The 57,671-nt window shown below is 45.7% G+C and carries 48 protein-coding genes (1 of these 48 cut by a window edge); 20 read left to right on the top strand and 28 right to left on the bottom strand.

Going from position 1 to position 57,671, the window contains the following annotated elements:
- Window positions 1-34 precede the first annotated feature (34 nt).
- From K339_RS0111690 to K339_RS0111710, 4 genes are all read left to right on the top strand, one after another.
- The gene (locus K339_RS0111690) at window positions 35-1,873 is read left to right on the top strand and encodes an exo-alpha-sialidase (protein WP_157607567.1); all 1,839 of its coding nucleotides are present in this window, start codon (window positions 35-37) and stop codon (window positions 1,871-1,873) included.
- 71 nt (window positions 1,874-1,944) lie between these two features.
- Complete coding sequence (locus K339_RS0111695) at window positions 1,945-4,671, top strand: alpha-d-galacturonidase (RefSeq protein WP_028523735.1); 2,727 nt, start codon at window positions 1,945-1,947, stop codon at window positions 4,669-4,671.
- A gap of 61 nt (window positions 4,672-4,732) precedes the next feature.
- Window positions 4,733-6,415 carry an MGH1-like glycoside hydrolase domain-containing protein gene (locus K339_RS0111700; RefSeq protein ID WP_229598728.1) on the top strand — a complete coding sequence of 561 codons (1,683 nt, stop codon included), beginning with the start codon at window positions 4,733-4,735 and terminating at the stop codon, window positions 6,413-6,415.
- Between the two features lie 180 nt (window positions 6,416-6,595).
- A complete protein-coding gene (locus K339_RS0111710) occupies window positions 6,596-7,711 on the top strand; it encodes a lactonase family protein (protein WP_028523738.1) in 1,116 nt (371 codons plus the stop codon).
- 31 nt (window positions 7,712-7,742) lie between these two features.
- Here the strand turns inward: K339_RS0111710 and K339_RS33495 are convergent, their stop codons facing one another.
- A complete protein-coding gene (locus K339_RS33495) occupies window positions 7,743-8,327 on the bottom strand; it encodes a hypothetical protein (protein ID WP_051397969.1) in 585 nt (194 codons plus the stop codon).
- 213 nt (window positions 8,328-8,540) lie between these two features.
- Between K339_RS33495 and K339_RS0111720 the strand changes: the two genes are divergently transcribed.
- Complete coding sequence (locus tag K339_RS0111720) at window positions 8,541-9,797, top strand: DUF2264 domain-containing protein (RefSeq protein WP_028523739.1); 1,257 nt, start codon at window positions 8,541-8,543, stop codon at window positions 9,795-9,797.
- 36 nt (window positions 9,798-9,833) lie between these two features.
- Window positions 9,834-10,466: a carbohydrate-binding family 9-like protein gene (locus K339_RS0111725; RefSeq protein WP_229598729.1), complete on the top strand. Its 633-nt coding sequence runs from the start codon at window positions 9,834-9,836 to the stop codon at window positions 10,464-10,466.
- Window positions 10,467-10,541: 75 nt separating this feature from the next.
- On the opposite strand, the gene K339_RS0111730 is transcribed toward K339_RS0111725, so the two are convergent.
- The 8 genes from K339_RS0111730 to K339_RS0111765 form a co-directional block, all read right to left on the bottom strand.
- Window positions 10,542-10,967, bottom strand: a complete 426-nt coding sequence (locus K339_RS0111730; RefSeq protein ID WP_028523741.1) for a nuclear transport factor 2 family protein — start codon at window positions 10,965-10,967, stop codon at window positions 10,542-10,544.
- A 2-nt stretch (window positions 10,968-10,969) separates the two neighbouring features.
- A complete protein-coding gene (locus K339_RS0111735; protein ID WP_028523742.1) occupies window positions 10,970-12,265 on the bottom strand; it encodes an MFS transporter in 1,296 nt (431 codons plus the stop codon).
- Between the two features lie 54 nt (window positions 12,266-12,319).
- The gene (locus tag K339_RS0111740; protein ID WP_028523743.1) at window positions 12,320-12,985 is read right to left on the bottom strand and encodes a bifunctional 4-hydroxy-2-oxoglutarate aldolase/2-dehydro-3-deoxy-phosphogluconate aldolase; all 666 of its coding nucleotides are present in this window, start codon (window positions 12,983-12,985) and stop codon (window positions 12,320-12,322) included.
- A gap of 276 nt (window positions 12,986-13,261) precedes the next feature.
- Window positions 13,262-14,332 carry a sugar kinase gene (locus K339_RS0111745; RefSeq protein ID WP_037300211.1) on the bottom strand — a complete coding sequence of 357 codons (1,071 nt, stop codon included), beginning with the start codon at window positions 14,330-14,332 and terminating at the stop codon, window positions 13,262-13,264.
- 101 nt (window positions 14,333-14,433) lie between these two features.
- A complete protein-coding gene (gene uxaC, locus K339_RS0111750; RefSeq protein ID WP_028523745.1) occupies window positions 14,434-15,858 on the bottom strand; it encodes a glucuronate isomerase in 1,425 nt (474 codons plus the stop codon).
- A 21-nt stretch (window positions 15,859-15,879) separates the two neighbouring features.
- The gene (locus K339_RS0111755; RefSeq protein ID WP_028523746.1) at window positions 15,880-17,427 is read right to left on the bottom strand and encodes a tagaturonate reductase; all 1,548 of its coding nucleotides are present in this window, start codon (window positions 17,425-17,427) and stop codon (window positions 15,880-15,882) included.
- 3 nt (window positions 17,428-17,430) lie between these two features.
- Complete coding sequence (locus K339_RS0111760) at window positions 17,431-19,344, bottom strand: glycoside hydrolase family 88 protein (RefSeq protein ID WP_028523747.1); 1,914 nt, start codon at window positions 19,342-19,344, stop codon at window positions 17,431-17,433.
- 67 nt (window positions 19,345-19,411) lie between these two features.
- Window positions 19,412-19,765, bottom strand: coding sequence for a cupin domain-containing protein (locus K339_RS0111765; RefSeq protein WP_229598730.1), 354 nt, complete (start codon window positions 19,763-19,765; stop codon window positions 19,412-19,414).
- A gap of 333 nt (window positions 19,766-20,098) precedes the next feature.
- Here K339_RS0111765 and K339_RS0111770 point away from each other — a divergent pair, with 333 nt between their 5' ends.
- Window positions 20,099-21,022 carry an AEC family transporter gene (locus tag K339_RS0111770; protein ID WP_028523749.1) on the top strand — a complete coding sequence of 308 codons (924 nt, stop codon included), beginning with the start codon at window positions 20,099-20,101 and terminating at the stop codon, window positions 21,020-21,022.
- Between the two features lie 127 nt (window positions 21,023-21,149).
- Here the strand turns inward: K339_RS0111770 and K339_RS0111775 are convergent, their stop codons facing one another.
- From K339_RS0111775 to K339_RS0111825, 11 genes are all read right to left on the bottom strand, one after another.
- The gene (locus tag K339_RS0111775; RefSeq protein ID WP_028523750.1) at window positions 21,150-23,357 is read right to left on the bottom strand and encodes a B12-binding domain-containing radical SAM protein; all 2,208 of its coding nucleotides are present in this window, start codon (window positions 23,355-23,357) and stop codon (window positions 21,150-21,152) included.
- Window positions 23,358-23,451: 94 nt separating this feature from the next.
- Window positions 23,452-24,018: a guanylate kinase gene (gene gmk / locus K339_RS0111780; RefSeq protein WP_028523751.1), complete on the bottom strand. Its 567-nt coding sequence runs from the start codon at window positions 24,016-24,018 to the stop codon at window positions 23,452-23,454.
- Window positions 24,019-24,024: 6 nt separating this feature from the next.
- Window positions 24,025-24,300, bottom strand: a complete 276-nt coding sequence (locus tag K339_RS0111785) for a hypothetical protein (protein WP_051397970.1) — start codon at window positions 24,298-24,300, stop codon at window positions 24,025-24,027.
- A gap of 291 nt (window positions 24,301-24,591) precedes the next feature.
- Entirely contained in the window at window positions 24,592-25,221 is a 630-nt protein-coding gene (locus tag K339_RS0111790; RefSeq protein ID WP_028523753.1) for a sigma-70 family RNA polymerase sigma factor, read from the bottom strand.
- A gap of 216 nt (window positions 25,222-25,437) precedes the next feature.
- Window positions 25,438-25,941 (bottom strand): hypothetical protein, encoded by a 504-nt coding sequence (locus K339_RS0111795; protein ID WP_028523754.1) that lies wholly within the window; start codon window positions 25,939-25,941, stop codon window positions 25,438-25,440.
- Window positions 25,938-26,786 carry a rod shape-determining protein MreC gene (gene mreC / locus K339_RS0111800; RefSeq protein WP_028523755.1) on the bottom strand — a complete coding sequence of 283 codons (849 nt, stop codon included), beginning with the start codon at window positions 26,784-26,786 and terminating at the stop codon, window positions 25,938-25,940. The genes K339_RS0111795 and mreC overlap by 4 nt, the downstream gene beginning before the upstream one ends.
- Before the next feature lie 105 nt (window positions 26,787-26,891).
- Window positions 26,892-27,917: a rod shape-determining protein gene (locus tag K339_RS0111805; protein WP_028523756.1), complete on the bottom strand. Its 1,026-nt coding sequence runs from the start codon at window positions 27,915-27,917 to the stop codon at window positions 26,892-26,894.
- Between the two features lie 97 nt (window positions 27,918-28,014).
- Window positions 28,015-29,046, bottom strand: a complete 1,032-nt coding sequence (locus K339_RS0111810; RefSeq protein WP_028523757.1) for a glycosyltransferase family 2 protein — start codon at window positions 29,044-29,046, stop codon at window positions 28,015-28,017.
- 6 nt (window positions 29,047-29,052) lie between these two features.
- Window positions 29,053-29,391 (bottom strand): YbaB/EbfC family nucleoid-associated protein, encoded by a 339-nt coding sequence (locus K339_RS0111815; protein ID WP_028523758.1) that lies wholly within the window; start codon window positions 29,389-29,391, stop codon window positions 29,053-29,055.
- A 44-nt stretch (window positions 29,392-29,435) separates the two neighbouring features.
- Window positions 29,436-29,984, bottom strand: a complete 549-nt coding sequence (locus tag K339_RS0111820) for an acyl-CoA thioesterase (protein WP_028523759.1) — start codon at window positions 29,982-29,984, stop codon at window positions 29,436-29,438.
- On the bottom strand, window positions 29,984-31,663 hold the full coding sequence (locus K339_RS0111825) for a S41 family peptidase (RefSeq protein WP_028523760.1): 1,680 nt from the start codon (window positions 31,661-31,663) through the stop codon (window positions 29,984-29,986). The genes K339_RS0111820 and K339_RS0111825 overlap by 1 nt, the downstream gene beginning before the upstream one ends.
- Window positions 31,664-31,783: 120 nt before the next feature.
- On the opposite strand from K339_RS0111825, the gene polA reads away from it, so the two are divergent.
- The 3 genes from polA to K339_RS0111840 all read left to right on the top strand — a co-directional run bounded on the left by polA (window position 31,784) and on the right by K339_RS0111840 (window position 35,958).
- The gene (gene polA, locus K339_RS0111830; RefSeq protein WP_028523761.1) at window positions 31,784-34,621 is read left to right on the top strand and encodes a DNA polymerase I; all 2,838 of its coding nucleotides are present in this window, start codon (window positions 31,784-31,786) and stop codon (window positions 34,619-34,621) included.
- A gap of 165 nt (window positions 34,622-34,786) precedes the next feature.
- Complete coding sequence (locus tag K339_RS0111835) at window positions 34,787-35,272, top strand: TlpA disulfide reductase family protein (RefSeq protein ID WP_037300216.1); 486 nt, start codon at window positions 34,787-34,789, stop codon at window positions 35,270-35,272.
- Between the two features lie 44 nt (window positions 35,273-35,316).
- A complete protein-coding gene (locus K339_RS0111840; protein WP_037300556.1) occupies window positions 35,317-35,958 on the top strand; it encodes a thioredoxin family protein in 642 nt (213 codons plus the stop codon).
- A 162-nt stretch (window positions 35,959-36,120) separates the two neighbouring features.
- Here the strand turns inward: K339_RS0111840 and K339_RS0111845 are convergent, their stop codons facing one another.
- Window positions 36,121-36,861: a glycosyltransferase family 2 protein gene (locus K339_RS0111845; protein WP_028523764.1), complete on the bottom strand. Its 741-nt coding sequence runs from the start codon at window positions 36,859-36,861 to the stop codon at window positions 36,121-36,123.
- A gap of 244 nt (window positions 36,862-37,105) precedes the next feature.
- On the opposite strand from K339_RS0111845, the gene K339_RS0111850 reads away from it, so the two are divergent.
- Genes K339_RS0111850 through K339_RS0111860 form a run of 3 tightly spaced genes read left to right on the top strand, consistent with a single transcriptional unit; the run spans window position 37,106 to window position 38,544 of the window.
- Window positions 37,106-37,867 (top strand): enoyl-CoA hydratase/isomerase family protein, encoded by a 762-nt coding sequence (locus tag K339_RS0111850; protein ID WP_037300220.1) that lies wholly within the window; start codon window positions 37,106-37,108, stop codon window positions 37,865-37,867.
- Window positions 37,868-37,902: 35 nt separating this feature from the next.
- Window positions 37,903-38,217: a type II toxin-antitoxin system RelE/ParE family toxin gene (locus K339_RS0111855; protein WP_229598731.1), complete on the top strand. Its 315-nt coding sequence runs from the start codon at window positions 37,903-37,905 to the stop codon at window positions 38,215-38,217.
- A 12-nt stretch (window positions 38,218-38,229) separates the two neighbouring features.
- Window positions 38,230-38,544: a HigA family addiction module antitoxin gene (locus tag K339_RS0111860; protein WP_028523767.1), complete on the top strand. Its 315-nt coding sequence runs from the start codon at window positions 38,230-38,232 to the stop codon at window positions 38,542-38,544.
- A 15-nt stretch (window positions 38,545-38,559) separates the two neighbouring features.
- On the opposite strand, the gene K339_RS0111865 is transcribed toward K339_RS0111860, so the two are convergent.
- Genes K339_RS0111865 through K339_RS0111875 form a run of 3 tightly spaced genes read right to left on the bottom strand, consistent with a single transcriptional unit; the run spans window position 38,560 to window position 40,911 of the window.
- Window positions 38,560-40,239: a GH39 family glycosyl hydrolase gene (locus K339_RS0111865; protein WP_028523768.1), complete on the bottom strand. Its 1,680-nt coding sequence runs from the start codon at window positions 40,237-40,239 to the stop codon at window positions 38,560-38,562.
- 10 nt (window positions 40,240-40,249) lie between these two features.
- Window positions 40,250-40,663 (bottom strand): type II toxin-antitoxin system VapC family toxin, encoded by a 414-nt coding sequence (locus K339_RS0111870; RefSeq protein WP_028523769.1) that lies wholly within the window; start codon window positions 40,661-40,663, stop codon window positions 40,250-40,252.
- Complete coding sequence (locus K339_RS0111875; RefSeq protein ID WP_028523770.1) at window positions 40,660-40,911, bottom strand: hypothetical protein; 252 nt, start codon at window positions 40,909-40,911, stop codon at window positions 40,660-40,662. The genes K339_RS0111870 and K339_RS0111875 overlap by 4 nt, the downstream gene beginning before the upstream one ends.
- Before the next feature lie 239 nt (window positions 40,912-41,150).
- Here K339_RS0111875 and gcvP point away from each other — a divergent pair, with 239 nt between their 5' ends.
- The 4 genes from gcvP to K339_RS37875 all read left to right on the top strand — a co-directional run bounded on the left by gcvP (window position 41,151) and on the right by K339_RS37875 (window position 49,269).
- Entirely contained in the window at window positions 41,151-44,084 is a 2,934-nt protein-coding gene (gcvP, locus tag K339_RS0111885) for an aminomethyl-transferring glycine dehydrogenase (RefSeq protein ID WP_028523771.1), read from the top strand.
- Window positions 44,085-44,258: 174 nt separating this feature from the next.
- Window positions 44,259-45,218, top strand: coding sequence for a fasciclin domain-containing protein (locus K339_RS0111890; protein WP_028523772.1), 960 nt, complete (start codon window positions 44,259-44,261; stop codon window positions 45,216-45,218).
- A gap of 109 nt (window positions 45,219-45,327) precedes the next feature.
- Window positions 45,328-45,744 (top strand): CBS domain-containing protein, encoded by a 417-nt coding sequence (locus K339_RS0111895; protein ID WP_028523773.1) that lies wholly within the window; start codon window positions 45,328-45,330, stop codon window positions 45,742-45,744.
- 147 nt (window positions 45,745-45,891) lie between these two features.
- A complete protein-coding gene (locus K339_RS37875) occupies window positions 45,892-49,269 on the top strand; it encodes a DUF559 domain-containing protein (RefSeq protein ID WP_157607568.1) in 3,378 nt (1,125 codons plus the stop codon).
- Between the two features lie 6 nt (window positions 49,270-49,275).
- Here K339_RS37875 and K339_RS0111905 read toward each other — a convergent pair whose 3' ends face one another.
- Window positions 49,276-50,061 (bottom strand): hypothetical protein, encoded by a 786-nt coding sequence (locus tag K339_RS0111905; protein WP_028523774.1) that lies wholly within the window; start codon window positions 50,059-50,061, stop codon window positions 49,276-49,278.
- A 27-nt stretch (window positions 50,062-50,088) separates the two neighbouring features.
- A complete protein-coding gene (locus tag K339_RS35920) occupies window positions 50,089-51,240 on the bottom strand; it encodes a ribonuclease D (RefSeq protein WP_051397971.1) in 1,152 nt (383 codons plus the stop codon).
- A gap of 164 nt (window positions 51,241-51,404) precedes the next feature.
- Here K339_RS35920 and clpB point away from each other — a divergent pair, with 164 nt between their 5' ends.
- Window positions 51,405-54,035, top strand: a complete 2,631-nt coding sequence (gene clpB / locus K339_RS0111915; RefSeq protein WP_028523775.1) for an ATP-dependent chaperone ClpB — start codon at window positions 51,405-51,407, stop codon at window positions 54,033-54,035.
- A gap of 40 nt (window positions 54,036-54,075) precedes the next feature.
- On the opposite strand, the gene K339_RS33515 is transcribed toward clpB, so the two are convergent.
- Entirely contained in the window at window positions 54,076-54,960 is an 885-nt protein-coding gene (locus K339_RS33515) for a lipoprotein signal peptidase (protein WP_084332193.1), read from the bottom strand.
- Window positions 54,961-55,016: 56 nt separating this feature from the next.
- A complete protein-coding gene (locus K339_RS0111925; RefSeq protein ID WP_028523776.1) occupies window positions 55,017-56,225 on the bottom strand; it encodes a proline dehydrogenase family protein in 1,209 nt (402 codons plus the stop codon).
- A gap of 169 nt (window positions 56,226-56,394) precedes the next feature.
- Here K339_RS0111925 and K339_RS0111930 point away from each other — a divergent pair, with 169 nt between their 5' ends.
- Together K339_RS0111930 and K339_RS0111935 are read left to right on the top strand one after the other, a co-directional pair.
- A complete protein-coding gene (locus tag K339_RS0111930) occupies window positions 56,395-57,492 on the top strand; it encodes a chorismate mutase (protein ID WP_028523777.1) in 1,098 nt (365 codons plus the stop codon).
- 166 nt (window positions 57,493-57,658) lie between these two features.
- On the top strand, window positions 57,659-57,671 hold the 5' end (the start) of the coding sequence (locus K339_RS0111935; RefSeq protein WP_028523778.1) for a M1 family metallopeptidase. 2,354 nt of this gene lie beyond the right edge of the window; 13 of the gene's 2,367 nt are visible here — the first part of the coding sequence; it begins with the start codon at window positions 57,659-57,661; its stop codon lies off the right edge, out of view.

Raw genomic sequence — 57,671 nt, forward strand, 5'->3', positions numbered from 1 at the left:
AGAAGGGCTTTAGCCCTGACTAATTTTGGTACAAATGAAGCACAAACACCATTCCCTTTTTCTGCTGACTTGGCTAATTGGTACAGTTGTCCAAGCCCAAGACACTATTCGTTATGTAGGTAAAACGCTTTCCAACGTGGACTATCACCACGGGCAATTAAGTCCTGCGGTGGGGGTTCATAACATTCAGGTATTCAGGGCCGACCGCGAAAATAAAAGCGGAACGGCGTTGGATTGGACCTACAACCATGCCCCAATGCTCGTATATTGGAATAATACCTTCTACTTGCATTATTTAAGCAACCCCGTGGGAGAGCACGTTCCGCCTGGGGCTACCCTTATTTCTTCCTCCAAAGACGGCTACCAATGGACAACCCCTACGGTGCTTTTTCCTACGTATCGTATTCCTGACGGCTGGACAAAACAAGGGTATGCAGGCGTTGCCAAAAACTTAGATGCGGTCATGCACCAACGCATGGGCTTTTTTGTGTCGAAGAAAAATCGCTTGCTGACGTTGGCGTATTATGGAATTGCCTTGGATGCCAAAGATGACCCGAATGATGGGAAAGGAATTGGGCGAGTGGTGCGTGAAATCCATCCCGATGGGCGGTTTGGGCCTATTTATTTTATTCGTCACAATGCTACTTGGGACAAGTCGAAATCGGCTTATCCCTTTTATACTACGTCCAACGATGCTGGTTTTGTGGACGCTTGCAATGAGTTATTGGCCAATCCGCTCATGATGCAGCAGTGGCTCGAAGAAGCCGACCGCGATGACCCTCTCGTACCGTTGAAGCACGAATTGAAGGCGTTTAGCTATTATCATTTACCAAACGGAAACGTCGTTGGTTTGTGGAAACACGCCTTGACGTCGGTAAGTAAGGACAACGGCAAAACGTGGTTGTATGCGCCATTGCGAGCACCAGGTTTTATCAATAGTAACGCCAAAATTTGGGGACAACGCACCTCCGACGGTCGCTATGCCACGGTGTATAACCCCGCTGAGTTTCGTTGGCCGTTAGCGGTGTCGGTCAGTAGAGACGGTCTTACCTACGATAACCTTTTGTTGGTCAATGGCGAAATTACGTCCATGCGTTACGGAGGAAATTACAAATCGTACGGGCCTCAATACGTTCGGGGAATAGAAGAAGGAAATGGTATGCCACCCGATAAAAACCTGTGGGTAACGTACAGCATGAACAAAGAAGATATTTGGGTGTCAAAAATTCTCGTTCCCATCACTGACGAAGTAAAAACGCACGTGAATGAGGTATTTAACGATTTGCCTTCGGGACAAGAACTCAACTATTGGAACATTTATAACCCATTGCGCGCTTCGGTGAAAATCGAAAAAGCAGCCGATGGTGCCAAAAACTTGGTGCTACGCGACAGCGACGCGTTCGACTACGCCAAAGCCGAACGTATTATTCCTGAGAGTAAAAAAGTGGTGGTTACGTTTACGGTTGTTCCCCAACAAACCGACAAAGGACGACTCCACATTGAGTTGCAAGACGCGAAAGGCAGCGCTGCCACGCGGCTCATTTTCGATGCAGACGGCGAATTAAAAGCCAAAGTCGGCTATCGCAATTCGGGCATTATGAAGTACGAAGCGGGGAAGCCGTATGAAATTCGGCTGGAGTTGGACCAAAGTAAACGAATTTTTAATGTGTTTGTGAACGGTCAAAGCAAGGGGGCAAAAGTCTTTTTTGCTCCTGTGGCCTCGTTCAAACGAGTCGTTTTCCGCACGGGTGAAGTCCGCCGTTTCCCCGATGCCGATACGCCCACTGACCAAAACTACGACTTGCCTAACAGCAGCGCCGTGGAGGCGGAAGCCGTGTTTGTGATAAAATCATTGAAAACGGCGAATAATTGATGTTTTTGCCATACTCCGTGATACTCTGTGTCTAACTCTGTGAACCTCAGTGTTCCAAAAAATACAAATTCATGAGAAAACAACCATTTTATTGGCTATGTCTTATTCTGTTTTCGGCTAGGGCTGTCTTTTCCCAACAAACCGTCAACATCTGGGCAACTGATCCAAACGTACGAGTAAATTTTGGGGTAGAAAAGCTAAAAACGGCCTTAAGCGTTGCTGGTTATAAAGTCACTTTGAACAAAAGTATCGCTAAAAATGGCTATCAAATTGTGGTGGGTTTGGCTACTGACCCAACCTTCCAAAAACTGATGCTTGGCCAAAAGGTAACGCTTGCAGCGAGCTCTTCAAAGGAAAGTTTTGAACTCCTCAAGCAGCCTAATTCTCCGTTGTTTATTGCGGGAGCAGATGCTTCGGGGGCTTTGTACGGGTGTTTAGAATTAACGGAGCAACTCAAGAAAAACCAACGTTTACCCCAACAACTTTCACTCAAAGATCAGCCAGAGATGGTACTGCGCGGTACGTGTATTGGTATTCAAAAGCCCGTCTATTTGCCTGGCCGTGAGGTGTATGAATACCCTTATACCTCCGAGACGTTCCCGTGGTTGTACGACAAAGCGCAGTGGATAAGGTACTTAGATATGATGGTAGAAAACCGTTACAACTCGCTCTATTTATGGAACGGCCACCCCTTCGCTTCGTTGGTGAAACTGAAAGATTACCCATACGCAGTGGAAGTAGATGAGGTGACTTTTCGCAAAAATGAAGAGATTTTTCGCTTCCTCACCACCGAGGCCGATAAGCGGGGAATTTGGGTGATTCAGATGTTTTATAATATCATTGTTTCTAAACCTTTTGCCGAAAAACACGGCATTAAAACCCAAGACCGCAACCGCCCGATTGTACCGCTCATTGCCGATTATACCCGTAAGTCGATTGCGGCTTTTGTCGAAAAATACCCCAACGTCGGGTTGCTGATTACCCTCGGGGAAGCCATGGAGGGACAGGGACAAGACGATGTAGATTGGTTTACCAAAACCATTATTCCAGGCGTGCAAGATGGACTTAAAGCTTTGGGAAAAACGACCGAGCCGCCAATCGTGCTCCGTGCGCACGATACCGATGCCCCTCGGGTGATGAAAGCGGCGTTGCCTTTGTACAAAAACCTTTACACCATGGCTAAGTACAACGGCGAAGCGCTAACGACCTACACGCCTCGTGGCAAATGGGCGGATTTGCACCGTAGCCTAAGTCGAATCGGAACGGTACACGTCGAAAATGTGCATATTTTGGCCAATTTGGAGCCTTTTCGCTACGGCTCGGCTGATTTTATTCAAAAATCGGTACAAGCCATGCACAATGTCTATGAAGCCAATGGCCTTCACTTGTATCCCCAAGCCTCGTACTGGGATTGGCCTTACACGGCGGATAAAGCCGAAAAACGTCTTTTTCAATTGGATCGCGATTGGATTTGGTACAAAACGTGGGCGCGCTACGCGTGGAATTCAAAACGGGAGCGCCCCGCCGAAATCAATTATTGGGGCAATCAATTGGCGGAAAAATACGGCTTACCGCTCGACAAAGGCAAAGACGTGTTGGAAGCCTACGAACAAACGGGAGAAATTTCCCCTAAACTCCTTCGCCGATACGGAATCACGGACGGAAATCGCCAAACCCTCACGCTAGGTATGTTGATGACGCAGCTTATCAACCCGTTTCGATACGGCCTTTTTACGTTGATGTACGAGTCGGAAGCGCCTGAAGGTGAAATGATTATTGAGTACGCTGAAAAAGAATGGAATCGACAGCCTCACGTTGGCGAAACGCCAGTTATCGTGGCCGACGAGGTGGTCGTACACGGCCAAAAAGCCGTAGAGGCGATTGAACGCGCGGCCGCCAGCGTGACCCAAAACAAAGAAGAGTTTGGTCGCCTTCGCAACGACATACATTGTCAAGACGCCATGGCTAATTTTTATGCCGAAAAAGCGCGGGCAGCACTGGCAACGTTACGCTTTAAGTACTCAAACGATGTCCGTGATTTGGAAAAGGCACTGCCGCATTTGGAGAAAAGCGTAAGTCATTATGCCAAGCTCGTTGCCTTGACCAAAGATACCTATTTGTATGCCAACAGTATGCAAACGCAGCAACGCAAAATTCCGATGCGCGGGTTTGAGGGTGCGTACAAAACGTGGACAGAAATGCTACCCGTTTATGAAAAAGAGTTGAAAACGTTCAAGCATAAAATTGATTCGCTCAAAACCCATAGTTCACAGACTACCAAGCAATTGGTGATATTACAGCCCGCCGAAGTGACCTTGCAGAGTCCGCAAGCAGCGTGGTTTTCGACCGTAAAAGGACAAGCCGTTTTTAGTGATACGGCGGCGGTGATTAGCGGAATTGCGCCCGAATTACAGGCGTTGAAAGGAATTAAGTTAGCTAAAAATCAATTACAATCGCAACGTACAACCTTGACTTTCACGACGCAAGAGCCCGTGAAGTTGTTGGTTGGTTTTTTCAACGAAAAGAAAGCCAATTATTTACCTACTCCCGAGTTAGAAACCGACGCCAGCGCCAACGACTACGGGCAAGCCGAAATTAAAATCTCAAATGCTGTTTTGGTCAACGGTTTTCCACCTGCCAATGTCCACGCGTACTCGTTTGGAGCGGGTACCCATACCCTGAATTTGGGGAAAGGGGCGTGCCTCATTTTAGGTTTTGTGAAAGGCAACCAAACCATCCCCATTTTCGACGCAGGTATGGCGGGTAATAAGAAGAATATTGATTGGTTGTTTGAGTAAATAGCCTAAAATGAAAAAAATAGCTGATTTGAAAATGACTAAATAGTCACTTAAAATTGATATGATGATTGTTGAAAAATACTGTTATTCTGAGAGTTCTGGTAGCCAACCTCACCCTAAATCCCTCCGCAGCGGCGGCCGCTCCTTTCAGGCGAGGGACTTTTTGGCCTCCCTTCTCCAGAAAGGAGAAGGGTCGGGGATGAGGTTGACTATCGGCCGACTTTCGCTCCTTGCCCTCCTCTTGTCCTTTCAAGGCTTGGCTCAAAAAGCAACGTTTTTAACCACCGATCAACTCAAAAAAGACGTCGCGTATTTTAACTCCATCGACGACGAAGCGGTGAAAAACTACGTCACCAACGAGCAAACGTTTGCGTGGCTTTCAGACAATATCCCCCTTTTTGATTGCCCCGATTCCGTCATTCGTACCGTCTATAATTACCGTTGGTGGTCGTTTCGAAAGCACTTAAAGCAAACGCCTGAAGGCTTTATTTTTACCGAATTTATCACCAAAGTCAACCATGCGGGTAAATACAACGCCATTAGCAGCGCCTTGGGACATCATATTTACGAAGGGCGCTGGTTGCATAATCCGCAGTTTATCAACGATTACATTTCGTTTTGGCTGTACGTTGACCCCAAACATACCGCGCAGCGCTTCCATGCTTTTAGTAGTTGGGTGGACGACGCGGTCTATGGTCGGTACTTGGTAAACTTAGATAAAGCTTTTGTGCAAAAAACATTGCTCGACTTAGAAGCTGATTACCGTAAATGGGAAACGGAAAAAATGCTCCCAACGCAGCTTTTCTGGCAATTTGATGTTCGCGATGCGATGGAGGAGTCGATAAGTGGCTCGCGAAAAGAAAAAAATGTGCGCCCGACCATCAACAGCTATATGTACGGCAATGCCCTAGCGTTATCGCGCATGGCGGCGATTGTGGGCAACGATACCCTTCGTCAAAAATACCAACAAAAAGCCGAAACGCTCAGACGTTTGGTACACGAAAACCTGTGGGATGAGTCGGCGTCATTTTTTAAGGTAAGGCATGAAAATGGTAGCCTCGACAACGCCCGCGAAGCCATTGGGTTTATCCCTTGGTATTTCAACCTCCCCGACGATGCCCCAAAATACGCCCGACAGTGGGAACAACTTACCGATACGACGGGGTTTCGAGCCCCTTGGGGATTGACGACCGCCGAGCGTCGTCACCCACTTTTTCGTACGCACGGCTCGGGACATGGCTGCGAATGGGACGGCCCTGTTTGGCCTTTTGCGACGACCCAAACGCTCCGAGCGCTATCAAATTTGCTTAATAATTACAAGAACCACGGGAGCATGACGCCGCAGGTATTTTACGACGAGCTTCACCGTTATGCACGTTCCCACCAAATGAATGGCAAGTTGTATCTCGGTGAATACCAAGACGAAAAAAATGGCCGCTGGCTCAAAGGCGACGACCCGCGAAGTAAATTTTACAACCATTCTGGTTACGCCGATTTGATTATAAGCGATTTGGTAGGGCTCAAACCCCGCGCCGATGATGTTTTAGAGGTTCGCCCATTAGTACCTCAAAATCAATGGGATTGGTTTTGTTTGGATAAGATACTGTACCACGGGAAAAGTGTGACAGTCCTTTGGGATAAAACGGGCAAACATTACAAAAAAGGCAAAGGTTTGCGCGTATTTGTGGATGGGAAAGAAATAGGCCGCGCCAAAAAATTAGAACCGATAAAGCTCAAACTTTAGCACGCCCCGCGCGCGCAGCTCGCCCCGATTTCCAATCGGGGCGAAACACGGCCCAGCGTCTCCGACGCTTTTTTGATGCAAGAGTGCCAGAAACGAAAAAGGGGTAAGAAATACATCCAAAATCCTTTAAAAAGCGAACTCTTATCGAGCTCGCTTTTTACTTTTATAAAAATAGACATAATGAAACGAATCAACATTTTACTGGTTGGCTTACTGGCAATACTTAACGTTTGTGCATGGGGACAAAACGCCGATATGTATCTTCTCATTGGTACTTACACGTCCAAAACCAGCGAAGGGATTTATGTGTATAAATTCAATACCCAAACGGGTGATTTTAGCCCAGTAAGTATCGCAAAAGGTGTAAAAAATCCCTCCTTTTTGGCGATTTCGCCCGATAAACGTTTTGTGTATTCGGTCGCGGAAGTAAATGGCGGAGCGGTTAATGCGTACTCATTCGATAAAAATACAGGAACATTGGCGTTTCTCAATACCCAATCGGCGGGAGGAAATGGCCCGTGTCACGTGGCAACTGATAAAAAAGGAAAATGGGTAATGGTGGGTAATTATGGCGGTGGTAGTTTGAGTATTTTGCCCGTACAAGCCGACGGCTCGCTTGGGGTGGCTACCCAGACCATTCAGCACGAAGGAAAAAGCGTGAATGCGGCACGTCAAGAAAAAGCGCACGTCCATTCCATCAATGTCGCGCCTAATAATGTCGATGTGTTTGTCCCTGATTTAGGCATGGACAAAATTATGACCTACACCCTCGACACCAAAGCAGGGCACCTTTTGCCTGGAAATCCTGCGTTTACGGCGGCTACTCCAGGGGCGGGACCACGCCACTTTACGTTTCATCCCAACGGCAAATGGGCCTATGTCATCAACGAACTGGACGCGACGATGACAAGTTTTGAATATAAAAAAGGAAAATTAACCCCCGTACAAACGGTGACGACGCTCCCCAGTGGCTACACGGGACGTATGTGGTGTGCTGATATTCATGTTTCGCCCGATGGTAAGTTTTTATACGGCTCTAACCGCGCCCAAGAAAGCTTAGTCATTTATAGCATTGCCCCAAAAACAGGTGCACTTACTTACGTTGGCAACCAAGATGTGCTCGGAAAAACGCCCCGCAATTTTATGATTGATCCTACGGGAAAATGGGTACTTGTGGCGAATCAAGATACCGATAACGTCGTGATTTTTAGTCGGGATACCAAAACAGGAAAATTGACGCCTACTGGCAAAGAAATCAAGGTCTCAATGCCTGTGTGTTTGAAAGTGCTGGAGTAAGAAGGGTGGATAATGTATGTTTGTTATGATTTTATTGGCGACTATACCAAGTAAGCCACCCAAATACTCCTAGAATTTTGGATAGCTCAGTAATACTAAAAATAGTGGGGTCGGTGAAGGCAATCTTCTGATCTAATTTTAAAAAAATCCACTCTAGCCCTGTTGAAACACATCCATACACAATATCGTCGTTACCGTTGAGTTGTTGAGCGGCATACATTTCAGCTACGCATTGTGGAATTCCGCTAAGCAAATCTTGTTTTTTTGCTTCTACCAATACTAAATAGCCTCCTTTGGGTTCAAATGAATTTCCTTTGGTTATTAAAAAATCGCATATTCCAACAAGTGTATCCGTAGCTAGAGGCTCGCCTGAAAAAACCGTAATTGGCTCTTTCGATATTTCTTCTACGGCCATCAAAACAGGAGCGATGAGGGATTCTGAAGTTGCTTTTTCAGTACGAATGGAGACTAACCTTTTTCGTCTTGATTCTGTAATGTGTAATAGCCAGGTTGGTATATCAATTTCTGCCACTTGAGGTAGAAATGTTTGCGGATAAATCTTAATCCCAAACATTTCTTCTAAATCGGTGGTGGTTACTTGGCTAAACGATTTCATCACTGTGCTGTTTTTAACAAAACTATATTATACTCAACACAAAACCTATTGTATAAAAACTCTATTTTTGTTTTGTTGTTGCTACGTTTAGCTCAATCACCATTTTATCCCACAGTAAGTAGCTTGGATTTGATATATTTAAGGTGATGTCTATTTAAAAAATGCCTTAAATATCGTAAGAGAGTGTTTCAATAATCAATTTTTCCCCCACTAATGAACCGAAGAAATTTCCTCCATACCAACGCAGCTTTGGGGTGGGGGGTGCTGAATTGGCAAAAGCCATCGCAACCTGCTGCCGAAAACGTACGCCTGTACTGGGCCAAGCTTTTGTACAAAATCGCCGAGCCTGTTCTGAAAAACTTGAGCCAACATACACTGGTCAAAAATTGGAAAGTGGAGTTTAGCCCTACGTGGGACAACCGCAATGCTAAAGTCGCGTACTTGGAGGCTTTTGGGCGTACTATCGTGGGCGTGGCGCCTTGGTTGGCGTTGCCCGATGACGATACCGAAGAAGGTACATTGCGCAAAAAACTCAAACAATATGCCCTCAAGAGCATCGAAAACAGCGTCAATCCCGATTCGCCCGACTACATGCTTTGGCGAAAAGAAGGCCAAACGCTCGTGGACGCGGCCTTTTTAGCGCAGGCGTTTCTCAAAGCGCCCGATACCCTTTGGAAACCATTGGATGAGGTTACTAAAAAACGCGTGATTGAAGAGTTTACGTTGATGCGTCGGGTGGTTCCGCCCAATAACAATTGGGTGCTTTTTGCGGCTATTGTAGAAGCTTTCTTGTTGTCAATTGGTGAAAATACCGACCGCTACCGCATTGAGTTTGGCGTGCGTAAAATCGAAGAATGGTACGTAGGCGATGGGTGGTTTAAAGACGGCGAGGTGTTTCACATTGATTATTATAATTCATTTGTGATACAACCCATGCTAGTGGACGTACTGCAAACGTGGCTTGAAGTCAACAAGCGACAGTCGCCGTCGGGCAATCACCAAGTCCTGCAAGATAGATATACCAAAGCCGTAAAACGGATGCAGCGTCATGCCGATTTTTTGGAACGTTTAATCTCCCCCGAAGGTACTTTTCCTGCCTTCGGTCGTAGTATTACGTACCGAGTTGCTGCGTTTCAGTCGCTTACTCATGCGGCATTGATTCATCAGCTACCCGAAAACGTCACTCCGTCCCAAGCGCGTTGTGCCCTGACTGCCGTTATTAAGCGGATGTTTTCGCAAGAAGGGGTGTTCGACCAAGAAGGCTGGCTGACGCTGGGCTTTGCGGGGCATCAACCCACGATTGCCGATTCGTATTCCAATTCAGGAAGTATGTATCTGACTACGTTGGGATTTTTGCCGCTTGGCTTACCTGCGTCTGACCCTTTCTGGAGTGATGCCGATGCCGAATGGACGCAAAAGAAAGCATGGTCGGGCAAACCCTTTAAAAAAGACGGAGCCGTTAATTATTAGCCAATTATGTACAGTTTTCTACTATCGTTGTTTCTCATGAATCTTGCCAATCCTTCTGTTACATTAACTTCCCAGCAATGGTTGACGTTGCCCGAAACGCAATTCAAATACGCTACCGATGGTCGTACGGCTCCTCAGCCTACGCAAGTAAAACTTCGTTACGACGACAGGTATTTGTACATTGATTTTGAGTGCCAACAAAACCCTTTTTGGAAAGAAAATAGCTACCGAGGGCACAATACCGATATGTGGAATCAGGAAGTGTTTGAGTTGTTTATTGCCGAAGGAGAAGCCATTCCGACGCGGTATTTAGAATTAGAAATTAACCCTACTAATGCGCTTTTTGTGGGATGGATTGAAAACCCCACGAAAGAAGCCCCGCAAAATTTGGCGTTTGTGCCTTACGAAAAAGCAGGAATAAAGCACGAGGTAAAGACCGCAGGCGATACGTGGTCTGGCAAAATGCAGATTCCGTGGGAGCTGTTGGGAGGGAAAAAAGAAACGTATCGTCTCAATTTTTATCGTATCGTCTCGCTCCAATCGCACGCTAATGCTGACTGGAAATGCAGCCCTGCCGATTGTGCTTTTTTATGCTGGAGCCCAACCATGAGCGGCGCAACCCCGCGATTTCACCGCCCTGATTCTTTTGGGACATTACATTTGAAATAAAAAATAAAACCTCCCGAAAGTTTTACACTTTCGGGAGGTTGAAGTAGTCGGGTTGTGAGCAACCCGACTCACGTATTAAAGCTTAACCGCCTGACGCGCTAACAATTTCCACTGTCCTTTTTGTTTTTGCCAAACGAGCAGAATCGCAATGTTAGCGGTTCCTGCTTGCCCTTTATTGTTGGTTTTGGCAAAAAGCTTGTGACGAACGATGGCATTGTTTCCCACAATTTTGATGGTTTGTTCGCTCAGGTCAATAGTAACAAAGTCGGACTCGCCGCTGACAATAGCGCGGACAAATTCGGCCTTGTCTTCGACTTTTCCGCCCGAATGCCCATAGCTCAACTCTTCGGCAGCAAGGTTTTCGAGGGCAGTTTTATCAGCGTCAATCATCGCTTTTTTAAGCGCTTCAACGGCATTGGCTACTGCTACTTCATCTTTCGACTGGGCTTGCGTTGCCCACGAGCAAACGCTAAGAAAAAGCACAAAGATTACCTTTTTCATGATTACAATTCAACTGGTTTCATTTTTGGTACTAAGAAGTGCATAACCACCCAGGCCGTAAGGTAAGCCGCTCCGCAAATACAGAACATGATAAAGTAACCCGTTTGAATCTGACCAATTTTGGTGTAATAGACAAACATATTTTTCTGTACGAGCCAAGTCAATAAGATACCACCAAGGCCTCCAAACATCCCTCCGATACCAGTGACAGAACCCGTTGCTTTTTTAGGAAACATATCCGAAACCGTCGTAAAGATGTTGGCACTCCATGCTTGGTGCGCTGATGCTGCTATACCAATCACCAATACCGCCAACCACATATTGATTGAGCCCATATACTGAGAGAATAGTACAGGCAATACCAAAAATGCGTAGATAAGCATACTCGTTTTACGCGCTTTGAAGGTCGCCCATCCCTTGTTGATAAGATTCATTGGCAACCAACCTCCTGCAATACTGCCAATGCTACCAATGATATATACCATGGCCGAAGGCCAAATGATTTCGGTTTTTGAAAGGTGGTATTCTTTCATCAAGAAATCAGGCAACCAGAACAGATAGAACCACCATACAGGGTCAGTAAGGAATTTACCTAATGCAAATGCCCATGTCTGGCGGAAAGTGAGTAGCTTGAGCCAAGGTACTTTTTCTTGGGTAACAGGTTCTTCTCGATCGGAGTGAATATAATCGAACTCAGCTTTCGATAAACGTGCTTGTTTAGCAGGAATTTCGTAATAAATAAACCATAAAAACAACCAAACAAAACCAATGACCCCCGTAAGGATAAAGGCCCACTGCCATCCCCACGTTTCGGCAATCAATGGTACACTAAGCGGGACAATGATAGCTCCGATGTTGGTTCCAGAGTTGAAAATGCCCGTTGCTAATGCGCGTTCTTTTTTAGGGAACCATTCGGCAACGGCCTTGATGGCTGCGGGGAAGTTCCCTGCTTCAGTGACACCTAAAAAGATACGTGCGATAACAAAACCGCTTGTCCCGCCTGCAAAAGCGTGGGCAACGGCTGCGATACTCCAAAGCCCCGTAGCGATGGCATAGCCGAGTTTTGAGCCCATTTTATCAACAAAGCTACCCGCATAAAGCATCCCAACGGCATAAGCCAGTTTAAACGCCAATTCGATGTTGGCGTAGTCATTTACTTCTTGTTCGGGTGTCCATTGGAAAGCTTCGGCCAGATAGGGCTTAAGATAACTGATGACGTTTCGGTCGAGGTAGTTGACTGTCGTCGCAAAAAATACCAGCCCACAGATGGTCCAGCGATAGTTACCGATTTGTTTCATTTAGATCAAGGGTTTGGATTTCCCGTAATGTATCAGTTGGATGATGCCAACTTGCTACTTCGTAAGGGTTTGGTAATAACTAATTAGAGCACTTATCTTTTGAGTAATTTCTTCGAAATTGCCTGCTTCAACGACATTTTTTGGAAAAAGCTGCGAGCCGATTCCCACGGCGCTTACCCCTGCTCCAAACCATTCTTTGAGGCTTTCGGAGGTGGGTTCTACGCCGCCTGTTACCATTACTTTGGTGGCAGGCATGGGGCCTTTAAGTGCTTTTACAAAGCCAGAACCTACCACATTGCCAGGGAAAATCTTCACGATTTCGGCACCCAATACGGTGGCGTTATACACCTCCGAAATGGTCATCGCACCTGGCATCCAAGCAATGTTATGGGCTTTACAAACGTCGGCAACATCGGGAGACGTAACGGGTTGTACCAAAAAGTCAGCACCCGCTGCTATGAACTCTTCGGCTTGCTGCGCATTGAAAATCGTTCCAATACCTAAAGCCATTTCTGGGTAGTTTGTACTTATGTATTGGCGCAATACTTTGAAAACTTCTTTGGCTTTGTCGCCACGGTTGGTAAACTCAAACGCCCGAATTCCACCTTCATAACACGCTTTGATAATTTGGCAAGTTAGGGTGGCATCGGCATGATAAAACACTGGGACAATCGGAGCGACTGCCAAGGTCTGATAGACTTTTTGTGGTTCAAAGGCCATTTCTGAGGGGAAATTAATGGTTATGTATTTTCAAGCGGTTTAGTCAAATCATTTTTGAGGAGTTCAAAGTAGCCTCGGTAGAGGCGCAACATTTGTAATACTCAAGAGGTTTAGTCAAATAGTTTTTGAGGAATTCAAAGTAGCCTCGGTAGAGGCGCAACATTTGTAGTACTCAAGAGGTTTAGTCAAATAGTTTTTGAGGAATTCAAAGTAGCCTCGGTAGAGGCGCAACATTTGTAGTACTCAAGAGGTTTAGTCAAATAGTTTTTGAGGAGTTCAAAGTAGCCTCGGTAGAGGCGCAACATTTGTAGTACTTTGGAGGGTTTCGTGTACATCCTCTACGCGTTGTTGGGTGGCGTCGCCGTATTCTTGTAGTTTGCCAAAAGCAGCGGCCGCCGCAAAATCAATAATGTCTTGCGGAGCGTGATTTTGGCTTAATCCGTAAATCAGTCCACCCATAAAGCAGTCACCGCTGCCGACTTTATCCACTACTTTTTCGGTGGTAAATTCGGGGGAAACGTACTGTTGGCCGTCTTTGTAAAGGGTAGTGTAATACTCAATGCCTTGTCCAAAGGCGTCAAAACGAAACGTGTGAGCTACTACTTTGCATTTTGGATACGTTGCTTGAATGGCTTCGGCCGTCGTGATACTGTGTTCCAAGTATCTTTCTTGGGTATGTACCACTTCTACCGTCTTATCTACGGGGATGCCTAAGAGCGTGTTAGCAGCCCAAATATTTCCCATAATAACGTCGCAGTACTGCACCAGTTCGGGCATGATTTCTACGGGTTTTTTCCCGTATTGCCACAGTTTGGCGCGGTAATTGAGGTCCACCGAAATGGTCATTCCTTTGCGCGAAGCTACTTCCAAAGCCTCTTTACAGGCATCCGCTACGTCTTGGTTGAGGGCGGGGCTGATGGCACTAAAGTGGAACCAAGAGCAACCTTCAAAAATCTCTTCCCAATCTACTTTTCCAACGGCCAACTCCGAAAACGACGAAAACGCGCGGTCGTAAATCACACCCGCGTTTTTGAGGTCAGCGCCTTGCGGTAGATAATATGCCCCAATGCGGCTTCCAAAATGCCGAATACCCGCCGTATCAATTCCTTTTTGAGCGAGGTGCTCTTTGATTTCGACCGAAAGTTGGTTTTCGGGCATGATGGTACTGTACCGAACGGGAATGTTCCAATTGGCAAGGGCATTGGCCACATTTAGTTCGGCTCCACCTACAAACACAGGCATGCTGGCTCGTTTTATCCATTCGCCGTTAAACTGAGGCGAAAAGCGAAGGAGAACTTCTCCAAAGCAACAAATAGTCCCCAATCCTACGTTATTTTTGATGTCCATAGTGCTATACTTTTAGTACATAGGCGGTTGTGAGCAACCGCCTGCACGAAAAATGAAAACTTCGTGAATTTTAGTGCCTTGGTGGTTGAGAAAAAAAGGTTCTAAAATCCAAAGTATTGTTTTGCGTTATTGTAACAAATGTTCTGAACCACTTGACCAACCCATTCCATATCGCTGGGGATTTCGCCGTTTTCGATGTCATTTCCGAACATATTACACAAAATACGACGGAAATACTCGTGGCGAGGGAACGACAAGAACGAACGTGAGTCGGTGAGCATACCTACAAAGCGGCTCAACAAGCCCATGTTCGACAAGGCCGTAATTTGTTTTTCCATGCCGTCTTTTTGGTCTAAAAACCACCAACCAGAGCCAAACTGCACTTTACCCGCAATCGACCCGTCGTTGAAGTTTCCAATCATGGTCGCAATCACTTCGTTGTCGGCAGGATTAAGGTTATAAATAATGGTTTTTGCCAACTGGTCGTATTCGTCCAAACGTCCCAAAAATTTCGACAAAGCCATTGCTTGCGACCAGTCACCAATCGAATCCCAGCCCGTATCAGGCCCTAAAAGACGTAAAGCACGCGCGTTGTTGTTGCGAAGTGCTCCTAAGTGGAACTGTTGTGTCCAACCAAGCTCGTGGTACATCGTGCCCAAGAAGTGCAATATGGCCGATTGATATACCAAAATATCGTTTTGAGAAAGTGCTTGTCCTGCAAGTGCTTTCTGCAAAATACCATCGGCTGCTTCGGGGGTAAAGTCGGCTGCGTAGATTTGTTCTAGGCCGTGGTCAGACAATTTACAGCCCAGCGAAGCAAAGAAGTCGGCGCGCAAACGAAGCGCCTTGGTAAGGTCGTCGTAACGGTTGATTTCAAAACCAACGATAGCGCCCAATTTTTGGAGATAAGTAGCGAAGTTGGCGTTGCCAATCAAGATAAATTTATCAGGACGGAAAGCGGGACGCATAACCCCTCCCCAGCCCTCCCCTTTGATGGAGGGAGTTGTAGCTAATTGTTGGTGGTATTCCAACGTATCGAGTGGGTCGTCGGTGGTACATACCACTTCTACGTTCATTTTGCGGAGCAAGTTACGCACCGAATAATCAGGGGTGCGCAGTTTCTCTGAACATTCGTCGTAAATACGGCGGGCGCTTCTGGGGTTTAAAACTTCGTGAACGTCGAAATAGCGCTGCAACTCAAGGTGAGTCCAGTGATACAGTGGGTTACGAAGGGTATAAGGCACGGTTTCGGCCCATTTTTCAAACTTTTCGTAATCGGTGGCAGCGCCCGTACAATAGTTTTCATGGATACCATTGGTACGCATCGCTCGCCATTTGTAATGGTCGCCGTACAACCAAATTTGCGTTAGGTTTTCAAACGTTTTGTCGGCTACGATTTGGTCAGGAGGAAGGTGGTTATGATAATCAATGATAGGCATTTGCTTCGCAAACTCGTGGTAGAGTGTGCGTGCGCTATCGGTTTGGAGTAAAAAATCTTCGTCAAGAAATGTCTTAGTTACCAACATGTTAGTAAATGAGGATTAAATTTAGAGAATCTCGTTCGTTTCGGCTACCTGAGAGGGATGTCTTAGGAAAAAGCTTTCGAGGGAGTGTTTTACCCCATTGTCGAGCATATTTTCTAAATTATCCGTCACGTTTTGCGTAAAACCAGGTAAAAGAGAAAGGTCAGTATCCCAGAGCGATTTGTCTTGCAGCACTTTCTCTACCAATTCGGCCGTGTCGTATTGCTGCCATTTTTGGTAAAAATACTCCGCTTTTTCGTCTTGGATGGGGTACGGATTGCCATCGCGTTCGCCAAAATAGACAAAGCCTTCTTTGGCAACAGGTTTCATAAAATACAGATAGGCCGCAAACCCTAGCGCAAAATACTGAGGAACGCAGTCGAATATTTCGTAGTAACGGAGCAAGGTAGCTACGTTACGCATTTTCATTTTTGAGGTATAGTTGAGCGTAATGCTTAACCATTGATGGTTGAGGTGCGGATTGCGAAAACGGTCGATGACCTGCATTCCAAAGCGCTGCGGACGCTTGTCGTCCATTGGGTACGGAATGGCCAAGCCTAGTTCCGCAAGCATCAAATTACTGATGTAAGATGCCATAATTTCATCCTGCATGGCGCTGATAACCGTGTCGTGGCCTGCAAGGTAGGCTAGGCCGCAACTAAGGGTATGCGTTCCGTTGAGCAAGCGAAGTTTGAGTTCACGAAACAGGTTGATGTCGGGTTCAATAAAAATTCCGTCGTCGGTGGTGGCAAAAGAGAGGACTTGTTTTACGTGTTCGTCGCCTTCAATGGCCCACAAACGAAATACCTCACTCAACGTAATAAGCTTATCTTCGTAACCCAATTCATCGTAAAGAGCTTGGCAAGTATCAGCGTCGGGTTTTCCAGGAACAATGCGATCAACGAGCGAATTACAGAACTGATTGGCGTTTTCGAGCCAGTCAAAAAAGGCCGATTCTAGGCCGTTGCGGTGAGCTAATTCAATCACAATCGATTCCAATTTGGTTCCGTTATCGGGAATCAATTCGGTCGGAACAATCACTAAACCTGATTCTTTACTACCTCCAAAAGCCTTGAAGCGCGCGTACAAGAAGGCAAGTAGCTTGCCAGGAAAAGAAATAGGAGGTGTAGCTGAAATATCGTCTTGAACGAGTTGGATACCTACCTCGGTGGTATTGGAAAGAATGATTTGCAAGGCAGGGTTTTGGGCACAGTCAAGAATAGCTTGCCACTGCGACTTAGCAGACAACACGCGGCTAATAGCCGAACAGACAACGTTTTCTTCAATAAGCTCATTGTTCTCGATTCCTCGAATGCAAAGGGTGTACAAACCATCTTGTTCGTCGAAAGCTGCCGAATCGCCCGAGTCAGTTGATTTTACCACCACAATGCGACCATTGAATACGCCTTGGCGATTGGCTTTGTCAATCAAATAATCGGGTAAACCTCGGAGTAGAACTCCCGTTCCGAATTGCAATACTTTTTCGGGAAGTTCAAATATAGATGCCTCTGGTACGACCAAATGGGGGTATTGGCGAAGTTGAGGTAATGTGTTTATAGATAGATAGCTCATTTTTTATTTTTTTTGGTTCAATAACCAAGATGCTAAGTCTTTGGCGGCGGAGAAGTTTTCGTAGGTCATCGGAATGCGGCGACCGTCGGTATATTCGTTGTAAAGCCAAGGGTCACCCACGGCAAAAACCGTCCCTTTACCGACTTTCGACACGGCCATAATGACGTCACCTTTTTGCGTGACGAGTGCTTGAGCGGGAGCTGTTACTTCCAACGGAGATAACTCTTTGATATAAACGGCTTTGGTGTTTTTGAACACTGCATTCCCCGCAGGAATATCCACGCGTCCCTGTTCCCACTGCTGTCCTTGTACCATGTTGACGTTTTTGGGCAAAAACTGGAGCCCAAATTCTTTGGCCAAACGGCTGAAGTGAAGGTGTTCGCAGTTGGAGGTGTCATTAGACATCAGCACAAGCGTTCCGCCTGCTTTTACCCAAGCGCTAATGGCTTTGATGTCGGCATCTTGAACAAAATTTGGGGCAGCCGTTTCTTTCTTGGTGTCAGGATCAACGATGATATAGACGTTGACGTTTTTGAGGTTAGCAGCGGTTGGAGCGGCCGCAATGCTGGTGGTTTTGGCCCCTAAATCGCGAAAAATAGTTCCCCAAAGCCAAAAACCTGAGTGTTGGCGATCTTCCCACGTGTAGTGGAATTGTTCTTGGTTGCCATTGTGGTCTTTTCTAAACTCACGGTTAAAATAATAATCCGCTGCCACCACTTTGCCTTTCCCTAGGCTGTTTTCTGCGGCAATTTCCATTTCTACGCTGGCAAAAATAAACGGCCCTACGCCTTTGAGATCGTTTTTACGGATTGGCTCACTCAAGTAATATTCATAAGTACCATTGCGGTAAGGAGACCCTCCCAAGCCACCCACGCTTACTGTTTTGTTGAGGCTGAGGGTGCCATTGGCTTCTTCTTCCACAAATTCTTTCAAGATACCCGCGTACCCTTTTTTGGCCGAAGCAAGGTAAGTGACAGGCAAATATCCCATGCGTACGCCTTTGGCAAGGGCATATACAAACATGCACGAAGCCGAAGCTTCAAAGTAGTTTCCCTTGCGTGTTCCCTGCGTAGTCATTTGGTACCACACGCCCGACTTGGCATCTTGGTATTTCACCAACGCAGGAGCAAGGCGTTGAAGGTATTTGATAAGATTGGCGTGTTCAGGATGGTTGGCGGGCATATAATCTAAGACATCGACCAATGCCATGGCGTACCAGCCAATCGCTCTGCTCCAAAAGTGAGGTGAAAGACCCGTTTTTGGGTCTGCCCATTTTTGCTCTTTACTTTCGTCGTAAGCGTGGTAAACCAAACCTGTTTTGGGGTCAACGGCGTATTTTTCGATAAGAGCAAACTGCTTCGCAATGTGGTCAAAATGCTCAGGATGGTTAAAAATAAGACTGTACTCAGCAGCAAAAGGCTCGGCCATGAAGAGACCGTCGAGCCACATTTGATACGGGTAACGTTTTTTGTGCCAAAATCCACCTTCTTTGGTTTGGGGTTGGTTTTCAATCTGTTTCCAAAGCAAATCGGCGGCTTTGCGGTACTTGTCTTTGTCGGGTTGTGTTTGTTGGTACAAGGTCAATAAAGCACGACCCGTTGGGATATTATCAAGGTTAAAATCATCGTATTTGTAGGTGCGGATGGAGCCGTCTTTTTGAACATAGCGATCCATATCGCGGCGCACGTACTCGTAGTATTTGCCGTTGCCTGTCCGATTCCATACTTTTTCGATGGCTTTGTACATCAAGCCCTGCTCATAATCCCAACTGGCAGGTTTGTTTTCTTTGACCATGATGGAGTCTTTGTGCCAAGTCATAAAGGACTCAGCCATGCGTACCGAATAGGGCGCTTTTTGGGCGGTAGCTGTGTAGGCCACCAACATACCTACGATGAGATGTAGAAGAACGCGTTTCATATTGATAGTTAAAAAATGGAGGCTAAAAGTAATGACTGTTTGTGGTAATGCTTTCCTGTACCTTAGGCTACAAAAAATCTTCGCGGAGCGGGTTAAATACGTCGATGAGTACACCTTCTTCGTGACATACCGCACCATGTAATACATTGGAAGGTACAAAATAGACATCTCCTGCTTGGAGCAAACGACGCTCGTCTCCAATCGTCACCTCAAAAGCCCCACTGGCTACGTAGCTGATTTGCAAATGAGGATGCTTGTGCATAGTACCTATTCCTCCCTGTAAAAAGGCTACTTTGACCAACATTAATTCGTTGGAGAAGGACATGATTTTACGTTGGATTTTATCGTCAACTTTTTCCCAAGGGATGTCACCGTCGGCCACCAAGGCTTTCTCGAATGCAGGATGAATAGATGAGTTCAAAATTGTATTTTTTAGCTATGAATGTGTTGGCTTTGACTACCAATGCTGTAGTTTGGTAGGATTGAGTTTATTTTTAATTATGGAGTAAATCAACGATTTGCGCCGATATTTTTACGCAATCGTTACCGATAACGTTTGCAAAATTGTACTTAACAAAAAATAGATTGTAATCAGGCAAGAAAAGGCCATTTTTTGACGCTTTATCTCAATAAAAAGTACGCATAAAATATTGGCCTAAAAATTAGACTTTTCAAAGTTTTTGGTCGTCCTTCCAACGCACTTTTGTAGTTTTGCATTCGTAGTGATTCGCATTCTCTCTTCAACTCACCTCCGATGAATCAGACCAACAGTGTTTTTCTCATTACCCTTGGCATTGCTACCATGGGTTTTTTGATTAAAAAATTTGATTTTGTGACCGAAAAAGACGGAAAATCAATCTCTAAATTTCTGATGCACACGACGTTCCCCGCGTTGATGATTGTCAGCACGATTCGCATTGATTTTAAACCCGCCTTGTTTTTTAGCCCTTTGCTTTGCATTGCTTTGGGGTCGATAATGACACTTATTGGCTGGTTTTGGTTTTCGGGTTATTCCGACCGCATGAGAGGAATGCTGACGATGGCTTGCGGGGGGCTCAATGTGGGTTTGTTTGCCTTCCCAATTATTGAAGGAATTTGGGGAAGAGAAGGGTTGGTTTACGTGGCGATGTTTGACATTGGCAACACCATCATCACTTTCGGATTGGTCTATTCAGTAGGAAGCTACTTTGCCGTCAAGGAAGAAGGGGCGTCGGTAGAATTTAAAAAAGTGCTGAGAAAAGTACTCCAACTTCCGCCATTGCAGGCCATGTTTATTGGCCTAACTATCAACGCTCTCGACATCGAACTTCCGACCGTTGCCTACGATTTTTTGGATGTACTGGCCAAAGCCAACAAGCCGTTGGTGCTTTTGCTGATGGGGATTTATATGAGTTTTTCCCTCGAAAAGAGCCAAGTGTGGGCGGTGGTAAAGGTTCTGGCTATTCGGTATGGCTGTGGGCTATTGGCGGTTGTGTTGCTTTACACGTTTGTTCCTGAGCCTTCTATGTTTCGCAATGTGCTGATTGTCTGTGTAATTCTACCAATTGGAATGACGATTCTTCCTTTTGCCGACGAACTCAATTACGATTCTCGAATTGCGGGCGTACTGGTCAATGTCTCTTTGATTATCAGCTTCTTACTCATGTGGGGCCTCGTAGTAGGGCTAAATTTAGCCTAACTGCTCGCGCTCGCCCCGACGTCTCGTCGGGGCGAAATACGGCCCAGCGTCTCCGACGCCCTGAGAGCTCGTCCCGATGTCTCGTCGGGGCGAAACACGGCCCAGCGTCTCCGACGCCCCCTCTCTTTTATAAAATCAGCAATCCATTCTCACGAAGTTTCTTCCAAGTCTGCGTTTTGGAGAAAGCGCTAAAACTTCCCAATTGGGCTGTTTCAAACTCCGTTTGTAATTGTTGGTAAGCAAGTGGTTGTTCAAAAAGGTGAACCGCGATTTTAGGAAACAACTCCTCCAAAAAATGCGCCTGTTGGGCGGGGGTTTGAATACTCCAATCGTGTTTTTTGTCGAAAAAATGTAATTCCGCGAGTTCGACGACTTTTTTTCCTTGCTTTACCTCAAAATACTCCACGTTAGGGAGCTTCCCAAGCCAAACGACAAACGCATTTTTACGAACGCTATCTTCGTTTTGCGCCATTTGCCGCTGAATGTAATTCGATGGAATGGTCGTGTTTGGGGTTTTGGTAGTAAACCATTTCGAAAGAGGAATATCAAAGCCCACGCCGTGCATGTAATTAAACAGCGATTTGCGCAATCCTTCGCTGTACAAATCATGGTTGGCTCCTTTGGGGTCATCGTGGTACAAATCATTATCGGCAAAACCTCCGAAGTTAGGCCCAATGCGTTGCACGCCGAAAGCATCGGGCGCCAAACCCACGGGGCTGTGCGAGGTCATGGCAAAACGGTGCCAAAAACCAGATTGGAGAACGCCATTTTCGAACAATTGCCGCACCATTTCGAGCGAATCGATGGTTTCTTGGGCCGTTTGTGTCGGAAAACCATACATCAGGTACGCGTGTACCATGATGCCTGCCTGCGTAAAACCGTCGGCTACGCGTGCCACTTGCCCTACGGTTACGCCCTTTTTCATCATCGCCAACAAGCGGTCAGAAGCGACTTCTAAGCCGCCTGACATGGCAATGCAGCCCGAGGCTTTGAGTAATAAAGATAAATCGTGGGTGAAGTTTTTTTCAAAACGGATATTGGTCCACCAAACCACGGTTAGCTTGCGGCGAATGATTTCAATCGCTACGTCGCGAAGCAAAGCGGGCGGTGCGGCTTCGTCCACAAAATGAAAGCCATTTTGCTGGGTTTTGGCAATAATCTCCTCGATTCGGTCGCAAATCAACGCCGCCGTGAGGGGTTCATAGTTTTTGATATAATCCAGCGAAATGTCACAGAAAGAACATTTCCCCCAGTAGCAACCGTGGGCGAGGGTCAGTTTGTTCCAGCGCCCGTCGCTCCAAAGGCGGTGCATTGGATTGACGATTTCGATGACCGATAGGTAGTCCAGTAAAAATAAGTCGGAATAATCGGGCGTTCCAGTGTCTCGTTGCGCTACGTCTTTTTCGGAAGCACCGTTATAATAAACGACTTGGTTGTCGGTACGAGCAAAAGTGCGTTTGAGTGAAAATAAAGAGCGCTTTTCTTCTATATATTCGAGCAAGGTGCGTAAAGGGGCTTCGCCGTCGTCGAGGCACACAAAATCGAGGTAATCAAATACCCGTGGGTCAGAAAGTGAGCGTAATTCGGTGTTACAAAAGCCACCGCCCATCACGATTTTGACTTTTGGATAGTATTTTTTGAGGTATTGACCGCATTTTAGCGCTCCAAATAAATTGCCTGGAAAAGGAACACTCAAACAAACGACTGTGGGTTGGAATAAACACATTTTTTGTTCCAACAACTCATTCAGAAAAACCGTAATAAGCGTATCAGGCTTTTGTAATTCGTTGAGGAGTTCGTCAAAATGCGTGGCCGTGCGTCCTAAGCGTTCGGCGTAGCGGCTAAATCCAAAATGAGGGTCAATGGCCTCTTGCAGAAAATCGCCTAAATCTTCCAAGTAGAGAGTCGCCAAATGGCGGGCTTTATCCTGCGTACCCATGGTTCCAAACGCCCAATCGAGGTCTTCCACGTCTTTGAAGCGGGAAGCTTCAGGCAAATAAGCACGGTCGCAGATGCTGTGGGCGAGGGTAGGGTTTTTATTTTGTAAAAACGAAATAACGGGTTCAATGGTCGCGATGTATTCGTCGCGAAGGTGATAGATACGAAACGCGTTTTCGGTAAGCTCTATGTCATGCTCGGCTTTTTCGAGGGCATCGAAGAGTTGGGTTAACCCTTGGGCCGAAAACAATTTCAAAATGACCTCTATTCCTAAGTCTGCTTGATGAGAGTCCACCCCTAATGTATTGAGAAACCCCTTAATGTAGGCTGTAGCAGGATAGGGAGTATTCAGCTGAGTAAAAGGTGGCGTAAGCAATAAGACCTTTTGGGTAAACATAAGACTACGATAGGGATAAAAAGAAGAAGAGCGCCTTAGATGTAGTAAGGCGCTCCGCAGGGTTGTTTATAGTGCTTGGTAGTTTGTGTAAAAACTACTTCGTAAAGTCTTCGACCAATTCTTCGGCTTTGACAAGGGCTGATTCCAAGTCATCGTTCACCAAAATAACGTCAAATTTATCTTGGAACGACATTTCAAATTTTACCTTGAAGAGCCGTTTAGATAAGCTGTCTTCGGTTTCCGTCCCGCGTGACATGAGTCGCTCTTTGATGGCTTCCTCACTCGGAGCTTTAACAAAAATAGCTAAAGCGCGTTCTTGAAAATACTCTTTTAGCTTGAGCCCACCTTTTACGTCAACGTCAAAAACGACGTGTTTGCCGCTGTCCCACAAGCGTTCGATTTCTGATTTTAACGTACCGTAGTAGCCTCCAGGATATACTTCTTCCCATTCAACAAACTCGTTGTTGTCAATTCTTTTCTTAAAATCGTCGGGCGTAAGAAAGTAATAATCTTTGCCATCTACTTCGTTGCGGCCACGGCGGTCGCGGGTGCAGGCCGAAATAGAAAAGCCTAAGTTGTTGTACTTAGTAAGAAGGTGTCTAACGATAGTGGTTTTACCAGAACCAGACGGGGCGGAGAAGATGATGAGTTTTCCTTCCAAAGCGTATTATATATTGAGTTTGGCTTTGATTGTAGCGACCAGATTGTCGGGGCAAAGGCGTTTATCAATTTTCGATTGAAGAGATTCTTTGACGCACTTTTCGAGGTGATACATTTTGATGCAATGCAAGCAGTGGTCCATGTTCTGTCGGAAGTGATCCTTCTCGTCTTCGGTTGCTCCTCCATCTAAGACCGCCTGAATCTTTTTCAGACACTCTGCGTGGTGCTCGCAGTACTCTTTCTGATACTTCGTGTTCTCTGTGGCAGAAGGTGACGATTGCATATCCAATACTATTGTAAAGGTTCAATGAATTCTTTGAATCTTTCTGTTTTTTTTGTTATTTATTATAAAAAGGAATTCTTCAAAGAAAAAGTTCACGAATACTTCTGAGCTTCCTGTTGGGCAGTGTAAACGACTTTTTATTTTCTAATCTCCCTGTTATTCAAACTAAACCAATTTAACCAAGCAAATCGTTCACCAACAACACAAATGTTTATGAGCAAACATTTTAGGTGTCTGCTTTTGGTGGTTTTTTCTACGCGTTAGCCCGCAAGAAAAGGGTGATTATGATTGCTAATCTTCGTCAGTATCGTAGCCCATTGAAGCGGCATACGTCCTGAGTTTGTCTTTGAGGAGATTCCGAGCACGGTGCAGACGAGAACGAACTGTACCAATTGGAATATCCAGAATCTTAGCCATCTCTTCGTAGGTAAACCCTTCGATGTCACAAAGGATAATAACCGTACGAAAATCAACGGGCAACGAATTGAGGGCCGTAGCCACTTCGTCGCCAATCATGTCTTGGACAGTCTCGACGCGCAAGTCGGTCGTATGGTCAACTTCTGCGGCTTCTTCCGAGTTGTAGGTAGTCTCTACTTCTTGGTAATCGACTTTAGAAGGTTCCTTACTACGCTTACGGTAGTCGTTGATAAAACTGTTTTTCAGGATTCTGAACAACCACGCTTTGGCATTAGTTCCCCGCTCGAAGGAAGAAATAAAACGGAAAGCTTTTAAATAGGTATCTTGGACAAGGTCGTTGGCATCGTCCTCGTCCATGGTTAGCCTAAAGGCAAAGTTGTACATGGAGTTTATGTGGGGCATAAACTCGCGGTTGAAGATGTCGTTGCGCTCAGTGTCGCTGTACGACGTTTCGGAGGCGGCTAAAGGTATTTCTTCGATTTCTTCTGACATAATGACTGACATGGCTGCCGTAAATTTACGAATTTTAACAAACCATCACCCTTCTCCGCAAATCATCTCTCTTCAATCAACAAAAACAATCCATGAAAGGTTATTTTTTTGTGATTAATTGTTGATAAATGTTCCCAGATTAGTTCGTACTAATATACGTCAAAAACTATTCCAATGGTTTTGGAAAATGAAAAGTGGGACAAAATGTCAGTGAAAAATAAGCGAAGGCTAACGAGAAAAAAGGCGCGTTAGAATAATCGTCATTGTTGTAAACACAAGGCTACACACGATTTTTAAGAAGGTATATGGGAATAAACGGAGGCTACCTGCTTCAACCAAAAACAACACCATGTGGTGAATGGAAATCAGCATTAGGATGTAAGACAAGAAAGTGGGGAAGCCCAACTCTTTGATGGATAGCTGAAGGCGGCCTTCCGTAAGCTTTTGCCCAAGCTGATATTTGATAATGATAGGACGAAGGTAGGCGATTAGCACGGAGGCTGAGGTATGAAGTCCCAGAGTGTTGTCGAAAGTGTCGATAATAACACCCGTAAAAAAACCAATGAACAATAATGCTGTGAGGTTGATTTCAATCGGTAAGAATAAAATAGCACCTACGTAAATAAAACAGAACGCATAGTCGAACAACACCAAGTGACGTGCGACAAAAATGTGGAGCAACACGTACACGAGCCATCTGACGACAGTGCGAATGATTTCGGTTGGGTTCATTTGCGTTTTGGAGTGAGGCTTTCTTGAAGCGACTGTTGTTGTTCCAATAATTTGTTTTCTACCAAATACACGTACGAAATCTTCGAAAAGTCGGTAGAAAGTTTGAGGTCGATGTCAAAAAATGCTTGGTCAGGCGCTACACGAAACGATTTTACAATACCAACGGCGATTCCAGGTGGAAAAACGACGTTTTGGTCAGAAGTTACGGCTGTATCGCCCTTCATGATGGTGGTATAACGAGAAATGTCCTTCAGCTGAATGAGGGAAGGGGTGGTATTGTTTTCCCACTTGGCCGTTCCTTGGTCACCACTGCGGAGTAGCTTGGTAGAAACCATAAACTGCGAGTGCAGAATGGAGGTGATGACAGAGAAATTTTTGTTGCAAATTTTGACCTTCCCCACTACGCCCGTCGCCGATACCACACCCATGCCTTCTTTGATGCCGTCGGCATAGCCTTTGTCGATGGTCAAGTAATTGTCAGCTCGGTGCGTACTGTTTTCAATTACTTTGGCAATCGTCACAAATTTATACCGATTGGCAAAGGCAGAGTCTGCTTGATAACCTACGGGGGCATTTGCGGGTTTTCGCTGTTGGAGCTTGGTAATCAGCTCGTTGAGGCGGCGATTTTCTTCGGCCAAGGCCGCGTTTACATTCCGTAAGTTGGTGTATTCGCGCGCTGCGTTAGACAATTCAAGACTCTTGGCACTCAGGGTATTAGCCGTATTAAAGTACTCTACACTCCAGTAGTTGTTGTTATTGACAAGCAACCAAAAACTGAACACCTCTAATAAAACAAAGAGGATAAAATTGCGGTTACGCCCAATAAACTCAAATAGTTGGAGCATTTTTTTAGTCCACAGTCGATAGTCCCCAGTCGATAGTCGATAGTCAATAGTAAGCATACTGTGGACTATCGACCATTGACTATGGACTATAAACTATCCGAATAATTACTGAATCAATACCGATTTATACAATTCTAAATTTTTCAGGATTTCGCCTGTGCCTTTTACAACGGCCTTGAGTGGATCGTCGGCAACGTGAATAGGAAGTTTGGTTTTGGCCGCAAGGCGTTTGTCCAAACCGTGCAATAACGCACCACCCCCCGTAAGGTGAATACCGTTGGTATAAATATCGGCAGAAAGTTCTGGGGGCGAAATTTCGAGGGCCTTCATCACCGCTTCTTCGATTTTAGAAATCGACTTATCAAGCGCGTAGGCAATCTCGCTGTAGGTTACTTTGATTTCTTTTGGAATACCCGTCATAAGGTCACGTCCACGAATCTCGAAGTCAGCTGGAGGGCTGTCTAATTCTGGCAAAGCTGAACCAACCTCAATTTTGATTTGCTCTGCCGAACGTTCTCCGATGAGAAGGTTGTGCTCGCGGCGCATATAATCCACAATATCTTTCGTGAAAACGTCGCCTGCAATACGAATCGACTGCTCGCACACGATACCCGAGAGAGCGATGACGGCGATTTCGGTCGTTCCACCACCAATATCGACAATCATGGTACCGTTAGGTTGAGTGATGTCGATACCGATACCAATAGAAGCTGCAATAGGTTCATGCACCATATATACTTCTTTGGCACCTGCGTGCTCGGCTGAGTCTTTTACGGCCCGTTTTTCTACTTCGGTGATACCCGAAGGAATACAAATAACCATTCGATGCGAAGGCGTAAAAAAGCGATTGTTTGGAGCAATCATCTTAATCATTCCTCTAATCATCAATTCCGCGGCGGTAAAGTCGGCAATTACACCGTCTTTTAGCGGGCGGATGGTTTTTATATTTTCGTTGGTTTTTTCGTGCATTTGCATCGCTTTGTGACCAATCGCCAGCACCTTCCCGTTGTTCTTGTCCAAAGCAATGATAGAGGGCTCATCCACCACAATTTTATCCTTATGAATAATGAGGGTGTTGGCCGTTCCCAAGTCAATTGCAATCTCGCTCGTTAAAAAATCAAATAATGCCATATTGTTTGCTTTCGCAGAGTGACTAATGTTTATAAGCCGCAAAATTAAAGGAATTTATCGGCTTTTTGGCAGAATACAAACCAAGTAATTTTTTTGATTAAGGTCTTGAAAATGAGTCATAGGTTTTCTGACCTTTGACAAAATAGCCCCAAATCACACTCTTGGGCGCAATAGGCAGGGAATGAGCCTCTTTTGGTTGCCCGATTTCTCGAATAATTTTTTCTCGCTTCTGCGATAAATTGCGTCCAATCCACCCATAAAATGCAAAATGAGCCCGAATGATAGCCCAAATGTTGGCCCACTCACCTTTTGGTATAAACCTAGCCGCTGAAATTCCGTCCACAACTAATCTCCAAAAAATAATGCCTAAACGATTTTTAGAAGGCAAATTTTTGTAGAGCATCGCGAGGCTATTGCGGTAGTTGAGGTAGGTTTTGAAGGGATTGGAGGGGGGTAACGTACCTCCTCCGACGTGATAGACCGTCGATTGAGGAATGCAATAAATTTCGTGACCGCCCGTGTGCAAGCGCCAGCAAAGGTCGATTTCTTCCATGTGGGCAAAAAAATCCTCGTCAAAGCCGCCTAATTGGTGGAATAAATGCCCCCGAATAAACAAACACGCCCCCGACGCCCAAAAAATGGGCATTGGGGTGTCGTACTGGCCTTTATCGGTTTCGCAATGGTCAAACATCCGCCCACGGCAGTAAGGAAAACCTAGCCAATCTATAAACCCACCCGCAGCTCCTGCGTATTCAAACTGCGTTTTATCGTGGTACGCCAGTAGTTTGGGCTGGCAAGCGCCAACGTGAGGGTGGGTGTCTAAAAACTGCACCATCGGAGCAAGCCAGCTGGCGGTGACTTCGACGTCAGAATTGAGTAAAACGTAATATTCGGCTTCAATTTGGCTCAAAGCAGCGTTGTAGCCGCCCGCATAGCCTCGGTTTTGAGCAAGCTCAATCAAACGAACCGTAGGGTAGTGGGCGCGCGTCCAAGCCACAGAATCGTCTTTGGAGGCACTGTCGGCTACGTAAATCGGATAGGATTCCGAATGTGCAATAACAGACGGGAGAAACTTTTCTAGAAAGTTTCTCCCGTTGTAATTCAAAATGACAATGGCGATTTTATCCATTGCGTATTATTTCATGAATTTACTCAAGTCCAACCCTGGAATGTTGGGCAAAACGCCTTCGGTTGATTCTTGAATCCGCGCTTTGATTTTTTCTTCGATATTTTCCATCGCCCGATTTACCGCCGCAATGATAAGGTCTTGCACGACTTCGGCGTCTTCAGGTTTCATCAAATCGGGGTCAATGGTCAAGCTAGTAACTTGTTTGCGGCCGTTTATGGTGACTTTCACCATGCCCGCACCTGCTTCTGCCGACTCACTCAATTGGCCAAGACTTTCTTGGGCTTCTTTCATTTTGGCTTGGAATTCCTTTACCTTTCCAAGCATTCCCATCATATCTCCAAACATAGTTTTTTCTGATTTTTAAGTGCGCAAAGATACACAATGTCGATTTACCTTTGGGCGATTACACAACGTTCTTTTTCCAACAAATGAAGGTTTTCTTCCACGCTCAAGCGCGTTTTCTCGTTATCGAACTCGTCGGCGTAAAGGTTTTTTAATTCACGCCGCTTGATGGCTTCCAAAAACCGTCGAATGTCTTCTTTGGAGTCCAGCAACAGCGGCGGAACTTCGGTAGGTTTGCCATTGTCGTCTTTGGCAACCATTGTAAAATACGAGGTATTGGTGTGTTTTTGGGTACCTGAGCGGACATTTTCAGCAATGACCCGAATGCCAATTACCATTGAACTTCGCCCCACGTAATTAACCGAAGCGTGAAGCGAAACGAGTTCTCCCACCTCAATGGGTTGAAGAAAATTGACCCCGTCCACCGATACCGTCACCACGTAGGTGCCTGCGTGCTTAGACGCACAGGCGTAGGCCACTTTGTCCATGAGCGAAAGCAGGATTCCCCCGTGAATTTTACCTCCAAAATTGGCGTAGGAAGGAATCATTAACTCCGTAATGGTTACCTGTGAGTTTGCGACTGATTTGGGCGTCATTATTTTTTTGCGTCTTTTAAGCTTACGTTTCCTTTAGCCAATTTTTCGGCCTCGTCAAAAAGCGCTGCCGCTTTGCGAATGCCTTCGTCGGTGTTGGACATGACTTGGTAAAACTCGTTGTTGAGCCCCCCTTTGTCGCGCTTTTGGTAAGCATAGCGCGCTATCAGCGCCTTGAGGTACGTACGAATGTAAGGCTTAGAACGGCTGAACTCTTTTTCGTTGAACTTGATGTTGTCGGCGGTAGCGTTTTTAACCACACTGTTCAAATCGGCATCGGTGACATTATAGCTTTTCAAAAACTCTGCGAAGGTTTGTTTTTCAAACTGTTTGCGGTTTTGGTTGACGTAGTTGAGGGCATAATCCCGTACGGTGTTTTTGGCGAACAACTCGTACAAATACGGCGACATCATGCTGGTATCGCGCGGTACAAATACGTCGGGCGTAATGCCCCCGCCACCGTACACAACGCGTCCAGCGTCGGTGCGGTACTGAAGTTTGGGATTGTTTTTGATGCTGTCAGAAACAAACAACTCGCCGTGTTCGAAGCGATTTTTGATGTCTTTTTCATAACCTTCCAAATCACCCATTTTGTACGGTTTCTGAATACTACGGCCGCTTGGGGTATAGTAGCGCGAAATCGTCAGGCGCAGTTCGGAGCCGTCTGAAAGGTTGACTGGCATTTGTACTAACCCTTTTCCAAACGAACGGCGTCCTACGATGAGCGCGCGGTCATGGTCTTGGAGTGCACCCGCGACAATTTCGGAGGCCGAAGCGCTGCTTTCGTCGATGAGTACCACCACACTGCCGTTTTCAAACATTCCTGCATTTTTGGCGCGGGTTTGGCGGTCGTAGCGGTCGTCTTTGCCGTCGGTATAAACAATCAATTTATCACCCGCCAACAATTCGTCCACCATGTTAGTTGCGCGGTCCATGTATCCGCCAGGGTTGCCACGGAGGTCGAGCATGAGTTTTTTCATGCCTTGGGTTTTAAGCGAACTTACGGCGTTTTTAAACTCATCGTAGGTCGATTCGGAGAAACGAGTAACTTTGACGTAGCCCACTTCTTTGTCCATCATATAAGCGGCATCGACCGAGAAGGTAGGAATGCGGTCGCGGCGAAGTAAGAACGATAGAGGTTTGGGTACACCACGGCGCAAAATTTCGATTTTAACCTCGCTACCTCGTGGCCCACGGAGTTTAGAAAAAATGAAGGCATTGTCCACTTTTTTACCCGTAAAAATGTCACTATTTACCTTTAAAATTTTGTCACCGCTCTGAATACCAGCGGCTTCCGAAGGCCCACCTACTAGCGGCGTGACCACGTAAACAGTATCTTTGTAAAGGTTGAACTCAATACCGATGCCATCAAAACCACTTTCGAGTTGTGAGCGTGCCGCTACGGCATCTTTGGGGTTAAAATAGTAAGTGTGCGGGTCGAGTTTTTCGAGCATTTTGGTGATGGAATAATCCACCAACTCGTCGGTGTTGACAGTGTCAACGTAATTATTATCAATGAGTTGTAATACTTCCTTGAACTTGGTATGTCCTCGGGCTACATCAGCAATTCCTTTGCTGCCACCAAAAAAAGTAGCACCTAACAACATGCCTGCGGCAAGGGTAACACTCAATAAAATGGGTAAACGAACTGTCCAACGGTCGTTTTGTATGGGATTTTCCATTTGCTTATTTTATCTTAAAAAACACCTAAAGTAACGAACAAAGGCAAAAGGTAGTTTACAAACTTCAAAAATCTCTCCAAACTTTGCGTTATTTGTAGCTAATATACATTCAAACACCCCATGAAACCCGAAAAAAAATTATTTCTCTTAGACGCTTTTGCCCTGATTTACCGTGCTCACTTTGCGTTTGTTAAAAATCCTCGAATTTCTTCTAAAGGGTTAAATACCAGTGCTATTTTTGGTTTTGCCAATACCTTGTTAGAAGTATTAAAAGACGAAAAACCGACCCACCTTGGGGTGGCTTTTGATACACCAAAGCCGACTTTTCGACATGTGCAGTTTGAGGCGTACAAAGCACAGCGCCAAGAGCAACCCGAAGACATTACAACGGCGGTTCCGTACATCAAAGAGTTGCTCAAAGCAATGTGTATTCCTATCTTGGAAATGGAAGGCTACGAAGCCGATGACGTCGTAGGAACGCTTGCCAAAAAAGCCGCCCGCGAAGGGTTTGAGGTTTTTATGATGACGCCCGACAAAGATTACGGGCAGTTGGTGGAAGAGCACGTATATCTTTACAAACCAGCCATATCGGGCAAAGGGGTGGAGATTATGGGGCCGAAAGAGGTGTGCGAGCGGTGGGGAATCAGCGATATTAGTCAGGTCGTGGATATGTTGGGACTGCAAGGAGATGCTTCCGATAACATTCCTGGGATTCCTGGGGTTGGAGAAAAAACCGCGCAAAAACTCGTCGCAGAGTTTGGGTCGGTGGAAAACCTAATCGTTAATACTGATAAGCTCGCGGGAAAACTCAAAGAGAAAGTCATTGAAGGCAAAGACTTAGCGGTGTTGTCAAAACAATTGGCGACGATTGATATTAACGTGCCGATTGCCTTTGAAGAAGAAGATTTGCGCATGTGCGAGCCTAACCGTGAGCTACTTTCGTCGTTGTTGGATGAATTGGAGTTTAAAACCCTTAAAAAACGCCTTTTGGGGGAAACCGAAGCCCCCGTGGCTATTCCCGCCGCCAATAAAACAGGGCAGTTGAATTTGTTTGGTGAAGCGCCAACGGCAGCACCTTCTGTGAGTAAGCCAACTGAGCCTACTTCGACTGGCACACCCACTCCGCTAGAAACGGGCAATGAGCGCCGCACAGTGGCTACCACGGCTCACCGCTATCATTTGGTGAATACCCCCGAGCTTCGTCAGTCGTTGGCGTATTATCTGAGTTTGCAAGAATCTTTCTGTTTTGATACTGAAACCACCTCAGTGGATGCCATTGATGCCGAATTGGTAGGGTTGGCGTTTGCTTACCGCGAAGGAGAGGCGTTTTATGTACCTGTACTAGCCGACCGTACCGAAGCGCAAGCTATTGTGGAAGATTTTCGGGAAGTGCTTGAAAACGAGAAGATTGAAAAGATAGCGCAGAACCTCAAATACGATCTATTGATTCTGCAAAATTACGGAGTAGAGGTGCGCGGGCCGTTGTATGATACCATGTTGGCGCATTATCTTATTGAACCCGACAAGCGCCATAACATGGATGCGTTGGCCAATGCCTATCTCAACTACGAACCCGTGGCGATTGAGGCGCTTATTGGTAAAAAAGGCCCTAAGCAATTGACCATGCGGGATGTAGCTATCGAGAAAGTGGTGGAATACGCCGCCGAAGATGCCGATATTACGCTTCAACTCAAGCACAAACTACAACCTCTTTTGGTCGAGAATCAAGCTGAGAAACTCTTCAAAGGCGTAGAAGTGCCGTTGGTGCCCGTTTTAGCAGCCATGGAACGTGAGGGAATAAAGGTTGATACCAACGTTTTATCCGAAATGTCGGGGGTGTTGGAAATCGACATGAAGCAAGTGGAACAAGAGATTTTTGGATTGGCAGGAGAGGAGTTTAACATTGGATCTCCAAAGCAACTAGGGGTGATTTTGTTTGAAAAAATGAAGTTGGTCAAAAACCCTAAGAAAACAGCAACTGGACAGTACGCTACGGGAGAAGATATTTTGTCGGATTTAGAGTCGGAACACGAAATCGCGCGTAAGATTTTGGATTACCGCGAGTTGCAGAAACTAAAATCGACCTACGTGGATGCGCTGCCACAGCTTATCAACCCTTCGACGGGCCGAATTCATACCTCGTTCAATCAGGCAGTAGCCGCGACGGGACGTTTGAGTAGTACCAATCCCAACTTGCAAAACATTCCGATTCGTACGCCGCGTGGGCGCGAGATTCGGAAAGCGTTTATCCCTAGAAGTGAAGATTACGTGATTTTGTCGGCGGACTACTCACAAATCGAACTTCGCATCATGGCCGCTTTCAGTCAAGATGCTACCATGCTCGAAGCTTTTAATAAAGGTATTGATATTCACGCCAGTACGGCTAGTAAAGTATTTAACGTAGCCCTCGAAGAAGTAACGTCGGACATGCGCCGAAAAGCTAAAATGGTCAATTTTGGTATCATTTATGGTATTTCGGCCTTTGGTTTAGCCCAGCGCTTGGGGATTGCGCGGGGAGAGGCAAGTGAAATCATTAAAGCATATTTCCAAGAATTTCCTGCCGTAAAAAGCTACATGGACATGGTGATTAACAAAGCCCGTGAACAAAAGTATGTTGAAACAATTTTGGGACGTCGGCGTTATTTGGCCGATATTGATTCACAAAACCAAACGACGCGCGGTTTTGCCGAACGAAACGCCATCAATGCGCCTATTCAAGGCTCTGCGGCGGATATGATTAAGATAGCGATGATCAACATCCACGATTTTATGAAGCGTGAAAAGTTACAATCGCGGATGCTTTTACAGGTACATGACGAATTGGTTTTCGACGCACACCGTGACGAAATCGAATTGTTGAGCCACCACGTAAATGAGTTGATGGTCAATGCCATTCCGCTACCCGTAAAAATGGAAACGGGAATTGGGAAAGGGCTCAATTGGCTGGAAGCGCACTAAAAAAGCATTTGTAAATGTGAATAAAAATCACGTATTTACTTAGGCATCGTTGTCGTGGGTCGGGTTTCTCAAAACCCGACGTATTGAGTATCGTGAAGAGGGTTTCTCAAAACCCGATCGAGACATTTGATAAAAGCTTAATGAAACTACAAATCGCGTAGGTATATGAAGGTGCAAGGCTGGATTGTAGGTATATTGTTAGTAGGCGTGCAAATGGTAGGAAGAGCCCAGCAAGTGCCTTTAGTAAAATGGGCGGCGATGGATAGTCTTTTTGCTCAAAAAAGCGATACTACCTACATCGTGAATTTTTGGGCAACTTGGTGTAAACCTTGTGTGACAGAGTTGCCGTATTTTGAACAAACCCAGCAAAAATACCTGAATCAGAAGCTCAAAGTGATTTTAATTAGCATGGATTTTGCTAGAGAATTGACAACGAGAGTTGTTCCTTTTGTGACGGAACGAAAGCTAACATCGCAAGTGTGGTTGCTCAATGAACCCGACGCCAATAGCTGGATTGAGAAGGTGAGCAAAGAATGGTCAGGTGCCATTCCTGCCACCCTGATATTCAACAATGCCAAGGGAAAAAAAGTGTTTTTTGAACAAAAACTTGACGCCCTCCGTTTGGAAAAGGAACTCTCTGATTTTCTGTGACTTTTTAACTTGATTTCGTCAGAATGGCAAACATACCAACGACCATGAAAAATAAGTTTTGGGCGACATTATTCGCAGCGTTGACAGTGAGTATCGCAACGACGTTGTTGTTCCAACAGCAACGCGCGCAGGCTTCTTCTGTGGGGTATCCAATCGGCGGGTCGGTAGCTGAGTTTAAGCTTCAAAATGCCAAAGGAGGAACCGTAAGTTTGTCGGATTACAAAGACAAAAAAGGGGTCATTGTGGTGTTTACCTGCAACCACTGTCCTTTTGCTAAAGCCTACGAAGAGCGCATCATTGCTTTGGATAAAAAATACGCTGCACTCAATTTTCCCGTCGTGGCAATTAATTCTAATGACGCTTCGGATTACGAAGATGAGTCGATGGAGAATATGAAGAAGCGAGCGACGGAGAAAGGCTATACTTTCCCTTATTTACAAGATGCAACGCAGGCTGTGGCCAAAGCTTTTGGTGCAACGCGTACGCCGCACGTTTTTGTTTTACGAAATGAAAATGCTAAATTCACGGTACAATACATTGGAACCATAGATGATAATTACCAAGACCCCGCAGGCGTCACCAAACGCTACGTGGAAGATGCAGTCAACAACATTTTGGCGGGTAAACCCGTCGTAGTGACCCAAACCAAAGCCGTAGGATGCGCGATTGGTTGGAAAGACGCTTAAAAACAATTGGTAGTCTATATTTTACAGTCGACAGTGAACAAAAAGGACAGCCCAAAGCTGCCCTTTTTTGTTTTTCTCTGGTTGTGAGCAATCAGGGTTACTCACTGTGCCAGCGGTTGCTCACAACCGCGCTTTTTGCACTGCTTATTCGTCATTCTAAACTTAGCCGAGCAACTCCCATTTCCAAAGCCCAATTTTTGCCAAAAAATAGCGGCTTGATACGCGCAAAACGCCAAAGCCGTATTTCATGCTTCGTTGGAAATTGATGGAGGAAGCCTCTTCAAAATACTTGGTAGGGCAGGTGACTTCCGCAATTTCGTACCCTTTCCAGAAAATTTGGGCAATCATTTCGTTGTCGAATACAAAATCGTCGTCGCATTTTTGGAACGGAACGCTACGGAGCACTTCTCCCGAAAAGGCGCGGTAGCCCGTGTGGTATTCCGAGAGTTTTTGGTTCATCAAAATATTTTGCGAAAGCGTTAAAATGCGGTTGGCAATGTATTTGTACATGGGCATTCCTCCTTTAAGCGCTCCTTTTCCTAAAATCCGTGAGCCAAATACCACTTGATACAAGCCGTTGCCAATGATAGAAATCATCGCCGTAAGGAGCAGTGGAGTGTACTGATAATCAGGATGAAGCATGATGACAATGTCACCGCCGAGTTCGAGTGCTTTGGTATAGCAGGTTTTTTGATTGCCGCCGTAGCCTTTGTTTTTATCGTGACGAATGACGTGTTTGATTCCTAAACGTTCGGCTACTTCTACGGTATTGTCGGGGCTGGCATCATCTACCAAAATAATATCATCTACCAAGTCAAAAGGAATTTCTCGGTAGGTTTTTTCTAACGTTTGCGACGCTTTGTAAGCGGGCATAACGATGATTACTTTTTTTCCTTTATACATTAAAGAAGTTTGTTTTCAGTTCGATGTAAAACCTATAAGGTTTACCAAACCTCATAGGTTTGGAGTAAATGAGGCCGCAAAGTTACGATTAAAATGTCTCGGAGGGCTGATTCTCCAATTTTAGAAACGATTTTAAGCGACGAAATTGTTTTACGCTGTAAATAATCTAGCTAAAAATGTGCCAGCAAATGAGCGTTTTACGATTAGAAATACAGATATTTAAGAAAGATTAATCGAGAAAAATATGACAACCTACCAAGATATTCTCTTTTCGCAAGAAGCAGGCATAGCCAAAGTGACCCTTAACCGCCCATCGGTATTGAATGCACTGAGTCCGAATCTCATCGCCGAATTAGCAGATGTGGCGCGAAAAGTGTCGTTGGATGAATCTATTAAGGTGTTTGTCGTTACGGGAGCTGGACGGGCATGGTCGGCGGGAGTTGACCTAAAAGCGCTGAACGAAAGCATTGAAGGGGGGCACTTTTCTAATTTTGAGGTGATGGAAATGGGAGCGGCATTTATCCTGACGCTGCAAGCCATGCCGCAAGTGACCATTGCCCAAGTCAATGGCCACTGTTACACGGGTGCTACTGAATTGATGCTTGCCTTTGATTTAGTGTATGCTGCCGACGAGGCCCAAATCGGTGACACGCATACCAAGTGGGGAATTGCGCCTAAATGGGGAATGACCCAACGCCTCCAACAAAAAGTAGGCTTGATGAAGGCGATGGAGCTCTCGTTTACGGCTCAACCTGTGCCGGGTAAAGAGGCCGAGCGGATAGGCTTAGTGAATAAATCGGTACCCTTGACGGAGTTGGAAACGACCGTTAATCAAGTGATTGAAAAAATAAAAGGAAACTCAGCTCAGACCATCGCCGCTATGAAAAATATGTACTATTTCGGGGCTCAACACGGCCTCCACCGAGGATTAGAATATGAATGGCAGGCCGATTTTAAAATCACCGACCGCGAGGAGTTCCTGCGAAATTTTGAGAAGAATAAGTAGGGTATTGATTTGTTGTTTTTGAAAATACGTTTGTAATGTGTAATATTACACATTACAAAACAAGTCTGATACAGTCTATTCGCCACAAAGGCTTGTTTCAATATTACACTGAGGGCAACAGTGCGAAGCTACCACCCCAATACTTGCGCAAGATTAACCGTATTTTAGATCAGTTAGACGCGGTTTCATCGGTTGATGATATTCAAATTCAAGCAATGGGTTCTGGTATCCATAAGCTCACAGGCGATTTGGTAGATTTTTGGTCTATCAAAGTTACCCCCAACTATCGGATTGTTTTTCGATTTGAAGGGGGTGATATACACGACATAGATTTTTTAGATTATCACTAAAAAGAGACAATCATGTTAAAACGTAATTTACCACCAGTGCATCCAGGCGAAATTTTACGTGAGGATTATATTAACGAGCATAATTTAACCATCACGGAAGTAGCCGAAGGGTTAGGGGTTGCTCGCGCCAATTTATCAGCTATTGTCAATGGACGAGCGGGTATTAGCCCCGAGATGGCAGTAAAGTTGGCCGAAGCGTTTGGCAATACACCACAGTTTTGGGTGAATTTGCAAAAAAACTATGAACTTTGGCACGCGGAACAAACAGTAAATCGCTCAAAGATTCGCCATTTTTGGGAAGAGTGGAAAACTGTACAGCCTGCATAAAAATAGCTCTAATCATTACCACTCCAAGGTTATCAACCCTACTCCTTGACGCTCTAAGGAAGTAGTGACTACGAGTTGATTATTTTGAACGGTTTGGATTTTAGACGCTCCTAGCTGTACCAACTGTCCCGCTTTCTCAAGCTCTTTTATTTGTTCGGAAGTAGGGTTGGTGGGAGAACCCATTTTTTTCCATACTTCATAGCTATTACTGTGTTGACTGTCGATGCGGTATTGGGTGATTTTTACCTTTTTGGCTGGAAGATGCTCAAACGTTAACTGCACCGAAGAAGCAGCGGAGGGAACGTCATCGTCGTGGTAATTCCAGAAAAGTACGGTGGCTTTACGATGGTCTTTGGCTGCCAAACCACCGATGTCAGGAGTAGTTTTTCGAATACTTGAATCTCGCACCGTGAGGGTCGGATACATCAAATTTCCACTGACTTCGATACGCTTACCGCTCATTTTACCAAACATCCGAAATACGTTCAGCACGGGTTTGTCCACGCCGTTGGTGGCCAAATCGCGGAAACCATAGAACCAAGGTTGGTCTTCAAATTCAAATGACCACGATACCGCTCCTTTGAAATTGACCTGATGGAGGTCGGCCAAGGCGTATTTTCGGGCAAACGATGCGGCCGTGTAGCTTGAGTACATCGTGCCGTTGCGGTAGGCGTTTTGCGGGTCAGTTTTCATACCGCAGGCTGCGCAGCCTTCAGGGTCAGATTCCCCGATGACGATGGGTAAGTGTTTTAATTCGGGAAAAGAGGCGACTATCTGGAAACCCGTTGAAATATCGTGCAGCTGCGTACCCATGTTCATCTGAACGTGGCCGTTGACGACTTTAGGCGCTCCTTTGGCGTGGAAGGCTACAAAATCAAGGGGAGTGCCAATTTTTCCTGTTACATAATTGGTATCAGAAACACAGTGCTTCAAGAATTTTTTCAGAAAGTCACCGCCACGACGCCCTGCGGGGCCAGTGACGTGCGGGCCGCCGATTTTGGCCGTGGGCAATGCACGCCGAACGGCATCGACCGAGTAATCGTACAATTTGCAATATTCCTGCACCGTACCGCCCCAATAGGGACTATCGGGTTCGTTCCACAGTTCCCAATACCAGCTTTCTACTTCTTTTTTACCGTACCTTTCTACCGAATGTTTGACCCATTGATAGACCAATTCGGCCCATTTTGAGTAGTCTTTAGGAGGGTGTGTCCAACCTGTGTAAATGGAATTGTAAGGCTGCCCAGGCGACCAGTGGTGGCGATAGGGCTGTGGTTTTGAAGAAAGTGCCTCAGGCATAAATCCGATTTGAGCCATTGGTTTCATGCCACGCTCAACGTACGTATCGAATATTTTGTCCACAATTGTCCAGTCATAGACAGGATTTCCTTGCGTATCTTCGGTGTAAGCATTGGTAGAACCCCACTTGAGTGCGGGAGTGCCGTCGCCCGTTGTGAGTAGGTTGTGAGCGCGTACATACACAGGCACAGGACTAAGGGCTGAAATCTCAGACAGCAGCTTTTTGCCGTCTTTCATGTACGTATAATTGGGCTCATCGTACCCAAACCAAGCCCACGCAGGTTGCATGGGGCCAATTTCTTTGTTGAGGTCGATTTGCAAAGTAGCATTTTGCGAAAAGGCTATTGGGCCGTATAAAAGCAGAATGACTATCGAAATATAAAAAAGTCTTTTCATAAAAATACGATTAAGGAGCAATCCAGTTTTCCAACTGAATACCTTCCAGATTCTCAAAATCTTTTGTGTTTCTTGTTACAAGTGTTAGACCATGAACAATGGCGGTTGCGCCAATTAGTAAGTCAAACTCGCCTACGGGCTTACCAATACGCCTGACATTCGCCTTTTGTTTGGCATATTCGTGAAGCACATTACTAATTGATAGGATTCGGTTTGAAAAAAGAAGGCTGAGATTATCAAAACGTTTTATATTTTCTGAGCGTCTTGTAGGTGCACTGTTCTCTATTCCAAACAGCAGTTCAGCCATGGTAATTTCTGAAAGGAAACACGAAGTAGTCCCGACTTTGGCAATTTTTTCTTTAATGCCGTACTCATTTTTAAGAAGGTGAACACAAATGTTTGTATCAAGTAGAAATGTGCTCATAGGTTTATTTCACGAGAATTGTCATAACGAGAGGTACGAATCATCCTGTTTAATTCATTGCCTGTTTCTTCACCTTTCCAACTTCCCGCAACGAGTTCTAACAGTTTCAGTTGTTCAGCCTCACTCAAGTCAGCGGTCTCTGTGTGGACTTCTTTGGTGGGAAGACCGAGGCGTTGAGCTAATCCTTTGAGTAAAGCAAAATCATTGGCACTTTGCGTTTCTATGGTGATGATATGGGTTATGCTCATTGCTGTTGTATTTTAAACGGACGAATGAATCAAAAGTATCAAAAACTAATAACCAATACAAACGACGATGAGCCCCTCAACAAAAAAATTAGAGCAACTACAAAAATCCTTGTTCCACTCCCAAAACATAAACTTTATCCCCTGGTTTTTGTTTTTCCAAGAAAAAGGCGCAGCAAAGACCCTTTTTTTTGACTAATTTTGCGAAATCTTACACACAATAGACCGCTCTGATAAATCGGATGAAAATCAGTCTTCACCAACAAGAATCCTTTGAGCGCCGTCACCACGGCCAACGTCCCGAAGAGTTACAAGAAATGCTACAAACCATCGGAGTAAGTACCGTCGATGAGTTGATTGAGCAAACCGTTCCTGCCGCTATTCGTTTAGCAAGACCGCTAGAGTTGCCCGCTCCTAAGTCGGAGTTTGAGTACCTCAACGACTTGAAAAAAGTAGCACGCCTCAACCGCATTTACCAGTCTTACATTGGTACAGGTTACTACGATACGATTGTCCCGAATGTCATCTTGCGTAACATCTTGGAAAATCCTGCATGGTACACGGCCTATACGCCGTATCAGGCTGAGATTGCGCAGGGCCGATTGGAGATGTTGTTGAATTTCCAAACAGCGGTGATTGATTTGACGGGAATGGAGATTGCCAACGCGTCGCTTTTGGACGAGGCAACGGCCGCAGCAGAAGCGATGACAATGCTTCATAGCTTGCGTACAGGAGCCAAAAAGAAAGCGGAGACGTTTTTTGTGTCGGATCGTTGCCACCCACAAACCATTGATTTGATTTATACGCGTGCTACTCCGTTGGAAATCAATGTAGTAGTAGGCGACCATTCTAAGGTGGATTTGACTGACCCTACCATTTTTGGGGTGTTGGTTCAATATCCTGCCACCGACGGAGAGGTCATTGATTATACTGATTTTATTGTCGCTGCCCACGAACTGAGCGTTTTTGTAGCAGTCGCTGCTGATTTGTTAAGCCTTACGTTGTTGAAAGCCCCAGGCGAAATGGGCGCAGACGTAGTAGTCGGTTCGGCACAACGTTTTGGCGTTCCGATGGGATACGGTGGGCCACATGCGGCATTTTTCGCCACAAAAGATGCTTACAAACGTCAGATTCCTGGCCGTATCATTGGAGTATCGGTAGATACGGAAGGAAATCGTGCCTTGCGTATGGCGCTCCAAACGCGTGAGCAGCACATTCGCCGAGAAAAAGCTACCTCAAATATCTGTACTGCCCAAGTACTACTTTCGGTGATGGCTGCTGCTTATGCAGTTTATCACGGGCCAGAAGGTTTAAAAAGCATTGCTTCAAAAATCCAAGGCTTAACGAAAGCATTTGCCGATGCTATTTCAGAAATGGGTTACGAAGTAACGACGCAAAATTACTTCGATACGGTGACGGTCAATGTTCGTAATGCAGAGCAGCTTGAAGAAGAGTCTCGTAAGCGTGGTATCAATTTGCGTTTCAACGCTAATGGTTCGGTAGGAGTATCGTTTGACGAAGCGAAAACATTTGCCAACTTGATTGAATTGTTGGATTTGTTTGCAACGGCATCGGGTGAAGGTATCGAAATGAGCATCCCTGATGAAGTAGAGGTATCGTTACCTGCTAATTTGACTCGTCAGTCGGCCTACTTGACGCATCCCGTATTCAGCAACTATCATACGGAGCACGACATGCTTCGCTACTTGAAGTCGTTGGAAAACAAAGATTTATCGTTGGTTCACTCGATGATTTCGTTGGGAAGCTGTACGATGAAACTCAACGCTACGGCCGAAATGATTCCAGTGACTTGGCCAGAGTTTGGTAAAATGCACCCATTTGCTCCTACGTTCCAAACGGAAGGGTATCAGCTGTTGTTCAAGCACTTAAACGATTGGTTGTGCGAAATCACAGGTTTTGCCGCCATGTCGCTTCAGCCAAACTCGGGAGCGCAAGGTGAATACGCTGGTTTATTGACGATTCGTGCCTATCACGAAGCGCGCGGAGAAAGTCACCGCAACGTGGCCTTGATTCCGTCGTCGGCGCACGGTACCAATCCAGCTTCAGCGGTAATGGCAGGGATGAAGGTCGTCGTGACGAAGTGTGACGAGCGCGGAAACATTGACGTAGAAGACTTAAAAGCGAAAGCCGAACAATACAGCAACGAACTCTCGTGTTTGATGGTGACGTATCCGTCAACCCACGGGGTGTTTGAGGAAAGCATTATTGATATTTGTTCACTTATCCACAGTCACGGTGGACAAGTGTATATGGATGGTGCAAACATGAACGCCCAAGTAGGGCTTACGAGTCCTGCGACCATTGGAGCGGATGTTTGTCACCTCAATTTGCACAAAACATTCTGTATCCCTCACGGTGGTGGTGGACCAGGGATGGGGCCTATCGGCGTAGCAGCACACTTAGTGCCGCATTTGCCAGGGCATGTTAATAGCCCCCTAACCGCAGCGGCGGATCGCCCCAATGGGGGAATTAACAACCCCCTCATTGGAGACAAGAGGGCTGGAGCCGTTTCTGCCGCGCCTTACGGCTCGGCAAGCATTCTGACTATTTCGCACGCTTACATCGCTATGATGGGAGGCGAAGGATTGACGAATGCGACCAAAATGGCCATCACAAACGCCAACTACATCAAGCAACGCTTGTCGGCTGAAGGGCAATTTGAAATTTTGTACACGGGAACTAACGGACGTTGTGCTCACGAAATGATTGTGGACTGTCGCCCGTTTAAAGCAGCTGGTATTGAGGCCGAAGACCTCGCTAAGCGTTTGATGGATTATGGTTTTCACTCACCAACCTTGTCGTTCCCAGTAGCAGGTACGTTGATGATTGAGCCAACCGAATCAGAATCAAAAGCCGAATTAGACCGTTTCTGCGACGCACTGTTGAGCATCCGTGCCGAAATCCGTGAAGTGGAAGAAGGCGTGGCCGACAAAGCAAATAACGTGTTGAAAAATGCCCCACATACGGTTCGCACCGCGTTGACCGAAAACTGGGATCGCCCTTACAGTCGCGAGAAAGCAGTTTTTCCATTGCCTCATTTGCGTTTCAATAAGTTTTGGCCAAGTGTAAGCCGTATTGATTCGGCTTACGGAGACCGTAACTTGGTTTGTGCGTGTATTCCAGTGGAAGAATATGCACAAGCAGAGGCGCAATAATAAATTCATAAGTTATTGAAAAATAAGGCTTTCGGTTTATTCGAAAGCCTTATTTTTTTTATTGAGCATATTTTTGTTTAATTTTTTTTAGTAAAAGTTAAACAATTTGCCTTGCACAAAAAGTTATATGGGTGTTTTTAAACAATTATCTACACTTATAAACTTTTTAAAACCATGAACATCTATTGGAAAACGCTCAAAACAGCTTCATTGGCATTGACAGTTTTAGTAAGTAGCCTCTTTCTAGTGAGCTGTGAGAAAGACGAACCCACTTCAAACACCATTACAGATGTAGTTCTTCAAAACAATGACTTCACAATTTTAAGAGCGGCGGTGACTCGCGCTGGACTAGCGGATGCGTTGCGGGGAGGTGCCCTAACGGTTTTTGCGCCCAATGATGCAGCCTTTACCGCGTCAGGTCTCGACCTCGCTACGGTGAACAGCCTAGACGTAAATACACTTAAAGCGGTATTGCAGTACCACGTATTGGCAACAAAAAATCTTTCTACCGACCTTCCAACGGCAAGTAACACGGAAGTAACAACCTTGAGTGGAGCGAAAGCCTACGTTACCAAAGGTACTGCTGGGGTGTCTATCAACGGCGCTAGAGTGATTGCGGCCGACGTAGCTGCTGACAACGGGGTCATTCACGTTATCAATCGCGTATTGTTACCGCCAGCGGGTAATCTTCTCCAAGTTGCTCAAGGAAATACAAACTTTACGTTTTTGGTAGCGGCGCTTAACAAAGTGATTCAAGCAAACCCAGCAGTGGGAGCAACGGTTACGGCGGTCTTGACTGGTAGCTCACCGTACACAGTATTTGCTCCTACAAACGCAGCATTTCAAGCCACACCTTTTAACAGCATAGAAGCGATTAATGCCGCTAGTGGCGCAACTTTAACCACTTTGACTAACGTATTGCTTGCTCACGTCGTGGCTGGCCGAGTATTTTCTACCAATCTTGTAGCAGGCACAGTTGCTTCGGCAGGTCAAGCTCCACTTACTGTGACATTGGGCTCGACAGTGCAGGTACGTGGCGCTGGCAACGGAACAAACAATGCCACCGTGACTTCGGCCGATGTGGTAGCAACCAATGGCGTAATTCACGTCATCGACCGTGTGATACTACCGTAAGCGATTTTTCGGAAACATGATTAAAAGCAGTGTAAAACGGTAGCATTGGTCATAAAGGTTCTGCCAGAAAGAGGGTACTATTGGGCATCACAATCAATCAATCCTCCCAATGAAAAGAAGAGAACCAATTTCGCACATTATGACCAAAAACGTGGCTACTGTTCAAGTTTCTGACGATTTGCATGATGTTATTGACTTAGTAAAGAAAAACCACATTCGACACGTTCCAGTTTTGGAAGGACACGACGTGGTGGGAATCATTAGCAGTACCGATATTAATCGTTTGACCTTCAGTTCTTTGTTTGAAAACCAAGAAGGTGCCGATGAAGCCATTTTGGAGATGTTGAGTATTTCACAAGTAATGACCCAAAAACCTCGTACGGTAGAGGCAGCTTTGAGTATTAAAGAAGTGGCAGAAATTCTAGCTTCGGAAGAATACCACGCCTTGCCCGTTATCGAAAATGGCCAACTCGTTGGAATTGTGACCACTACGGATGTTATTAAGTACTTATTGGAACAATACTAGCAGTCAATAAAACATTCTTTCAATCGGAGCGGTTTGTCAAGAGACAAATTGCTCCGATTTTTTGTTATAACCCCAAAACTCACCTCAGCGATTGTTAGTATATCGGAGCCGTTTTCCCTATTTTTGTGAGTTTTGCAAACCAGCCCAATGAATCAAACTACAAGTAATCCGACTGATTTATCTCCTGATTTTGAAGGACTAGACCCCAAGAAATTTATCCTTATCAAAGGTGCAAGAGTCAATAACCTCAAAAATATTGATGTTGCCATTCCACGAAACAAACTCGTAGTTGTGACGGGCGTATCGGGCTCAGGAAAGTCTTCCTTAGCTTTTGATACACTCTTTGCCGAAGGCCAACGCATGTACGTCGAAAGCTTGAGCAGCTACGCCCGTCAGTTTTTGGGAAGAATGGAAAAACCCGAAGTGGACTACATCAAGGGAATCTCGCCTGCGGTCGCCATTGAACAAAAAGTCAATACACGGAATCCACGCTCAACGGTGGGCACTACCACCGAAATCTACGATTATTTGAAATTGCTTTTTGCCCGAATTGGAGTAACTCATTCGCCCGTTTCGGGGGAAGTGGTTCGTAAAGATACCGTTACCGACGTGGTCAATTACCTCATGGGCCACGAGGAAGGGACGCGGGCAATGGTTTTGGCACCGCTTATCATCAAAGAAAATCGTACGCTCGAACAAGAATTAACCATTCTACTTTCCAAAGGCTACACGCGAATCGTGGTCAATGACGAAACACGTTCGATAGAGGAGCTATTGGAGGAAGGTAATGTTGAGGGAGTTTTGGAGGGAACGGAGTTATTTATTTTGGTGGATCGAGCAGCCATTAAGCACGAGGATGAAGATACACTATTCCGTCTTTCGGATTCGGTGCAAACGGCCTTTTTTGAAGGAGAAGGGCTGTGTTGGATAAAAGTCGTCGGTGGCGAAAAACGTTCGTTTTCTGATAAGTTTGAATTGGATGGGCTAAAATTTGAAGAGCCGAGCGTCAACCTCTTTAGCTTTAATAATCCTTATGGGGCTTGCAAGCGCTGCGAAGGTTTTGGAAAAGTACTGGGCTTAGACCCCGAACTGGTTATCCCCGACAAAAACCTTTCGGTATTTGAAGGAGCAATTGCCCCCTGGCGCTCCGAAAAAATGAGCGAATGGCAGGCTCCTTTGTTGCGTCACGGCATCCGTTTTGATTTCCCGATTCACCGTGCTTATAAAGATTTGACCGAAGAACAAAAAACATTACTCTGGACGGGAAATAGCTATTTTGAAGGTCTAACGGCTTTTTTCGACCATTTAGAATCGCAAACCCACAAAGTGCAGTACCGCGTGATGCTATCGAGGTATCGCGGGCGAACAAACTGCCCCGAATGTCGGGGCTCACGCTTGCGTCAAGATGCTAGTTACGTCAAAATAAATGGTACATCTATCACCGATTTGGTTTTGATGCCGATTTCGGAAGTACTGCAATTTTTCAAAAAACTAACCATTCCCGATTTCCAGTATGGCGTAGCCAAACGAATTTTGATTGAAATTGAAAACCGTTTGGAATATATGAATCGGGTAGGATTGGGGTATTTGACCCTCAATCGCCTCACCAACTCACTTTCGGGGGGTGAATTTCAACGGATTAAGTTGGCGACTTCGCTGGGGAGTGCATTGGTGGGTTCGATGTACATTTTGGATGAACCAAGCATTGGTCTTCACCCCCGTGATACCCGAAAGTTGGTAAGTGTGCTGGAGTCATTGCGCGATATGGGAAATACAGTGATTGTGGTCGAGCACGAAGAAGAAGTCATGCGCGCCGCCGACCAAATCATCGACATCGGCCCAGATGCAGGAAATTTGGGCGGAGAAGTGGTTTGGCAGGGAAGTTGGGAGGAGATTCTCAACCCCACCCCTAACCCCTCCCCTGTTAGGGAGGGGGATGGTCTTTCTGATAATCCTTCTTATGGACGTCCGTTTTATCATAGTTCTCCAGAAACATGGAAGTCAATAAAAGAGGACGTTCGTCAAAATCGTAAAAATCCAACGAGGGCTGAGGAGACACTCTGGGAGTATTTACGAAAAGAGCAATTAGGTGTTAAATTTCGTCGCCAGCATTCCATTGAAAAATATATTGCTGATTTTGTTTGTCTTGAGAAACAGCTTATTATCGAATTAGATGGTGAAGTGCACAATCAACAGGTAGATTATGATGTTATTCGTACAAAGCACCTTCAAGAATTAGGATTTAAAGTGATACGCTTTCAAAATGAAGAAGTTTTTGAGAGTATAGAAAAGGTTTTAAGCAAAATCAGAGAGGAATTAAGTAGTTCAAGTACTAATTCAGTTTTAAAAGAGCAAAAAGATGTTTTTCAAGAGAATGAAGGAAAGGATATCACAACCCCTCCCTTACAGGGGAGGGGCAGGGGTGGGGTTGTATCCCACACCATCGACTTCCTCACAGGCCGCGACAAAGTGCCCGTCCCCACCTTCCGACGGAAAGCGACGCATTGGTTGGAGTTGACGGGAGCCAAAGAAAATAACCTGAAAGACGTGGACGTGAAATTTCCGTTAGGAACGCTCACGGTGGTAACGGGGGTGTCGGGTTCGGGGAAATCTACGTTGATTCGGAAGATTTTATTCCCCGCCTTGGCTCGCGTAAAAGGAGAGTACAACGAAGATGCAGGCAAATACGCCAACCTGACGGGAAGCGTTGAGCGCATTGACAACCTAGAAATGGTGGACCAGAATCCGATTGGAAAATCCTCTCGTTCCAATCCCGTTACGTACATCAAAGCCTATGACTACATTCGCCAAATGATGAGTGATGTGCCTTTGGCCAAAGCGCGGGGGTATAAGCCATCCCATTTTTCATTTAACGTGGAAGGTGGGCGCTGCGAAACGTGCCAAGGCGAAGGCCAAGTAAAAATTGAAATGCAGTTCATGGCCGATATTTACCTTAAATGTGAAGGCTGTAGCGGAAAGCGTTTCAAACAAGAAGTACTCGATGTCCGTTATCAACGTCCCGATGGAAACTCGGCCGATATTTCGGATATTTTAAATATGACGATTGACGAAGCCATTGATTTCTTCCAGCAAGAAGAACCTAAATTGGCCGAACGTCTTCAACCTTTGAAAGATGTGGGGCTTGGTTACATCAAGTTGGGACAATCGTCCAATACCTTATCAGGAGGCGAAGCGCAGCGGGTGAAATTGGCCTTCTTCTTGAGTAAATCCAATCCAAATCAAGGGCGTTCATTGTTTATTTTTGACGAACCTACCACGGGACTCCATTTTCACGACATTCAAAAATTGTTAAAATCCATCAATGCGCTGGTTAATCAGGGAGATACGGTGATTGTCATTGAGCACAACGTCGAAGTGATTAAATCGGCCGATTGGATTATTGATTTGGGGCCTGAAGGGGGCGATAAAGGCGGCTACATTACGTTTGCGGGTACGCCCGAGAGTATGCTGGCGCTGGAAAATAACTACACGGCTGAGTTTTTGAAGCTGAAAATGAATCCATAAAACGGGTTAGGGCTGTTTATTAGCTTCTAATTGCTGATAAACGTCTTGAAAGTCACGCCCTTCACGAAGGTGCTTGATGAGAACGGGGATGGCAGGTTGTCCTGCGGCGGCCAGCCAACGAGACACTTCCATTCCCGAAGTCATGTAGGCCAACATAACACGGCCTTCGGGACCCGTAAAAAATCCACGCATTGAGCTAATTTCGGTAAGCGCGAGGGTTACTTGCCCACCGCTCGAAATATAATCACATTCATCTTTGTAATCTAAGTAGCGCTGGGCGGGAGGTTTATTTTCTACAAAACGATAATCAACCATCAAGGCAAGCCCTTCGTTGAACCACTGCGGAATTTGTTGGGTGGTTTTCCACCAACCGAGCCGTGTAAAAAGTTCATCGTGACACATTTCGTGCGCGATGACATCGGTATTGATACCGTCCAAATTGAGTACCACATAAGAAGCTCCCCACGGTGTTCCGATACTACAGCCCGCTCCTTCGTCGCTGTGGCAATATTTCGCATATTCTTGCGGGTCGTAGCAAACAATGATTGTCGGTTTCCCTTGTCGGCCGCCCCAAAAGCTGTGGATTCGTTTTTCTGCCTCAGCCACTACTTTTTGGGCGTATTGGTGATGTTTGGCAGAGGATTTGGGACTGACGTAGAAGTGAGCGTTGAGTGCTTTAAAATCAGAAAAACTGACCCATTGGCAATGCCAAACCTGCGGAAACAAGACAAAATAACTGATAAGGCCAGCCGCCAGTCCCCCAATAATCCAGAATAAGTATCGCTTGAGCATATTAGACGTGGTTAGGGAGACAGGCTGTTAGCCAAAAGCGGAAATATCAATCGAAAGTGCCGAAGCAGCCTCTCGGATGATGGTTTGCTGAAACGGCGGGCCAATGTCGGTCAGTTTTAATTCTCCCCCAATAAGGGTACTAATGACCTCATTACTGAGAATGTAAGGAACAAAAAGCGACCCGTATTTTTCTTCAATCCAACGCTTCATGGGAAGAAAAGTGCCTTCACGCAGGGCATTACTTCGGGTGGCTCGTTGCTGCATTTCGGCAAATTCTTGCGGGCTGGGTTTTACCCTTTCGTGCAAAAGTTGGCGCTTCGTTCCCTCGGTTTTGGCTTGGTGAATAACTTGTTTGAGTTGGTCCACTGCCCAAGGTGTTTGCATACGAGGATTTAATCCTTTTAACTGTAGCCAGTTGGTGAGCGTTGTTGGGTCAATGAGGATTTGGTGTACTTGAGCATCGGTAAGTATTTGGTAAGTTGGCTTTCCAAAACGGCGCGCTTGCTCATCGCGAAAACGATATAATTCACTTAAAATATGTTGGTCAAACGGGCTAAAATCGCGCTGTTCTTTGGGGCTCAAAAACGTATTACGTGTTTTGGGAACGTAGCTTTTATTTTCCAAAAATGCCATACTTTGTTGAAACCACTCCCAGCGTCCTTGCTGCTGAAGGCGTTCCGTTAATTTGTCGCGAAGTTCAAGGAGATAAATGACATCATTGGCCGCGTAGTCAAGCTGCATATCGGAGAGCGGGCGTTTCAGCCAATTGCTCTGCTGCTTTTTCTTGCTCGACTCAATACCCAACACTTCGCCCAACACACTTGCCAAACCAATTTTTTCAAAACAAAGCAGCTTCGTGGCTACACTGGTATCGAAGATATTACGGGGAGAGCATCCGTGAAGATAAAGCAGACGAAAATCCTCGCCACTGTCGTGGATTACTTTTTCGACCGCTGGGTTTTCAATCACGCGCCATAGCGCCGACAAGTCTTTTACCTCAAAGGGATCAATCAAATAACACGCATCGGAGGTAGCTACTTGAAACAAACAAAGGGTAAAGCCATAGGCATAATGATTGTTATCAAATTCAGTATCAATCGCTATGGCTGGGAAGTGGTTTAATCGCTCTACGACACGCTCAAACTCCGCCTGTGTATGAATAAAAATGGGACTCGACATAGTGCCAAAATTACGAATAAATCCGCCATTTTGTCTATAATTTTTGATTTAACGGGCAAAATGATGCCAAAATTTCCGCTTTTTTGCATCGGCACGACAATTGATAAATCATTGTCAACAAACCAATTAACCAACAGCAGAACCCGTGCACAAGCACCGAAGCCATGAACTTTAATCAATATACCATCAAAGCCCAAGAAGTTGTTCAACACGCTGTGCAAATTGCCCAGGGCAAGCAGCAGCAAGTTGTTGAAACGGGACACATTCTAAAAGCGATTTTGGAAGAAGATCCCAACACGTCGCAGTTTTTAGCCAAAAAGCTGAATGTCGCACTCCCAAATGTCAATACACGACTTGAAACTATCATCAACGGTTATCCGCGCGTAGCAGGCTCGGCCAATACCGAATATCTTAGCAATGACCTCAACGCCACGTTCCAAAAGGCCCAAAGCTATCTAAAAGAATTTAATGACGAATATGTAAGCGTAGAACTCCTCCTAGTGGGCTTATCGGCGGGCAAAGACAGCACCGCCCAGCTGATGAAAGAGGTGGGATTGAAAGAAAAAGAATTAGTAGCAGCTATCAAAGAATTAAGAGGGAAGAATAATCCAGTGAAAGACCAAAATGCCGAAGCAAAGTACCGTTCGTTGGAACGATACAGCAAAAACTTAAACCAATTGGCACGCTCGGGCAAGATTGACCCCGTGATTGGGCGCGACGACGAAATCCGTCGGGTGCTTCAAATCTTGGCGCGTCGTACCAAAAACAACCCCATGCTTTTGGGTGAACCAGGAGTAGGGAAAACGGCCATCGTAGAGGGTTTAGCGCAGCGCATTGTGCAAGGCGACGTGCCCGAGCAGTTGAAAGAAAAAGAAATTGTATCGCTCGACATGGGTTTACTCATCGCGGGTGCCAAATACAAAGGCGAATTTGAAGAGCGTTTGAAGGCGGTAATCAAAGAAGTGACCGACTCTGAAGGTCAAATTATTTTATTCATTGACGAAATCCATACGCTCATCGGGGCGGGGGCGGGCGGTGAGGGCGCGATGGACGCTGCCAACTTACTCAAGCCTGCCCTCGCGCGGGGCGAACTCCATACCATCGGGGCTACTACCATCAAAGAGTACCAAAAGTACATCGAGAAAGACAAAGCGCTGGAGCGCCGTTTTCAGGTAGTGACCGTCGATGAACCCAACGAGGCTGATGCGATTAGTATCTTGCGGGGTATCAAAGACAAATACGAACTCCACCACGGCGTTCGGATTCAGGACGATGCGGTCATTGCGGCCGTTGAGTTGTCGAGTCGCTATATTTCTGACCGTTTTTTGCCCGACAAAGCCATTGACCTAATGGACGAAGCGGCGGCGAAGTTGCGCTTAGAAATGGATTCGGTTCCCGAAGAACTCGACGATTTGAACCGCCGTATCATGCAGTTAGAGATTGAGCGCGAGGCGATTCGACGGGAGAATGACAAAGAAAAAGAAGCTAGACTTAACAAAGAGTTGGCGGATTTGAACGAAGAACGTAACGAATTTAAGGCGCAGTGGGAGTTAGAAAAAGGAAAAATTAGCGAACTCCGCGCGTTGAAAGAGCAACTAGAGCAGCTACGCCTTGAAGCCGAACAAGCCGAAAGAACGGGAGATTATGGAAAAGTAGCGGAACTTCGTTACGGTAAAATTCCAGAAATCGAAAAACGGTTAGGAGAAAGCGGGCAACAGTCGATTAGCGGAGAGCAGTTGATTCAGGAGGAAGTAACGGCCGAAAATATTGCGGAAGTAGTCGCTAAATGGACGGGTATTCCCGTGAGTAAAATGCTGCAAAGTGAGCGTGAAAAGTTGCTCAACTTGGAATCCGAACTTCAAAAACGAGTAGCGGGTCAGGAGGAAGCCATTGAAGCGGTAGCCGATGCGGTACGTCGTTCGAGAGCAGGTTTGCAAGACCCCAAACGCCCGATTGGTAGTTTTCTATTCCTTGGGCCAACGGGAGTTGGTAAAACAGAATTAGCCAAAACGCTGGCGAATTACTTGTTTAACGACGACAATGCCATGGTGCGCATCGACATGAGCGAATACCAAGAGCGCCACGCTGTAAGTCGTTTGGTGGGAGCGCCTCCAGGCTACGTGGGTTACGATGAAGGCGGACAATTGACGGAAGCCGTACGTCGTAAACCTTACAGCGTGATTTTGTTGGACGAAATCGAAAAAGCGCACCCCGACGTTTGGAATGTGATGTTGCAGGTATTGGACGATGGACGTTTGACCGATAATAAAGGTCGTTTGGCTAACTTCAAAAACACCATCATCATCATGACGTCGAACATCGGCAGCGACATCATCATGGAGAAGTTTAAAGAAGCGGGCAATAAGATTGAGAAAGGCTGGAAGCTATACTTCAAAGAAGAAGCCAAAAACGATGTTTTAGGTTTGTTAAAACAGTCGGTAAGACCAGAGTTTTTGAACCGTATCGATGAAATTGTGCTCTTTGACCCACTTGGCCGCGATAATTTGAAACAAATCGTTCGGATTCAGTTCAATCACATCAAAGACTTATTGGCCGAACAAGGAGTAACTTTAGATGCTACCGACGAAGCTTTGGTGAAACTTTCAGAAGAAGGTTATGACCCCGCGTTTGGTGCGAGACCCCTCAAAAGAGTCTTGCAGCGTCGAATCTTGAATGAGTTATCAAAGCAGATTCTCTCGGGTAAAATCCAGAAAGATGCGGTCATTATGATGGAACTGAATGAAGAAGGAGAAGTCGCTTTTGAGAATATTTCGGAAGCAAAAATAGAGGCGTAAGGAAGAGGCGAAAAGAAAAAGGGGCTGCAAAGCCCCTTTTTTATGCGTTAGTGTCTTTAGAACTCGTGTCAGGTACTTCTGAAAGAGGAGATGCTGCGGGCGGTATGATTTCTTCGATTGGTTCAGAAGAGGGCGTGCTGGGAGCTTCCGCCACTTCGTTGTTATGTTCAACTACACTACTTTCGAGTAATGTATGTTCGTTGGCCTCCGTAGGGGCTTCTGAAGCGACAATAATGTCGTCGTCAGAGGTAGTAGTTGTTTCATTTTCAGTAAGTTGCTCTATTTTCACTGACTCCGTTGTTTCATCGCTTTCGGCTACTTCTTCGGGGTCATCCAAGCGCGGGAAAAAGGTGCCTTGAAAAATAAGGATGATACACACCCCAACGAAAATACAAGCGTCGGCAAAGTTGAAAATCGGCGTTGTGTAGTATTGGCCACCCCACACAGGTACCCATTCAGGTACAAAACCTTCCCAAAAATCAACAAAAACCATGTCGATTACCTGTCCGTGAAACCAAGGAGTAGGAGAGCCGTAAGGCGCATTGCCGATTAAAACCCCGTAAAAAATACTGTCAATGAGGTTGCCGATGGCTCCCGCTAAAATCATGGCCATTGCCCAAAGCAATCCGCTGGTTGCTCCGCGTACTGAGAGCCGAACGATGTACCAAGCGATAAACACCATTGCCCCCAAACGGAAAGTAGTCAAAAACAACTTGCCATACTCGTGGTCAATCTGCATTCCGAAGGCCATGCCTGGGTTGGTGACATAGTACAGCTTGAACCAATCGCCAATGAGACGGACTTGACCTGCAAAACCAGGAGCCATGTAATGGTGGACGAGCAACTTAGACGCTTGATCTACCGCAATCAGTAGAAGGGCAAACAAAAAAAACTTTAGTGGGTTCTTGGCGGTATGACTCGTCATTCAGCTATCAATTATCTAGTGTAACCTGTGTTGGGCAAATGGGTTGCGCCTGCAATTTACTGAGAAATACGTTGTTGATGACGTCTTTCTACTTCACGTTTTATTAATAAATATTCACGACTGCTTTGGCCAGCTATCGACTTGTTTTCTTCGGCGCGGCGAAATAAGTAAGGCATGACCGTTTCTACGGGGCCATAAGGTACGTATTTGGCGACGTTATAGCCTGCATTGGCCAAATTGTAAGAAATATTGTCGCTCATGCCTAGGAGTTGTGCAAACCAAACGTGCGGGTCGTTGTGCGGAATATGGAGTTTTTCCATCGCTTCGATGCAAAGTTGGCAACTATGTTCGTTGTGCGTTCCCAAACAAATTGAAATAACGTCGCGGTTTTCAAGGCAAAATTCAAGGGCTTTGTTATAGTCGCGGTCGGTGTCTTCTTTGGTGGCGTGGATAGGATCTTGGTACTCATTTTCGTATGCACGCAGACGTTCTTTTTCAAAGTACGCACCTCTTACGAGTTTTACCCCCAACAGATAACCCGCTGCTTTGGCTTCGCGCGTGGCTTTTTTGAGGTTTTCAAGCATATCGTGGCGATACATCTGAAATGTATTGTAAACGATGGGGGTCTGCGTGTTGTATTTTTTCATACCGTCGTAGGCCAGTTGGTCAATGACATTTTGAATCCAACTTTCTTCGGCATCCACAAAAATCTTAACGTTCAACTCGGCCGCTTTCTTGCACAAAGCATCCACGCGTTGTTTAATGCGTTCAAAAGCTTGTTGTTCTGAGGAATTAAGCTCTTCTCCCGCCTGAATTTTTTCCATAAGTGGGGTTGAACCAACGCCAGTTACCTTGAAAACTGAAAACGGAATGGCTTTGTTATTTGCTGCTTTTTCGATAGTTAGCGAAATTTCGTTAGCAGTTTTGTCAAAACTCTTTTCATCGTCTTCTCCCTCGACAGAGTAGTCTAAAATTGTGCCGACGTTCGATTTTGCCAAATATTGTATTGTTTTTTCGCATTCTTTAATATCTTCTCCACCACAAAATTGGTTGAATAAAGTAGTTTTTATGAGACCCTTCACGGGCAATCTCAACAAAAGAGAGAGTTTTATAAAAAAAGTTCCTAATTTTACAAGCCAAACCTGATTCATCATCGAGAATAACCAATAGGTTTTCTTGAGCTGGCCATTAGACTTGGACGAAAATGCGACCGAAGTGTCATCAAATGAAACACCCGTTTTGGGCGATGCAACACTTAAAGGCATAGTAGTAGTGTTTTGTTGATAAATGAAATTGTACGTTCCGAATCGTCGGATTTTCAGGGGATTATCCCCATGACGCGGCGGACTGTCAAAACGGTTGCAAAATTACGAAGATTTAATCGCTTTCAAATTGTTACTATAGATTGTTGTACTAATTAATTTTTTCTCAGTTATGGGTGCCACCTTAGACATTTTACCAATGAGCTCGTGGGTTGATACGGGAGGGAAGCCGCTCGTTATCGCAGGACCATGTAGTGCCGAAACAGAAGACCAAGTACGTGATACCGTTCGTCAAATCAAAGCAGAAGGATATGCCAACGTAATCAGAGCGGGGGTTTGGAAACCTCGTACGCGTCCGGGCAGCTTTGAAGGAATGGGCGAAGCAGCGTTGCCTTGGTTGGTAGATGCTAAAAAAGAAACTGGATTGCCTATTGCCGTTGAAGTAGCAACGCCTCAGCACATTGAGCTTGCTCTTAAATACGGCGTCGATATTTTATGGGTAGGTGCTCGTACCACCGTGAACCCATTCAACGTACAAGACTTGGCCGATGCGCTTCAAGGAGTTGACGTACCTGTGCTTATCAAAAACCCAGTAAACCCTGACCTAGCGTTGTGGATTGGTGCGTTTGAGCGTATCAACCGTGCTGGTATCAAGAAATTGGGTGCGATTCACCGTGGTTTCTCGAATGCGCAAGAAACAAAATACCGCAACTCACCAATGTGGAACATCGCCATCGAACTCAAAACCATGTTCCCTGAGCTTCCGATGATTGGTGACCCAAGCCACATGGCAGGTAAGCGCGCGTATTTGTTTGAGTTGGCACAACGTGCTTTGGACTTAAACTACGATGGTTTGATTATTGAGTCTCACCGTGACCCAGACAAAGCGTGGTCGGATGCTTCTCAGCAATTGACGCCGCACGCATTGGGCGAAATGTTGCACGAATTACACGTTCGTAAAGCAGAGTACGGAACAGATTACCAAAGCCAATTGGATACGCTTCGTAGCAAATTGGATAACCTTGACCGCGAATTGCTCGAAGCTTTGGGTACGCGTATGTCATTGGTAGAACAACTTGGCGAATACAAGCGTGATAACAACGTAGCCGTTCTTCAAATGGATCGTTGGAGACAGCTTCGTAAAAGCCGCGCTGATTTGGGAAAACAACTCAATTTGTACCCAGATTTCGTAGAAGAGTTGTTTGAATTGATTCACATGGCTTCTATCCGTAAGCAAACTGAAGTAATGAACAACGAACCTGCTGCTTAATACAGTCGGTAAATCGTATATTTAGAAGCCTCTTCCCAAACAGGAAGGGGCTTTTTTGTGCCAAAATAAAATGATTCATCGGCAAATCTGCGTGTTAAGTAGCATTACCTTCGGCTTTAACCCCCTTTTTTGTATTTTTGAATGAAAACCAATTCTTAAATTTCTCATGAGAAAAATTT

It is taken from the genome of Runella limosa DSM 17973, from assembly GCF_000482465.1.
Classification (GTDB): Bacteria; Bacteroidota; Bacteroidia; order Cytophagales; family Spirosomataceae; genus Runella; species Runella limosa.

What these genes read in the sequence shown, in the direction of transcription:
- K339_RS0111690 (WP_157607567.1), top strand. Translation starts at nt 35, where the DNA reads ATGAAGCACAAACACCATTCCCTTTTTCTGCTGACTTGGCTAATTGGT.
- K339_RS0111695 (WP_028523735.1), top strand. Translation starts at nt 1,945, where the DNA reads ATGAGAAAACAACCATTTTATTGGCTATGTCTTATTCTGTTTTCGGCT.
- K339_RS0111700 (WP_229598728.1), top strand. Translation starts at nt 4,733, where the DNA reads ATGATGATTGTTGAAAAATACTGTTATTCTGAGAGTTCTGGTAGCCAA.
- K339_RS0111710 (WP_028523738.1), top strand. Translation starts at nt 6,596, where the DNA reads ATGAAACGAATCAACATTTTACTGGTTGGCTTACTGGCAATACTTAAC.
- K339_RS33495 (WP_051397969.1), bottom strand. Translation starts at nt 8,327, where the DNA reads ATGAAATCGTTTAGCCAAGTAACCACCACCGATTTAGAAGAAATGTTT.
- K339_RS0111720 (WP_028523739.1), top strand. Translation starts at nt 8,541, where the DNA reads ATGAACCGAAGAAATTTCCTCCATACCAACGCAGCTTTGGGGTGGGGG.
- K339_RS0111725 (WP_229598729.1), top strand. Translation starts at nt 9,834, where the DNA reads ATGAATCTTGCCAATCCTTCTGTTACATTAACTTCCCAGCAATGGTTG.
- K339_RS0111730 (WP_028523741.1), bottom strand. Translation starts at nt 10,967, where the DNA reads ATGAAAAAGGTAATCTTTGTGCTTTTTCTTAGCGTTTGCTCGTGGGCA.
- K339_RS0111735 (WP_028523742.1), bottom strand. Translation starts at nt 12,265, where the DNA reads ATGAAACAAATCGGTAACTATCGCTGGACCATCTGTGGGCTGGTATTT.
- K339_RS0111740 (WP_028523743.1), bottom strand. Translation starts at nt 12,985, where the DNA reads ATGGCCTTTGAACCACAAAAAGTCTATCAGACCTTGGCAGTCGCTCCG.
- K339_RS0111745 (WP_037300211.1), bottom strand. Translation starts at nt 14,332, where the DNA reads ATGGACATCAAAAATAACGTAGGATTGGGGACTATTTGTTGCTTTGGA.
- uxaC (WP_028523745.1), bottom strand. Translation starts at nt 15,858, where the DNA reads ATGTTGGTAACTAAGACATTTCTTGACGAAGATTTTTTACTCCAAACC.
- K339_RS0111755 (WP_028523746.1), bottom strand. Translation starts at nt 17,427, where the DNA reads ATGAGCTATCTATCTATAAACACATTACCTCAACTTCGCCAATACCCC.
- K339_RS0111760 (WP_028523747.1), bottom strand. Translation starts at nt 19,344, where the DNA reads ATGAAACGCGTTCTTCTACATCTCATCGTAGGTATGTTGGTGGCCTAC.
- K339_RS0111770 (WP_028523749.1), top strand. Translation starts at nt 20,099, where the DNA reads ATGAATCAGACCAACAGTGTTTTTCTCATTACCCTTGGCATTGCTACC.
- K339_RS0111775 (WP_028523750.1), bottom strand. Translation starts at nt 23,357, where the DNA reads ATGTTTACCCAAAAGGTCTTATTGCTTACGCCACCTTTTACTCAGCTG.
- K339_RS0111785 (WP_051397970.1), bottom strand. Translation starts at nt 24,300, where the DNA reads ATGCAATCGTCACCTTCTGCCACAGAGAACACGAAGTATCAGAAAGAG.
- K339_RS0111790 (WP_028523753.1), bottom strand. Translation starts at nt 25,221, where the DNA reads ATGTCAGTCATTATGTCAGAAGAAATCGAAGAAATACCTTTAGCCGCC.
- K339_RS0111795 (WP_028523754.1), bottom strand. Translation starts at nt 25,941, where the DNA reads ATGAACCCAACCGAAATCATTCGCACTGTCGTCAGATGGCTCGTGTAC.
- mreC (WP_028523755.1), bottom strand. Translation starts at nt 26,786, where the DNA reads ATGCTCCAACTATTTGAGTTTATTGGGCGTAACCGCAATTTTATCCTC.
- K339_RS0111805 (WP_028523756.1), bottom strand. Translation starts at nt 27,917, where the DNA reads ATGGCATTATTTGATTTTTTAACGAGCGAGATTGCAATTGACTTGGGA.
- K339_RS0111810 (WP_028523757.1), bottom strand. Translation starts at nt 29,046, where the DNA reads ATGGATAAAATCGCCATTGTCATTTTGAATTACAACGGGAGAAACTTT.
- K339_RS0111815 (WP_028523758.1), bottom strand. Translation starts at nt 29,391, where the DNA reads ATGTTTGGAGATATGATGGGAATGCTTGGAAAGGTAAAGGAATTCCAA.
- K339_RS0111820 (WP_028523759.1), bottom strand. Translation starts at nt 29,984, where the DNA reads ATGACGCCCAAATCAGTCGCAAACTCACAGGTAACCATTACGGAGTTA.
- K339_RS0111825 (WP_028523760.1), bottom strand. Translation starts at nt 31,663, where the DNA reads ATGGAAAATCCCATACAAAACGACCGTTGGACAGTTCGTTTACCCATT.
- polA (WP_028523761.1), top strand. Translation starts at nt 31,784, where the DNA reads ATGAAACCCGAAAAAAAATTATTTCTCTTAGACGCTTTTGCCCTGATT.
- K339_RS0111835 (WP_037300216.1), top strand. Translation starts at nt 34,787, where the DNA reads ATGAAGGTGCAAGGCTGGATTGTAGGTATATTGTTAGTAGGCGTGCAA.
- K339_RS0111840 (WP_037300556.1), top strand. Translation starts at nt 35,317, where the DNA reads ATGAAAAATAAGTTTTGGGCGACATTATTCGCAGCGTTGACAGTGAGT.
- K339_RS0111845 (WP_028523764.1), bottom strand. Translation starts at nt 36,861, where the DNA reads ATGTATAAAGGAAAAAAAGTAATCATCGTTATGCCCGCTTACAAAGCG.
- K339_RS0111850 (WP_037300220.1), top strand. Translation starts at nt 37,106, where the DNA reads ATGACAACCTACCAAGATATTCTCTTTTCGCAAGAAGCAGGCATAGCC.
- K339_RS0111855 (WP_229598731.1), top strand. Translation starts at nt 37,903, where the DNA reads ATGTGTAATATTACACATTACAAAACAAGTCTGATACAGTCTATTCGC.
- K339_RS0111860 (WP_028523767.1), top strand. Translation starts at nt 38,230, where the DNA reads ATGTTAAAACGTAATTTACCACCAGTGCATCCAGGCGAAATTTTACGT.
- K339_RS0111865 (WP_028523768.1), bottom strand. Translation starts at nt 40,239, where the DNA reads ATGAAAAGACTTTTTTATATTTCGATAGTCATTCTGCTTTTATACGGC.
- K339_RS0111870 (WP_028523769.1), bottom strand. Translation starts at nt 40,663, where the DNA reads ATGAGCACATTTCTACTTGATACAAACATTTGTGTTCACCTTCTTAAA.
- K339_RS0111875 (WP_028523770.1), bottom strand. Translation starts at nt 40,911, where the DNA reads ATGAGCATAACCCATATCATCACCATAGAAACGCAAAGTGCCAATGAT.
- gcvP (WP_028523771.1), top strand. Translation starts at nt 41,151, where the DNA reads ATGAAAATCAGTCTTCACCAACAAGAATCCTTTGAGCGCCGTCACCAC.
- K339_RS0111890 (WP_028523772.1), top strand. Translation starts at nt 44,259, where the DNA reads ATGAACATCTATTGGAAAACGCTCAAAACAGCTTCATTGGCATTGACA.
- K339_RS0111895 (WP_028523773.1), top strand. Translation starts at nt 45,328, where the DNA reads ATGAAAAGAAGAGAACCAATTTCGCACATTATGACCAAAAACGTGGCT.
- K339_RS37875 (WP_157607568.1), top strand. Translation starts at nt 45,892, where the DNA reads ATGAATCAAACTACAAGTAATCCGACTGATTTATCTCCTGATTTTGAA.
- K339_RS0111905 (WP_028523774.1), bottom strand. Translation starts at nt 50,061, where the DNA reads ATGCTCAAGCGATACTTATTCTGGATTATTGGGGGACTGGCGGCTGGC.
- K339_RS35920 (WP_051397971.1), bottom strand. Translation starts at nt 51,240, where the DNA reads ATGTCGAGTCCCATTTTTATTCATACACAGGCGGAGTTTGAGCGTGTC.
- clpB (WP_028523775.1), top strand. Translation starts at nt 51,405, where the DNA reads ATGAACTTTAATCAATATACCATCAAAGCCCAAGAAGTTGTTCAACAC.
- K339_RS33515 (WP_084332193.1), bottom strand. Translation starts at nt 54,960, where the DNA reads ATGACGAGTCATACCGCCAAGAACCCACTAAAGTTTTTTTTGTTTGCC.
- K339_RS0111925 (WP_028523776.1), bottom strand. Translation starts at nt 56,225, where the DNA reads ATGCCTTTAAGTGTTGCATCGCCCAAAACGGGTGTTTCATTTGATGAC.
- K339_RS0111930 (WP_028523777.1), top strand. Translation starts at nt 56,395, where the DNA reads ATGGGTGCCACCTTAGACATTTTACCAATGAGCTCGTGGGTTGATACG.